This window comes from Cytobacillus sp. FSL K6-0129 (genome assembly GCF_038007625.1).
In the GTDB taxonomy this organism is placed as follows: Bacteria; Bacillota; Bacilli; order Bacillales; family Cytobacillaceae; genus Cytobacillus; species Cytobacillus kochii.
In genome coordinates, this window is sequence record NZ_JBBOXM010000002.1 from 1 (window position 1) to 57,671 (window position 57,671).

Sequence of the window (57,671 nt, forward strand, 5' to 3'; positions counted from 1 at the left end):
ATAATGGAATGAATAGAATATTAATTTAAAGGTTCTAATTTCATCATTGCACCAAAATATTGTGAAGCAGTTGTAAAAGAGATAAATGCACATAATTCACTTATTTCCTCTTCAGTGAAATATTCTTTTAAAATATCAAAAGATGAATCAGCTATGTCACCCTTTTGTTTTAAAAAGACTTCTGCAAATCCTACTGCAATAGAAGTTTTTTCATTAAACTTATCTGGATCAGGTTTTCCTTTCGCCTTACAATACTCACATCCGTTACTTTGGGCTAATGTTCTCCTTACTTGTTCCTTTAATTCAGATGTTAGTAGTCCATCTTTTTCTAACACATTTCCTAACTGATTCCATCCTTCCATTACTTCTTTATTATGCCCCAATAGTCTCTGAAAATGTGTTTCCCCGAAATTAGATCCAACAATCCTTGCCATATAGGTACCTCCCTGTTATATTTAATTACAAATTAATTATAAAAAATAAAATCACTAAAACAAATTAAATTTATAACGATTATCAAATTAATCTTTTATAAAATTAACGATTATTGGGGATAGACTTTAAAAATGAAAATAGATGATATTGATAAAAAAATTTTAGATGAACTACTTAATAACAGCCGTCTATCAATGAGCGAGCTTGGGAGAAGGGTGAATCTGTCCTCCCCATCAGTAACAGAACGGGTAAGGCAAATGGAATCATTTGGAGTTATAAAAAAATATACTTTAGAAGTGAATTATGAAAAATTAGGTTTACCAATCCAATGCATAATTGAAGCAACAGTTAAAAATGGTGACTATAAATCTTTTAAAAATTATATTGAGAAACTTCCAAACGTCGAATTCTGTTATCGAATAGCAGGAAGTGCGTGTTATATGCTTAAAATGCAATTTGAAACGTTCGATAAAACAGAAAAGTTTATTGATGAAGTAAATCCAATCGCACATACTGTAACACATTTTATTTTTTCACAAGTTTCAACATATTTAAAAATTAATATGGATTGATAAGTTTTCAGTCAAAAGCAATACTCTTTATTTACCAGACAGTTAATTGAAATAGCATGCTTAAATAATAATGGAAATTCTTGAACGAGTTCCTGCTTATTCCACAAAATGGCCCGATTCTGGTATAACCTTATTCAATAATTGCGCCCGATTCCAGAAGACTATAGATTTCTAACCTTCGGCATCTGCCTTTGTTCTATGAACAGTACCAAAAGGATGATTAGGTGGTGCATAAATTGAATAAAGCTTTAACGGTATATTACCTGTATTGGTTACATTATGCCAAGTATTGGCAGGTACTATAATGGCAAAATCATCACCCGCATTTCTTACAAAATTCAGGTTATCTTTACTCTTACCCATCTGAACAAGTCCTTGACCTTCCTCAATTCGTAGAAATTGATCAACCTTAGGGTGAATTTCCAACCCTATATCATCTCCAACGTCAATACTCATTAAGGTCACCTGCAAATGACTTCCGGTCCATATAGTATCTCGATAGGTATTATTTTGTTTAGCAGCCTGATTGATATTTATTACAAAAGGTTCTTTTCCATGGTCATTTAATATGGAACTAGTATATCCCTGAGTGTTTGGATATGACCAATATTGATTTGCATAGCGCCTAGCATATGACATATTTCCATAGCCAAGACCAAACATATTATCATGATTACACATTTGCCCATTACTATAATAAGTGTTCGAATAATAAGGATACATATAAAAAGGGTTATTCATTAAAACATACCTCCAAAGATATATGATTATAAACCCATCATATGTCCCGCGGATTTAGAAGTTCATTGCTAATTCTTATTCCGTTATCTGGCCCGATTGCGGAATGAAAAATTCCTGCATTGATACAGGAATTTTAATCAAACTTTATTATAAATTATCGAACTTTTTTACAAATTAGCAGACTTTATTTTAAATCAACATTAGTTGGATAGCCTCGATAATCGGCTGATGAACTTGATTATTTGAGCGAAAAGTAAGGTTGTTTAAAATTTTAGAAAGGGACTTTCGATAATGACCTTGGTAAGAAGCGTGCATTTTCGTATAGATTTTTTCTTTGTATTCCCGGTTATTTTTTGTCATGTCCTTAATAATATCCCGAATCATATCAGAGCTAACAATAGGGAATAGAGTATCTTGAATGACCCCTTCTGGGTTATCTACGGTCGCTTTTAATAAATTGACAATATGTTTATTTTTCCCTTGGACTCTTTCTAATTCTTCTACTGCTTCTTTTCGGGTTGTATTTTTGGCCTTATTTCCGAATTTTAGCGCAATTTCATCCAATAAATCAGCTAAATAATCAATGACTTCCTCATGACGATGCGAAAATAAAATGGCAAGAAGGGTATAGCGTATAGGTGCAGGGTGAGCACGCAATTCCGTTACGGTTTCGGTAGCTGCACGTAGTCGATATTTTTTTACTAGTTTAGGAGACATCTGTTTACATAAACCATCAGGGATTTGAAGATGTTGAATGGCTAATAGTTTTTTGATTTCCATTTCCATCGTACTTACACTTGGTTTGCCTGGAGAGGATAGCAACTGGCGAAAGGTTAAAATGTCGTTGTTTTCTTCATCAGGAATTTTAGCTTCGAAATAACCATCGGACCCTTCATCAGAGTGTGATTCAAGAAAGGCATCTAATCGTGAACAGGTCTTAGGAGAAAGTTGTTGATAGGTCATTTTATATAAATTCTTTTCAAAATGATCGATAGCAGATTCAATCATTCGCTTCAAACTTCCTAATGAAGGAGGTTCAACTTTCCACGTACGAAAGAAACTGTATGCTTGATTTTTCAAGTAGTCGGTATCATGTGTAAACTGAACCTGTTCTCCTAACCACTCTGCGAAGAGATGTTTGTCGTTTGCAGTAAGTTCTCGAAATCCAAAAAGGTTACGTATTGCCTTTCGATGTTCCGTATAACTTCTTTCTTTTCCACCCCAACCATAGTTGTCAAAAAAGTCCTCTACCGAAGCATCTACTTGATCAGCTACATGTTGGACAACTTCTTTGGGCACATCTTGCTTCTTGTTAGGAAACTGTGCTTCCTGTTGGAAATATTTAAGAAGGACAGCAAACCCTAAACGGTTTGCGCTTGTTTTCTTACTTAGCACTAAGTGATTTTCATTTGGCAATAAACTAAAATGTTCATCGAGTTCATTTTGATTCCAATTTCTCTTCAATGGTTTCCCTCTTCTCACTATGTCATTTTATAAACAGTATAAATTTCGACATAGTGAGCTATCAACAATACTTATCGAAATTATCAAAAAACAACTTTACTTTTATTGGAAATAATCTTGCGGACTAGAGCAGCTACCCTGTCACTAAGCCTATCGGAAGGAAACAAATAGTTTGTCCTGATTCTATCAAAAGGTTTATTTTTTGATACCAACATTTTTAGGCATGAAATGTCGGCAATTATTATCTATTTTGTTTTAAAGTAAATATTGAAAGGGAGTAAACTTATGGATTGGCTAGAAAGAATGAACAATGCGTTAAACTACATTGAAAATAGCTTGAATGAAGAAATAGACTACAAAGAGATTGCAAAAGCAGCTAATTGTTCTGAGTTTCATTTTTCAAGAATGTTCTCTTCAATCTCAGGTATATCGCTATCAGAATATATTAGACGTAGACGGTTAACACTCGCAGCATTTGAAATTCAAAAAAGTGATATTCGGATCATTGATGTGGCAATTAAATATGGTTATGTTTCTTCTGATACTTTCTCACGTGCTTTTCAAAAAATGCATGGAGTAACCCCTTCCAATGCTCGTAATAGAGGGGTACAGTTAAAAGCCTTTCCCAGAATTTCCTTTCAAATTTCTATTAAAGGAGATACCGAGATGGAGTACAGAATTGAAAACCTTGATTTTGAATTAAGAATTGTTGGAAAAAGTAAGCCAGTAAAAACAAGCAGAGCATTTAAAACAATCCCTACGCTTTGGAACACTGCGAAAAAAGATGGATTTATGCAAGAACTAGTAGATATGTCATGGGAAAATCCAAAATGCACGCTTGAAAGCCTTCTGGGGGTTTGCGGAAAAGAAGCTGCCATAACAGATGAACAATTTTCCTATTTCATGGGCGTAAGATACGATGGGGAATCCCCAGAAAATATGGAGACGCTTATTATTCCCGCAAGTACATGGGCAGTTTTTCCGAACATAGTGGATGCATGGAAACGTTTATATTCCGAGTGGGTCCCTACCTCCGAGTATGAACTTGCAAATTTACCGTGTATAGAATGTTATTACGGTCCGAAGCATAAACCAAGACACGAACTCTGGGTCCCTGTTATCCCGAAGTAAATTACATATTCAGTAATAGAATGCTGTTTATGGAGTAACGAAAAAAGAGCCTAATTTCTCAATTTAGGTGATGGGAAATCAGGCTTTTTATATTGGAAATTCCTTATCGTTGTAAATCCGCATTTTCCTGACGCTACCCCAGTTAGAAGAGATGGGGGTGCAATTCATTTCTTTAAAAGAAAATATGGATACAAGAACCTCTACAGGCAAAGCCATGTTCCAAATGATGTGTGTCATTGCAGAATTAGAAAGAAACCTTATTGCTGAGAAAGTAAAGGAAGGACTTGAAGCAAGTAAAAGGCGTGGGAAAACATTAGGTAGACCCAAGTTGGATAAAGAAAAGCTTGCTGTTGCGCTAAGGATGTATGATAGTGAGGAATATTCCATAAAGGAGATTGTCTCGGCAACTGGAATATCACAAGGTTCCTTATACAGAGCAGTCAATAGAAGAAAGCTTGAAGAACTAAAAAAATAGGATTTTATTACTTCTCCAAAGTTACTTTGCGGTCTACAGCAGGAACCCTGTCACTAGGCCTATAAGGAAAATACTCCTGGCTCAATATCCAACTGTTTTGCCAAATAGTCAAGCAAGAAGTCGGGGATCTCCTTTATATCAGTTAAGCTCCATCCTGGATAACGGAGTAGTGCTAATTGGACAGCAAAGCCTAACCGGTTGTAGTCTCGTCGGTGACGATTTATGATTTCCAAATCATGTTGCGAGAAGGTATAGTAAGTAGCAAGCTCCCATTCACCATTGGGAGGGGTCATCCATTCTTGTCGCTGGTCTGTTGTAAGAAGTTCTTTACCGCGCAAGGTATCTGCTCCTTTCTTTGATTTTCATACTCCTTTACACGTCGATAAAAAGTATTTGGCTTTAAATCAAGACGCTTCATTCCTTCCGTCGCAGTGATTGATCCAGATTTCCACTCATCATACACCCGAATAAAATCTGCATTAATCTCGTACTTACGTCGCCCAAATCTCACACCCTTCTTCTTTGCCACTTCAATTCCTTCGGCTTGCCGTTGCTTATTTTTTTTACGTTCTTGCTCGGCTACATAAGAAAGCAGGCTTAAAAATTGGTCCTCCATTAACTTTCCAAGATCGCCCATTCTTCGGAATTTTCGGCTATCAAAAAGCGTCTCATTTTCTAGTACCACGATATCTGCGTTTAGCTGCCGTGTAATATACTTCCACTCTCGAATAATACCATCATAGTCCCGACCTAATCGGTCCAGTGCATCAAGATATATCAAATCCCCTTCGCGAATGATTAAAAGCATCGCCTGATACTGCGGCCGATTAAAATCTTTTCCACTTTGCTTGTCAATAAAGATATAACGTTCTTCAATTCCAAGTTCACGGAATTTTTTAAGCTGCCGTTCTGGATTTTGATCCTTAGCAGAAACGCGAGCGTACCCTAGTTTCAAAAATATCAACTCCTAAACTATTAAACTATGTCAAAAAGTATATCAACAAAATGAAATGTTTCAAAATAAAAAAGCACACTTTTTGACACACAGAATATTATCTGTTTTCCAACGTGTCATAAAGTATACTTTTTGACAGTAACCATAATATGAAAAATACCTTACATTACTGTTGTTAAATGACAATAAAGATATTTAAACCAGTAAATAAATACATTATTAGCGTTGTTTAAAAACGTTATTAGGTTACCTTTGTAAGATTAATACAGGAAATAGAGGTTGCATAAAACCAATTTTTTATGTAGTAAGAGGATTCTGAAGAAGCTTGAAACGTTGATTTTATCAACGATGTATTTTTAAATAAGAACCTTGTATATCCGTTTAATGGATGTTACATAATAAAACCGATAAATCACATAATATTAAAAAAAGAGTATATATTTGAGGTTATAATAAATGATAGATCCTTGGAGATGTTAGTATCGAATGATTTATTAGTAGATATTTACCGTAACGCTGTTGAGCGAAAAGTTAATAATGGTCTCATTCAAACATCCTTTAATGAAATTTAAAAAAGAAATTTAAGAATTAATAGACCTAGTGAATTACAACAGCTACTCGGGGCTTACGGAATCTGTCAGAGCCGATGTAGGAATGATGTTTATAAGTAACTAATAACGAAAGTAACCTTTCCTTAACATTAGGAAATACTTGAGTAATAGGAAATTTCTGAATTTTATTATTGTGCTCTTTTTATTATAAGGAAACAAAAAAACTGAAATGGAACAACCGTTTGATACACTGTTCTATCGTTGTTGATTGTCATTTTCTTGTTTTTTTGAATTGTTAGCAGCTGAATGGGGATCAACTGGGTCAATAGTATGTTTATATTGGTATGCTTTCGATGTAGTGGTTAAACTTAATATTAAGATAATAAAGATAATGACTAAGCTTACAATCAAAAAATTCGCCATTTTTATAGTTCCTCCTCAAATATTTATATAACTAAATGATTTTATTTATAAATTTACATGACCTTACTATCTTCTATATAAAGTTTTCTGAATTTCTAAGATCAAAATCTAGGTTCAACTTTCTTTCTAACTTATCTATATTTCCTCCCTCTTTTACAAACAATTCTAACTTTTCAGCCATCAGTTTTCCTATTTTACTATCTAACTGTTCATGATTAAGTAATGATTTTATTTTTATTGTTTCTGGGGTGTTATCCCTACGGAACCATTGTCCAGGGACCTGTTCCCATAAGTTTTCCCACTCATCTAACAATTCAATTTCATTTAAAAAGAATTTTTGTAAACCACATAACCAAGCAGTACAACTAGTATTTCTTTTTTGGCACCCTAAACCGTCTTTTAAAAGCTCACACCCTTGACAACAAGAGTTCCCACTTTTTATACAAACCTCACAAATATAATGTGACCCAACTAATTGAAGTACCTTCAATCCATATTGGATAATGTCTTCTCTTTTTATTTCTATACTCAACTTATTCGCTCCATCCGCAATTAAATTTCTCCCTTAGATTAACCAATTTTTTACCCAATCCGACCATGGCAAACAGGTAACTATGTATCCATCCACGTACCTATGAACGTTATTCTGCCCACATTGTCCACCTCTTAGTTCTGCCCATTTAGTATAATTTTCTAGTATGCCTTGTACCCCGCATCCAAATATGTCCTTCCCCCTCTAAGTTTATCCAAACATAGTGACCTATTTTTTCTATAGCTACTACCTTACCTATTTTTTCGACATTAGGTTCATGATAAATGACCTCAACTAGATCACCTATAACAACCTTGTTCCCGTCTTTATCCTTGTAAGATTTTATGTCCATTTCCCCACCATCCTTACTAGTAATTCTATCTTTCTATAAAGGGGGATATTTCCTATTTCCATTAATTATGTTCTTAGGCTGGTGCTTGGACATAATGAGAGCACAGGTAAAAAGGAAGTCAATTAGTTCCAAAAAGTGCAATAGGTATTTAAAATATTCCTTAACTTAAGCAAAACACTCAGTAAGTACCTTCAAAAACTACTTTGTTTATTATATAGGCGTTCAGCAGTAGGAGCAGGTATTGTAGTCTCTTATCCAATGTTGAAAAGCAATAATTATATTACGAAAAGAGAAAAGACACATACTCTACCGTTGTTCTACTTTTTGTTCTTGTACTTTTTCGATTGTTCGTTTGAGATTAATTGGGTTAATAGTATGTTTAAAATATCCCGTTGGATAAAATATATAAAATTTTATATATTGTGTTATTAAACAAAACCCTTGCTCCTATTCTCATGTATTTCACCTCAAAAATTCCTTTTGACATAATTAAGGAAACAGTGTAAATTCATATCATAATATATTCAAATAATCAGATATAGAGATATGCAAATATTATAAACGAAGAAGGGTTGGTTATGCAACATAAATGGTTTTTTACTGGGAGATATAATGGGTATTCTTTACCGAATTTTCAAAAAGACCTATTGTCTGGTCTAGTCGTTGGTGTCATTGCTATACCTTTGGGTATGGCGTTTGCAATTGCTTCTGGTGTTAAACCCGAATATGGAATATATACTACAATTATTGCAGGTATTTTAATTTCACTATTTGGTGGGTCAAGGTATCAAATTGGTGGACCTACAGGAGCCTTTATTCCTATTTTATTTGGAATAGTCATGACTTATGGATATGAAAACTTATTAATTGCTGGATTTTTTGCAGGTATTATCCTATTTTTAATGGGGATTTTTAAACTTGGTTCATTAATTAAATTCATTCCAAGGCCAGTGACTATAGGCTTCACATCAGGAATAGCCGTCATTATTTTTGTGGGTCAGATTGCTAATTTTCTAGGCCTTACAGGGGTAGAAAAACATGAAACCTTTTTAAGTAATATCAGAGAAATTATCATTCACATTCATTCTATTAATTTTTATAGTGTATTAACTGCTGGAATATGCCTTATTGCGGTCTTGTTAACGCCAAAATTTTCCCCGAAGGTTCCAGGACCACTAATAGGATTATTATTTTCTACAGTGATAGCCAGCATATTTTATCCTAATCAAATAGCCACAATTGGCTCAACATTTGGTGAGATTCCAAGTGCCTTACCTCATTTTAAGGTACCTGAAATGACCTTTGAACGCGTGCAACAATTAATTGGGCCAGCTTTTGTAATTGCATTGCTTGGGGGTATCGAATCTTTATTATCTGCAGTGGTCGCTGATGGTATGACAAATAGTAAGCATAATAGTAATCGAGAATTAATTGGTCAAGGTATCGCTAATATGATTACTCCTTTATTTGGTGGAATTCCTGCAACAGGAGCCATAGCCAGAACAGCGACAAATATCAAAAATGGTGCGTTCTCGCCATTTTCCGGAATGATTCATGGAATTGTCGTTTTGTTAGTATTAGTACTTCTTGCTCCTTATGCTTCAAGTATCCCATTAGCCAGTATGGCCCCTATCTTAATGGTTGTAGCGTGGAACATGAGTGAGAGGCATGTATTTTATCACGTGTTAAAAACAAAAACGGAAGATTCACTTGTTCTAGTTGTTACTTTTTTATTAACGGTTTTTGTTAATCTTACAGTTGCTGTTGAAATAGGTCTTTTATTAGCAGTGGTTTTATTTACAAAAAGAATGAGCGATATTACGGTAACAGTCAAGGCACTACCTAACCCAAACAATAAACATGAAAAGATGGAATCTAAAATGGTGACAGATGCTCGTGACTGTCCTCAAATTAGTATTTATAATGTAGAAGGTCCTTTATTTTTTGGGACTGCTCAAGCGTTTGAGCACTCAATAATGAATACGATCAACTACAAACCGAGAGTTTTACTCTTAAGAATGGGAAAAGTCCCTTTTATGGATACAACGGGTGAATCTTATTTATCAAGTATCGTAAAGGATTTTTCCAAACACGGGGTTGTATTGATATCTGGTATTAAACCTCAACCTAAAAGCGTTCTAGTAAAAACAGGTTTATTTGAATATATAGGAGAAGGGCGTTTTTTTGATCGTACTGGAAATGCAATAGATTTTGCACTTGAACATCTAAATAAGGACAAATGTCTTGGATGCAAACATTTTGCTTTTAGGGAATGTACAGTCTTTTCGGGTGCACATGAGAACATTGAAAAAAAAGGAAAAGTAGTTACGACATCTTAATTGTATCTAGAAAGAGAGGGAAATAAATTGAACTTAGAAATGCAACGGTTTAAAGCTGAATTTTTTAAAGCTCTTGCTCATCCACTTAGAATAAGAATTCTTGAACTTTTAGCTGACGGAGACAAAAATGTAAATGAAATTCAAAATCTTGTAGGAAGTGAAGGTTCGGCAGTATCGCAGCAATTAACAGTCTTGAGAGCAAAAAATATAGTTACAGGTACCAAAGATGGTAATCGGGTCGTTTATTCCTTAAGAGATCCTATGATTATTGAGTTGCTCAGTGTTGCTCGTCAAATTTTTAATAATCACCTTGTTGATACGATAACAATGTTAGATAAATTCAATGATACAGATAATGAGGAATAGAAAAAAAGAAAAGGATAACCTTTTCTTCAAATTTGAAAAGAGTTTAAATGAATTTCATCTAATTCAAGAGATCATGACAGGATATAATCATATAAGGAACTCGCTTTCAAGTTCGTAATTGCTATTCTTACGAAGTTTTAAAAAAGGAAATTGAAATTAACTCTCATATAGAATTAACAATAATGAATGGAGGAAAGAAATTATGGTTAATGTGCCAAATTGCCCAAAATGTAGTTCAGAATACACTTACGAAGACGGAAGTCTTTTTGTTTGTCCAGAATGTGCTCATGAGTGGACTTTATTAGAAAAAGAAAATGATAATAGTGAAGATAAAAAGATTTTCAAAGATGCAAATGGAAATGTCTTAAATGATGGTGATTCTGTAACAGTTATCAAAGACCTTAAAGTAAAAGGAAGTTCATTAGTCGTAAAAATAGGTACAAAAGTTAAAAATATACGTTTAGTTGACGGAGATCATGATATTGATTGTAAAATTGATGGTATTGGAGCTATGCAATTAAAATCTGAATTTGTTAAAAAGATATAAATGTTTCTAAAGGGTATCATTTGAAAAAGGTGTGAAAAAATGGAGACACAAATTTCATCAACCTTCTACTATATAAAAACTAAAGACGAAATCGGGGATACTATAAGAACAGCTGTTTTTAAGCTTAAAAATGGATTATTTCACGCGTATTCTTCTTATGATCAAAAAGATGATAAAAAAATTATTGGTTTTGGTGAGAGTGAAAATGATAAAACAGCTATAAATTTATCAAAACAAGACCTAAGAAAAGAATGGGAAGCAAAAAAAGGCATAAATTTTTTGGATCATACCCTTTATTAAAATTTTTAATAAAGGGTATTTTAGTCAGTCTTCTATACTATTCCATAATCAGGCGCTTATCTACAGTATGTTTTTCTACCGTATCTAACGTATGTAATGATACAAAAACGACCAGATTTCTATCTATGTGGAAACATTATATACTGATATTTCTTATAGTATTCAACGTATCCAAAGGTATGGGGAAATAGACTTGGGTAACTGGAGAAAGAAACAACCTTGAAGTTTAGTGTGGAAGTGTACTTCTTCCAGATTAAACTTCAAGGACAGTAAGCGTTAGCGCGGTAGGTGTGATAGATAGGCTCGTTGCCTGATGGAAAACATACTAAGCCTAAAGTATCAATTGTACCCACTGGGGGCTCAAGTCACGTCCTTAATACGTGTATCTATGACTACATGTAATCAACGATAAAAGGTGCATTCTTTCAACTTTTATGAGCTGATACTGTAGATAACTACCCAATCGTTGAATAATTAAATCCCAATTTCTCATTTAAATCACTGAGAGATTGGGATTTTTAATACTGGAATATCCTTAACGTTGTAAATCCGCGTTTTGCTGGCGGTACCCCTATTAGCATTTTTTTCATTTCGACCATTCCTTTCTATTTTTTCAATTTTTTGTTCTTTAAGAATATATCACGATTTTATTTTTCCACAAATAGGGAATTATTCATATTTTTATAATTTTTAAAAAATTAAAGAACTATATAGGAGTACTGACAGCAAAACGCTTTTACAAAGAATAGTTCACTCTGCAGACAACCTTTCATTTACACAAAAAAAGAAATTAACAACGCTTCATTGGCTCTGTGGCGAAATTAATTTCTTTTAAACGGGATAATATCTTTTAAATGTAAATGACTTTTGATTTAAACATAGTAAAGCAGCCATTAAGGCTGCTCCGTAGTAGTTATTAATCAATCAATTTAATTACAGTGCCATATCCTGAAACCATAACATTTTTATCTTGATTAAAAAATTTAGTATCATAACGGATATGGATAACTCCATCCCCACCCATGCTTTCAGCGTATTCCATCACTTGCAAATTAATTTTATTAAATGCCTCCGAAATGAGGTCTTTTTCTTTTGTAAAACTAATTAATTTGTTCTCTTTTACAGGTGTTGTGATGTAATTATGGTAAACATCTAATACTTCATATTTTTCTTTAATATCCCCTGTCGACATAATCATTTGATTTTTCCTCCTTTAAAGTCGCTTCACTCTACCGTTAAATGTATCTTTCCAATACCCACTTGTCATATCTTCAATTGCCACACCTTTACTCGTTTGAGCACCTATGAATCTTCCATCTCCTATATAAATACCTACATGCCCATCGTCTTTATAGGTATTGAAGAAAACAAGGTCTCCTGGTTTCGCTTCTTTTAGTGATACGGTTTTACCAAGGTTCTTTAATGTATCAGTAGTAGTTGATGTTAACGGCCCGAGATTTACACCAACTTGATCAAAAGCCCAATGTACAAAGCTTGAACAATCAAAGCGCCCTGCTTCAATATCACTTTGGTTTCTTCCACCACCAAAGACGTATTCGGAATTACCAATCCATTGACGCCCAATGTCAGCTACTTCTACACCACTTAACCCCTCTGTGCCATCTACAGCAACATAGCCATCTACATATGAACCAGCAAAGCCTAAAACTTTCTCTACGTACCAATCAGCTCGGTTATAAGCGAATATGGCTTCTCTTAAATTACCATCAGCTGCTCCATTGGCAGCTAGATAGCTAGCTGCAGAGAAAATGGCATCCTCAATGTCGAATGGGTCAGCCTTTCCATCGTTATTCGCATCTACACCATACCCACCATACTTTTCTATCACTTTAGGATCTGATAAATCAGAATCTGATATATTCCCTGCGCCAAGCCCTGAACAAGTTGGATGCCCCCATCCAACCCATGTACAGGGCATAAATTGCATGTGACCAAGTGCGCCCACAGGCGAAATCATCGGTTCGATTGTTGAAAAATGCGTTTCTACTCGATGGTGCGCAGCCAACAAATTCCACGGTACGCCATAAGCTTCTTGTGCTGCTTGATAAACAGGTATAAATACGGAAGGAATTTCATTCTGACCTAACTCCGAAATATCACCGCCCCATAGCCCTCCTGTTTGCGTTTTTGTCTCTTGTTCTGCACTAGAAGCTAAAAGGAAAAAGACGGATACAGCTATACCAATAAACAATATAACAACAGCTGCAACCCCTAATATGATGGGCCAACCAATTTGTGATGCTGCGGCAGTTCCTGCTTTTTGTGCTGCCTTTTTAGCAACTTGTTGCCCTGCTTTCTTTGCGGCTGCTTTCCCAGCTGTGGCAGCTGCGCTTTTTAGCGCCGAGCTGCCATCTGATTCATAATTGTCGTTTGGGTCATTAGCTTGAGACATTTACATTCACATCCTCTACAAGCCATTCACCGTTATTTTCTCTCAAACCAACAAGATACCAATCTTCTATTTTTTGAGTAGAACCATCAACGGATTTAGCTTCCCCTTTTACCATCACACTCCAACGGACAACAATGCTGCTAGCGTTAGAAACTTGTGTAATATCTATTTCATCCACCGTTAAATAAGTTCGTTCTAATGGCTCTCTACGAGGGTTTTTTTCGAATTTCTTATACAAAGCATCCGTCATAAACGGTTGCGCATTTTCTAAATACTCCATCGGCTTTTCAGCATTATAAGTGTGATATGCTTTTACAAATTTTATAGCGACATCTTTGGACCTTTCCATTTGTTCTTCGGAGAATTGCTCTGTTTGGTTGTATGTCTTAGTTGCTGTTGTTGATTCTTCGTCATTTTCTGTATCTTGAACGGCTGATGAAGAGCCAGAATCAGTGTTTTCCACTGATTCGACTACCTCTTCTGATTGCGCTGAATCTACTGCCATTTTGTTGAGAAAAAAATATGTGGTAAAGCCCACGACAAGGAAAATGGAAAGGGTAAATATAAACAGTTTCACACGATCTCTTTTACTGTGTTCAAAATCCCATCCAAACATTAGTTACCTCCTTCATTCTCTTGATTACCTTGTTTCTTTCTCCATTCAGCTACTTGTTCGGCTTCCCATTTAGTTAATGGTTTATCGTCATTCTTTGCTCGATTAATGATTGTCTGAATTGCTTCAGCTGTCATTTTACTAACTCGTCTTGCTCCGTTTGATGTTGTTTGTTGAGTACTTGCATTGTTCTCATTGGTGATGTGATTTCGATTAAATGTCTCATTGATATTTCTTTGCGTACTTTCATTATTTGTGATGTTTCGATTAACTGTTTCATTGAAGTTTTGATTTATCTGTTCGTTATTAGTGATTTGTCGATTAACAGCCTCACTAATATTTCTTTGTGTATTTTCGTTATTCATTAAATTACGATTGACCGTTTCGTTAGAAACGTTGCTTTCTTGTGTGATACGGTCACGATTCACTGTGTTTTGAATGTTCTTAACATCATTGTCATGAGTAGATTGATTTCGATTAATCACTTCTTGAGCGGTCTGTTTATCTGTGTCATTTTGAAGTGTTCGACGTTCGGCAAGATTTGATTGCTGCTTCTCTTGAATTTTGTCTGTATGTTCGCGCATATTTTGATGATTGACATTACGCTCTGACTGTTGACGATCATTAATATCCATACCTTCGAGTGTAGACGCTGTTTCTTTATCCGCAGGCTTTTCAGGATATCTATTCACTAATGGGATTGTATTGCCTGAACCCATACGGCGACGTCGTAAATCATCTATATTCGTTACATTATCATTACTCTTATCTTGGCTATTAGAATCAATCTGACGGTCCATAAGCTCTTCTTGATTAGTTGGGGCATTTGCGATGTCTGGTCGATTATGGAGTTGGTTTTTATACGTTTCTTTTCCTTCTTGAAACTCTTGATCACTACGGTTAGCAAGAGTCATACTTCTTGCTGCAGCTGAAATACGGTCTTTTGTTTCAACTAATGCCTTTTTACGTTCAGCTAATTGTTGTTCGTCTAGCTTACCAATATGGGGCTGTGGTTTAAGTCCTGTTTTGCGGTTCGCTAAAGGTAAAGGACTCTTCTCGCCGTTCATTAACTCTTTACCTCTACGTAAATTATTCTTGGCTTGATTAAAGCGATTTCTGTAATTGTTTAATGTTTGACCGGTACTACTTTGAATATTACTTGTAGCTGTTGATACCATTCCAAACAAGTCTTTTCGTTTTGCCCAAACACCTACAAAACAAATAATTTGTAATAACATCATACCTAGATAACCTAAATCAGAGCTTTCTGTAGCTCGGTAAAGAATTGCGGAGACTCCAAACAAGATAGTTAATAATAAAGCTATAGCAATCTTCATAATCTGCGCATGAACGAGTTTCATAATCCAATTAAGAGCTGTTTGTTTCCAACTCGGTATTAAAGCCATCAATAATGGAACTGGTGCAAATAAAGCTAACACTAAAAAGATTAATTGATATAAAATGATTGTTCCTGAAATAAGAAGCAGAAAAACTCCGATGATGGTATTTGCGATGAAAAGTAACGGAACAAACGCAGCTCTTTGTTTGATACCTGAAGCTGACATCATTGTATTTTCATTTCTTTCTACTTCTGCTTTTACTAATTCTTCACGATCTTCAGGATTAAGAATAGGGTCAACCTCTAATATTTGATTTACTCGGTTACTATCAATTTGTGTAGTTCCATATTGCATAAGCAAATATGGCTTTTTCACCATTAAATCAAACATCTGATTTCTGATAGTAGCTAACCCCTCATCTTTGCTGTAACCCGATCCAGGATTAACAATACCTGCTGAAACCCCTAAAATGTTACTTTGTAATTCACTAGACCATTCATTAATACCACCTAAGAATTTCGCAGAATTAGCGAAGAACCCCATTGAAAAAACAAAGATAATTAAAGCTGAAATGATTCCACCCCATGCGCGACTACTTTCTCTTTTTACCATCCCTACATAAGCTGCCCACGCACCTACCATACATATAATAAAAGTGATTAATAGCGGCCAAAGACCATTGCCCATAAAACCATTTGAATTAAATCCTGCGATATTAGAAATCGCTGCACCAATCTGATCGATTACACTTGAAACAAAATCAAGTTCAAATGCATCTTGAACAATGACCATTGTGAAATTAGCTAATAAATTATTGAGCAACCATACCGCATTAACCATTTCCATTAGAGCTACATAAATTTGATTTCCTGCGCCATCTATCCAATTCCACGGCATCCAGTCACCAGATGTATCAACATACGTGTCAAGCTCATAATGATGTTGTGGATGCTCATTATACTCGAGCTCTACCTCTCCTACTCTTTGTGTATCTCTATCTTGTGGAACAAGATTATCTTGTAAGCTCTCTGCGGCTACAGGTACTTGCATTGTCACAAACATTAAACAGATGACAGCCAATAGCTTCAAGATTTTTTTCACTGATTATGCAGCTCCTTTAATATTTTCGGTTCTATATCTGCAATATGTGTATCGAAATTACGAAGATCACTGTAAGATGTACGCTTCCAGCCATCATCCGTTTTGATGATTTCCATTCTTTCTGTAACCATTTTTTTATCTTCTGGATTTTCATAAATCATTTCATAAAAATATCGATTATCTGAAGCTTTCCATTCGGTTAACTTATAGTTTTCAGCTTCACTTTCGTTATCTCCCTTAATTTCTTTATCTAAGGCAATTGATTTTTCATCTAATAATTCAAGCATTTTATGCTGATTATTTTGTATTTCTGCATTTACCCACTGAATCGCTACATCTGAAGGTCCTTGACCGTTTACTTCTTCGTTACCGCATGCTGCGGTAACGAAGATTGTTGTTGTCAATCCTGCTGCAACTAACCATTTCTTCATACATAAACCTCCGTTTCTTCTTTTTCTGGTTGATTATTCTTTTCTTGTATAACCTCATTTTCTTCTATTTCCTCCGAAACCCTTTCAGCAGGTGGTCTTGTATCGAATGCGTCGAATAAGTCATGGAATAAAGCATTAATGGAAACAACTCCTACACGACCAGAAATATCTTGAAATAGACATTGGCCATTCTGTAATTCACTCAATATAGATGCGTTATATTCAGTATTTTTTAAATTTAATAAGGAAAGCACATTTTCAATTTCTTTTGAGTCGGTACTTCTAAAAGCAAATTTCATACCGATGTTATTCTTCATTTTTTCATCTAACAAGTCATCCGCATTTTGTGTTACAAAGTAAATTCCAGCATTCATAGAACGCCCTGCACGCACAAGACGTGTAGCTAAGTGACTCCCTTGGCTTGTGTTTAAGATTGCCCAAGCTTCATCAAGTAACACCACTTTAAAGATACTACGATCAGAATGAATGAATTTTAATGCGAACGACGAAATTGGAAGCATCATTGCTATAGAAAGCATTTCAGATAAGTTGTATTTTTCTGGAGGTGTGTCAGGTGATGGCAACTCTAAATTTTGTATTTGTAGAACGTTTAATGCTGTTTCTAAGCTAATAGATGATTGACCCTCTCCATCACCGAATAATAGCTGTGCAAAGGATAATTCACTAAAGGACTGAATATGTCCACCAAGTTCTCTTGCCACTTCGTCATCATCATTTAGCAAGGTTTGCATTACTTTTTTCAAACAAGGCTTTTCTCCTTCGGCAACCACACGCACAGCATGTGTTAATTTAGGAAATCGTTTAGAATCATCTAAACGCACACCTGTGAGGAACGTTAGGATGTCTAGAGCAAGCGTTTCAGCTTCTTTGATATTATCGTGTATGGAAAACGGGTCGAGCCTTCCAGCATCCTCTGCTTTCGTAGAAAGCGAAATGATGTTGACATGGTCTCTTAAATCATAAAGCTTGTCGCCCCATTCATCTCTATCTCCCTTTGGGTCCACCACTAAAGCTTTTCCTCCTGATAATACCGATAAATACGTAATCAAGTTAGCACAAAAGGATTTTCCTCCACCTAGTGAGCCAAGAAATGCTGCTGATAAAGCATTTGTTTTCGTTCCTCTAATCCCTTGTGCAGCTCGGTTAGGCATAATATAAACAGGTTGGTCTAAGATACCTGTTGAACCGATAAAAAAGCCTTCTCCATCGCCTAATTGTTTAGTAGCTCCAAACATCCCTCCTGCTACTGTCGCAGGCTCCATGAAATGAACATAATCGGTAACATACCTTTTAGCTGCTGGTAGAAACTCATTAAATGCAAGCCACTGATCACCATAAGGTTGCTCGATTTGAAACATCATATCTTGGTAATGGTCCTTCAACGTATCACAACGTCTTTTTAATTCATCTTCATCTGATGCAGATACAGCGAAAACAATAGATGTTTTAATTAATGGCATTCGTGATTTTTGTAAATGAGCTTCTAGCTCATGCGCTTCTTGCCTTCCTTCCAATACGTTCAACCCTGTATCATTGCCTGTTTCTCTTGCGTGACGATCTTGGTCTTTTAATTCTTTCTGTTTGTTTCGTACAGCTGATAAAGCTTTACGATTATCCATCGTTTCTGTGCGAATACTGATTTCTACAGGGAAATCAAGGCTTTGAATGGCATATATCCATTCTTCATTCGGAAATTCTAATTCATAAGGTACACTTGAAACAGTTAGAAAAGCGACATGCCCTTCTCTTTCTTCACCTTCATGAATTTGCTTTAATAAAAGGCTCCGTTTAGGAGAATCATCGATCAACCCTTCGGTTAAACGTAAAATGTCATGATGCATCGGGCGGCGAACAGTTACATTCTCTTCCTCATATTCTTTATAATTCACTGTGTACGCTGGACTCCAATTTTGTATAAGAGGCGCTTTCCCAATCCCTCGATAAAAGTTTCTTCTAATCAACCATTGAACTGTTAATTCATCCACTGGTTCAGCTCTCATACGTGAATGAACTTTATTATGAATACGTCGTTCCGATTTACGATAACGCAAAATTTCATCTTCGATAATTTCAGGTGTATCTAGACCTGATGCTTCATTCACACCGCTAATAAATTCTTTCCACGCTTCTTTTAAGTCCTGAAGAAAGGATTTTTTATTTTTTACATTGTCGGGTTTCGGCAATTTTACGCCAATGAAAAACAAATACTCTGTTCCTTCTTTGCCTAACATACTTTCCAATTGGATGGCTGCGTCATCCGTATGTTTAGCAGCAGCTTCTTTTAATGGACCTGTTAATGTTTTTTTGAATTTATTATGTTTCTCTTCTATCGATTGAAAATTCGGAACAACAAGCAAATGAGTATCTAAGTTAATCTGCCAAAAAAATGCTTTAATTTTGGTAAAAATAATGTCCTTCTCGTCAGTTGCAAGAAAATCGTAATTAAACCCTTCTAATTTATAATAAGCCCAACAACTGCCATCTTGAGAAAACACCAAATTGCCTTCAAAATATTTAACGGGAAATTCGATGTTCATTTACTTCACCATCCTTTTTTTGATAACTAAGCTTTCGATAACTAATAGAACTTTTATATTTATAAGGAGCTTTCACTTCTGAAACTTCCTTATATCGGTTTATACGGCGAGGGCTAAGGTGGTGTTGTGCCGCCCGATAAAAGAATCGGTGCGGCGCTTTTCCATCTAACAGTTGTTTGGTAAAAAACCAGGCAAATAATCCCGGTAAAAAGATGTATTCAATCAAACCCAAATCAATTAAACTTAAAGGGGGGAATTTGTTTAGGAACCAAACCAAGGCAACTCCACCCGCAAAAAATCCTATCTGCCGATACGTCACAGGTATCGGCAGTGGGATGTCTTGCACCCCATAAAGTACCTTTTCCACTTTCCATACACTGTTATAGGTTCGTAGAATCTTTGGTCTCATATATTACCCTCCGAACACGGTTCTGAATAAGTTAGAACCAAGATTTGTAATAGTGTCTGGGTTGAATACAAATACGCCTACAACCATCGCGAATATAGCAAATCCAACGAACCTAGAAAACTCTCTTTTCACTAAGAAATAAATTGCTATAGCTCCGATAGCTACCAAAAACAAAGCACCAATTTGTGTTGAAAACCAACTTTGAATATTTTCTCCAAAATTCATAATCTATGAACCTCCTAATTATTGATTCTTTAATTTATTTACAAACCATCGATTATCTTTGACAATTTCCATTTCATACGGGTAAACAAGTTCTGCTTTAGAATGTTGATCGCTAAAAGCAACCGTGGCATGAACGATATATTCTCCTTCTTTTTCCCCTTCCTTCACGACAAGGTTTTTCACTTCTTTGAAAGTCATGATACCAGTCATAGATAAAACTGAATCATCATTATCTTTCAAATAATAAGTTAATTCTTCTTGTGTGCCTGTCGTATATACCTTGAAGAAGGTATATAAGAAGGTTTTTACTTCTTCCTGCAATTCAGAACTTAACACTTTATCTTCTTCGCTTATTTTAGTGTCTGCTGCAATGTCTGGCTTTTGAGGGGCAGCCACGAAATAAGGTATTTGATGCACTACATAAGATTGGCCATCTGTTTTCACTGGAACAACAAAGTATTTTTCGTGTGGTCCTGATGTTTCTTCTTTAGGTTGAGGTGGTTTCTTTTTATCCTTCTTAGCTTTTTCTACTGCCTTTTTGTCAGGTGGAATCACCTTTTTCAAGTTCTGATTGATTCGTAGTGTAATCAAAGCTTCATCTTTTTTCGTTTCTTCTACCTTCCATACTTGTGAAGAAGATAACGTGCTGCTCCATTCCATCCCTTCATAAGATAATCCTGCTTGCTGATCTAATCCTTCAGCTAAATATTTAGATAAGCGTTCCCCTCTTTTTTCTTTTGCTTCATCGGTGTTTTCCCAAATGAAATATTGAGACGCAAAGGTTTGCGCAAAGGTTTGACCGCCCTCTTTAGCTGCTAGATTTATCACTTCCTCTTGTGCTTCTATCGGAATCTCTTCTTTTGTTTCATTGGCTCCTGCATTTCCCACTCTGACAATAGCGATAATTGATAAGAACAACACAAGCCCAAACCCAGTCCAAAACACACCTTTAAGCATTTTTTTTCTGAATACCGTTTTCGGATATTCTCGCTTTTTCATAATGCCCTCCTTTTTATTTCATCATTTCTTCCATGGCTTTCTTTCTACTATCTTTTTTCTTGGCTTCTTCTCCTAAAGCCCAAACAGCTATACAAAGGAAAAGAATTAATCCTAGAGTTGCCCAAATACCATATTCAGTATAAAAGCTTTTCAGCCAACCTAAGACATCATCTGCTGCTTCTGCGAAAGGTGGATATTGATCATAAGCAAATTGAAATAGAAAGTATCCAGCAATAATCATAAGTGCAAGAATGATGACTAATCCGACTAATCGCTTTAAAAAGCCCAATAGCATATCTTTAATGGTACTATCACCACTCGATGAAGAACCTCGCTTCACCTTGTACCCCAATCGAATCACCTCCTTTCAAGTGCAGCTCCAATTTTTGAATATTAATATTCAACTTTTTATTCTATACGTTTATATAGGCTATATAGTTTCTCTTGGTCAGTAGAATGCGCAGCCTTCCATATGTCACCGTAAGGGTTTTCTAAAACCTCATCATAAGTAGCAAACATCAAAGCACCGCCAATTTTTTCGATTTCTCTTGATTCTGCTTTTTTAGCATTTCTCATCAATTGATCTCTTTCGTTTTGGTTACTCGATACAAATAAAACACGAACAAGTTGTATATTATCACCAAAAACCACATCATCTTTATAAGCGCCTTTTCTCACATATTCGTTATAGCGTCGTAACTTATTTATGGTGACATCAATCCTTTGACGACTTCTTTCTAATTCCACTAAGTATAAAATTTGAATAGATTGCTCATTTAGCGTGCGTTCTAAAACAAATGCACCATCGGGCCGAATAACAGTAGTTGCTGATTGCTTCACTTTACCTTCTTTGTCTTTTGAGGATTCCCCATAATTCCTGAAAGCTCGCCTTTCAGAGAAAAATTCTTTAAAAGCAAATACTTTATCTTTTTGTGAAGCATAAGCACCTTGAATATGAGACATCTGCAATGAATGATAAATATATGTTGGTGTACGATCAGTCCATCGTTTATCCCAATCAGATTCCCCTAAAATCTCTTTTACTTCTTGCACACCCTTATTATCTAAGGTGTAAACTAAACGGTCATTTCCACGTGTTGACGCTTTAGCAACTGGAAAAGATTTAATATAACCCTCTCTTTGCAATGCGTTCATTTGCCGTGATATCCACGGTCTAGAATAAGCTGTCCCGTCAGGGTGAACATAGATGTATTTTTCTAAATACGGTACATCCACAAAAACCAAGTCATGCAATGATACAAATAATTGTTCTTCTATATCTCCGATTCTTTTTACCATTCCTCATTAACCCCCTAAACCAATAAATCCTCGATATTAACCGCTTTTTTATCATTTGACTCCCTCTTCTCCTGATTATCTTCTAGATTTGGTGTGTCCTCTTGATTTGTGTCATCAGCAATTAAACCATCATTTTCAGATTCATCTTTCTGCTCATCTTGTTCCATTAATTCTTCTGTTAAAGCATGTAATTCACCACTTATCTCATGAAATGCTTCATTTTCTTGGTCAGGAATTTCACCATCGCCAACCAACACATCTAATTCCATATATTCATCAACTGGTTCTACTTCCGATTCTTTCGTAACCACTGGAACAGCTAATTTTTCATACTCTAATGCCTCTTCAATCGTTCTTTGTTTAATACCAGGAATCGAAGATTGATAAAATGCTTCTTGTGGTGCTTTCATCCGAATCAGAAAAGGTCTTGTTCGTTCATTTCCAACCTGCATACGCATATATGCATGATAAGGCTCAACTTGAAGGTAATCCGATTCTTTTAATGTTTCCGATGTCATCGATCTATTCACATATGCTGCGTCATCTGGCTCTCCTAAACGGAAAGAAACAAGAGTTCCAAAGTTTCTGAAAATCGCTGACGCAACTTCTCGTGGCAGCTGATCTTTAATCCCCTGCATCCCTAAAATAATAGATGTTTTATACTTCCGAAGTTCCGAAGCAAAAGATTCGATAGCGTCAGTACTATGCTCCATAAGCGTTGGCGCCTCATCTACCATCACAAAATGATAAGGTAAACGGCTTCTTTCAGATGCTGGTGTATCTGCACGACTTTTCCCTGCCAATTCAGCAAACGTTAAACACATTGAGCCAATCAATTTCTTTTCATCACTGGTTAACTCTGATAAATCCAATAAATTGATTCGCCCTTCATCCATACTTTCTCGAAAGCGTAAACCATTTGTTTTTGCTCTCAACATTTTTCCTAATACACCTGATAAAGTAATTTTACGAAGCTTATTAAGAGTAGAATTTGTTTTTGCTTGAAGTTCCCTATCTTGCAACTGTTGTAAATTCGCAAAATAAAGGAACAAGTCATTTTCTATAGGGTCTGCTCGATCCAAACGTTCTAAAACAGAATCACGATAATCAGGGTCACTTAAAAGCCTCTGTAAATTCGGCAAGCTTGCTTCCCCTACTCGTTGTAAGGTGATTCCTCCATTTAAGAAATTGTCATCAATATTAGGACCCCAAAAATCCTTCCAAGTTCGTTTTAATACATCTGCTACCGTTTGTGCAATTTTATCCTCACTTGTAGCAAAATCAACATCATAAACATTAAAAGGAAATTCCCCTTCTGAAAATTTGATGTATCTCACAAGATGCTGCTTTTCAGGCGGAATACGTGCTGCAATGTCCTGACATAAATCACCATGGGGATCAATAACCGTTCCACCTATAGATGTACCAACTCCATCCAATTTGATTAAATCTTCCACGAGATTATACATCGCTGTTGATTTACCCATACCAGACATTCCAAGAAATGCTGCATGATATCTAAGTGTAGCTAAATCAAACAATACACTAGTTTCATGCCCATGATATTGATGATCTCCTAGGGATATCGTCAAATTCGGGTCAAATGAAGGTTTCTTTAATTCCTTTGGCAATGGGGTAGCCCTCATTTTCAAACGATTCAACTTATTATTTTGCACTCGTTCGCTTGGCAATCTCATAATTGCGGCCATTTCTTCAGTGCCTAAAATAACTCGCTTTTTTTTAGTTTCAATGGAAAATAATCGATTTTGAAACTCCCATCGAAATAAAGGGCGAATCGTTCGAAACCACCACCATTCACGACCTTTTAACTGATTAAGCCTTCCGCTAGAGAAAGTACCTATAGAACCTTTAGCGCTTTTAATTAAAGATTTAACATCTTTTTGATCTCGACCAAACGCAACAACCTTTATGCCAATCCTAGATAAAACACGAGTTGATTTCCCCTCAATAGCTGACAAATATAACTCATTATCTTTTTCTAATGTTTCATCCGCTGCGCCTTGTTTATGAAATTGTTTAGTAATTCCTCTAAAACTTCTCTCAGTGCCATAAGCCGGCTGAACTAAAAATTGCATATGAATTTCTTGCTCATCTTCTAATCCATCTAAAAACTCAATTATTTCTGCTTGGGTATCTACAACTTCATTGTGGTATGTCTTGATGGGAACTGTCCAATGACTCTCGGTGAATAGCTTCGTTGCTGCATGAGGGCGTTTAAAATCTAATGGAGTTGGGTTAACTTCTGTAATTTCTACTTCTGGATGTTCTGCATAATATTTACTTTTAAATGCTCTTCCTACATGATCATCAGGAACCCAAACAAAAAATCTTATATCATCTTTTGTGGCAATAATTTCCCAACTAATCCATTCTTGCTTAATCAATCTTCTATACCATGGTCTATTTAGAAAACTCAACATTGTCGACCATGCTGTTTCATCTTTAAAATACAAAATCTTTGCATCCATCGTTGTCTTTAATTCATAAATTTTTCCACTTTTCGGAATCAAAAATGGCAATAAATGATACCTCAAATACTCCACCTCCCTAAAAACTCATTATCAACTAATATATTTTTTTCTCAATTACATTTCTTTACCAATCACAAAATTCTAACTTCCAATTACCTCTTTATCCTAACCGATCTATCCACCACACTCTCATAAAATATCCTCTTTTCCCCTCTCTCTTGAACTCCTTTACTTGAACTTACTCTCTTGAACTTAACTCTCTACCCACTTACCTCCCCCCACACTCACTCTCTCTTACTTACTTAACTTACTTACTCTCTCTCACTTACTTACTATTCACCACTCCCCCCTACCACTACATAACATTTGAAATCAGGTAAGTGGGTTAAATATCTAAGGTCCTGCCAAATGATCACGGGTAAACGATTCACCTAGCCGTGATCATTTGGCAGGACCGGACACCGCTCAACCACCCAAACCAATTAATTAATAACTTAAAGTGGTGATTAGTATTATTTAATATTTGATTATATGATTAATTGCCTTAATCATAACACACTGGAAATTATATACAAGGGGCCTTATTCCCAATATACACCAGTATTTTTCCTGTTTTTAGGTGGTCCATTTCTCCCAGAAGGCAATAGTAAAGAAGCTGGTTCCTCAAGAAATTTTGAAGAGCCAGATAAAGAATTATTAGAAAGCAAAAACAAACCAGTTGACCCACCCACCACCTGATCTATAAATGTATTTGAATTGGACCCATTTCTTTTTTGTTCCCTTTTGCGTTGGAAAGGGATGACTTTTGTTTTCTTAATAAGGGTTAAAGTGGTTTCCGCAGCACGTCCTTTTCCTTTTATCTTCTTTGTAATTATTCCAATTTGAACAAGGTGTTCTATAATCTTTTTAAAAGTTGTATACGGGATGTTTTTTTTCTCATTTGATGACGACCTAACCTCTTCAGCAATCTTTCTTTGTGCAGCAGATACACTTCCTCCTTTGGCTTTTAAATAGTTAATAATATCTTCTTTCCATTCATCAAAATGGCTATATGTACGTTCTTCTCTTGGTTTTGCTTCCTCCCATGTTTGATAAGTAAATGGCATACCTGAAAGCAAGCGAATCCAATAAGATGACGGGCCATGCGGAGCATCTTTTTTAAATGCGCTTTTTACTTTTCTTTTAACATCTAATTGACGCATGGGTGGCTCATTTAAAGCATTCCATTCTTGCAAAAAACCTTCTGTTTCATTTTCACTGTATCCATTCGCTTTGTATGCCAAAGCAAGCGTATAGCAAGTGTTATCTCTTTGACCTTCTGATACGCCTTCTAAAAGCTTTTTGATTGCTGGATGTTGTAGTAATCCATCTACACCTACACAAGTTACTTTCCTTTCTTCTGCTTTTTCTTCTTGATAAATAGATAACCAGTCACATAGATTATCAAAACTAATACGACTATCAGTCTGATAAACAATGTTTGATTCGGTAGGCATACGAAACCATCGCTCTGCTCCCACAGCCTGTAAATCGCCATTTAAAGCTTCAGCAATACTCATTTGAATTCGTTTATAATGAGCTGTCACTTTTGGAAAAGCTCTTTTAGGGCTATTCAAATACCAATAAAGGTGAAAACCACCTGAAGGTGTTGAAACAACTAAAGAAGGCATGGGGAGTCCTGCATCATTTACAGAATCCAATACATCAGGAAGAAAAAGCCCGCCCTGGTTGTATCCATTTTTTGCATCTATATCAACAACCATAGCATTTAGCCAACGTAAAGCACCCTCATGACGTTGATCATTGCGGTAAAACGTATTAGGTGTGTAATATGTATAAGCTTCTGTCGCACCAAATAAGGAGCGATATGTACGCACAGCTTTAGGCTTTTCGTAAAACGTATTACAAACATAAACCCAACCCAAATGACTGTTATAACCGCTTTGCTGCTTATCTATTTGTTTTTTTGGTAAATCTGTTAGTTGATCTCTATAAATCTCTCTTAATGCGTTCATTTCTTCTCCTTCTCCACACAAAAAGACCGCCACAAGCTGCCCTGTAGCGGTCCTAAACCTTTAACTTTGATAGAGAAAGATGCAGAATTTTGTTAGGTTTTACCGAACAAAAAACATTGCAATTATCCAAAATTTCATATATGATAAGTACATATATGAATAAGAACAATCATGATGTTGACAGCATCATGATTTACCTATCAAAGCTAGATCGAGGTTGGTTGCCGTGGAGCTAGCTTATTTCTAAAAGAGCGGTGTTGACAGCACGGCTCTTTTTACTTGTTTTTTTATGTATTTGTTTTTGTATTTTTATTATAAAAAATCTCTTAGACTAGTAAATTTTAGAATTATCTATAACTATACATAAAACTTTTTTGTTTGTCTACTATTCTTCCGATCGGCGAAAAGAAGCCAATCGGTTTTTTTATGCGCTATTTGTGCGCATAATATAATATATTATATGTATAAAGAATATAAAAAAACACTATTTTTTACGCATTTTGTGCGCATAAAATACATAAAATGTGTTGCCAGAGTATTAAAATAAATGTATACTATACTTAAGATAGCAAAATAAACCAATTAAGGAGTGTTTTTCTGATGACGATTTTAAAAGCTGGTGCAGACGCTGGGAACAACGGATTAAAACTTTGGGTAAAGGATACAGACCCTATAACAATTCCTACTGTTTTTTCTTATTACATGGGCGAAACAACTGAATTAATGGACATGGATGATATTGCAGCTAATGACTTATTAGAAAATATTGATGTAACTATCAACTCTAAAGCTCTAACAAGGAATGGAGAAAGATATATAATAGGAGAAAAAGTTTTAAAAGATAACCTTACACCAAATGAATTAGAAAAAAAGTCCGATAAATCTAAAGATGAAATTCCTGTTATTGTGACACTTTCTGGGCTCGCCATCGACGCAATCAAAAAGAATTACGGGCAAGATAATATTGAAGTTTCTTATGATCTATCTGTTGCCTTACCAGTAAATACAATCACACAAGAAAGTGCCAAAAATAACGCTACTCGTTTTATGGGTACACACGAAATTATCTTCCATCATCCATCAGGAAGGAATGTTTATGTCACTTTAAAAATCGAATACTGCAAATGCTTACCTGAAGGCGCAGCCGCAGCTTGGGGTGTAGTCTTTGATGAAAACGGAAAAGTTACAGAAAGAAAAATAGAAATTGGCGATAAAATTATGAAAGTAGATTTCACCAATAAAACCCTCTTGCATTTTGATATTGGTGCTGGCACAACTGAAATCGTTGTGACAGAAGGCGTTAAATATAACCCTAAACTTTCAGAAGGGTTGAATTTCGGGGTTAAATCTACTATTAATGAAATTATCAAGCGTTGGAATCGTAATAATCCTAGAAAATCCATTGATAGCATGGCAGAATTTAACGAAATCTACTTTGACCCTGAACATCCTCGTCATAATGATCTAGTTGCAGAATCCAAAACAGGGTTGTTACAACTATCAACACAAATTAGCAGCTCGATTATAAATAAGATTGACGATTTAAAGGATGACCCTTTTGTGTTTATCTATGGCGGTGGAGCAGCAATACTTAAACCTTACTTGCAGCCAATTCTAAAATCCAAGGATCGTATGACTAACGTTACATTCTTAAAAGACCCTATGTTTGTAAATGCGCGCGGCTTACTCGTATATACATGCTCACCAAGGTACGAACAACAGAAAGAAAGAGAATTAGGTGTAACTGCAAGTGGCACGCACTCGAAATAAGGTATATAAGCAAGGAGATAGGATAAACATTTATTTAAGCCGCGATATTACACCTGAATTTGTAGAATGGATTAACAAACAATCCGACCTATCTAACTTCTTCTTATATGCAGCTCAACAACTTTACAACCAAACAGGCTTTGTAGATGTTGCAGAAGTAATGCCAAGAAAGATTAATTTTGATCTTTCATCAACTAATGGAAAGCAACCTATATATCAACCAGAAATACAAAAAGAGGAACAACCAGAAAAAGAAGTAATTACAAAAGAGACAACAAAAACAATAGAACCAAGAGAAAAAGAAGAGAGCTCTAACTCTGCATGGTCGAGTCTCGATGATTTCGACGACCCTTTTGCTTAATTTTACAGTTGGATAATAACCTAAAATAAAGGAGATAAAAATGGGGACTTTAGAAATCTATAAAAATGACGAAGGTATTGTTATAGAGCAAATTAACGAACCAAACAATAATATCAAAAGAGTTTTTGAAACGAAGCAAGAAATGCTTAAAAACCTAGATTCGCTCAAACAAACAAAAGAACTGGATGCCTTTGAATTAAAAGTATCGGAAGAATTTTGGGCTGATGTAATTAATCGATTAAATAAATAAGCGTCATATTTTAGAAACTAAAGCACAAGACCACCTTAAGGTGGTTTTTTGTTTTAACACGTGCTGCCATTGACCAGAAAAAGGAGCTTTCTTTCCAGCTCCTTTTTTATTCCTCGTAATTTTATTTTCTGCTACGATCACCCTCATTGTGCTACTCCTTTAATTCTCATTTTTCTTATAGCTGATATAATTCCTGTTATCGCTTCAAATAATAAATAAGGGGCAATTAACCAGCCAATTATAAGAGCAAGAAAAAACTTAAATCCCTTTCGTATTGCTAAAAAAAATAAATCGAAGAATATATCAGAACGCACTCGATATATTTCGCGAATTATAAGCTGCGTATCTGTCGGATTATTTTTATAACGGTTAATCATTGACCAACCAGCTGGAACAGCACAAATGAAATAAACAGATAGTAGATCGAATGATTGGAAGAAAGGATTAAAAACAAGATATAAAAATAACCCTATCAACAATGGAAAAAGACTATTCATCGGATGCATACAGTTCCCTCCCTTCTAATGCTATACTCAAGCATTTTCTTGTACCGATGATTCTTTAATTTTCATCTTCTTTTCGTTAGATTGATTTATACGGCCCAGATAAATATGAATGAATTTTTCAGTCACCTTACTAGGGAAGTAACCTATACGCTCCTTAATAATATTTTCAATCACCCATACTTTTCTGGTAGCTTCCTCATAATCGTTATAAGAGGAAGTATCATACTCTTGCATGTCATTCCCTTGATTGGTTGCCCTATGAACGTTTATACGCAAATTATATACATCAGAACGGTGTTTTCTGGCATAACGCAATAAGAATAACAATTCAATGGTTTCTTTCTCCATAAGGGTTTTAGTATCCTTGAAAATTTCTACTTCTGCAGGAATTGAATCTATGGTGTTTGACATGCGATTGCCATTCTTTGATATTTGATATTCCTTTAATTCCATTTCGCAAAAAGGGCAGTATTTTGAACTTAATTCAGTAGCACAGTACACACAAGTTATCATTTTTCAACCTCCATACAGGGGAGAGAAAACCTCTCCCTTAGTCTCTTTCTTCCAACTCTTCATTGCATTCTAAGCATTTTAAAGATACATCAAGCTTCGTAGAGCGAACAATTAGGTCGCAACCAGGGCAAACCCATTTATAAGATTTTTTCCTTTCTTCCTTTTGTTCTTCTGCTTTATTACCTTCTTCCTCATTACGATGTAATTCCATTCCCCTTCGAGCGATTAAAAAAGCACTTTTATTAATATCAAGAGTGGATATTAACTGCTTTGTTTCCTCTGTTAATCTTGGGTTATACCATCCGTATTTTTTATCTGGCTTATCTGATTCAAAGTAAAAACCTCGTCTTTCTGCTTCGGCTTTAAACTTTTTATTATGGTACGTTCCACCACGACTACAATCTCGGACAGTATGAATGATGTTGTATAGGTGCACCATTTCGTGCATTAATGTATCCATAGTTTCATAAAAGTCTAAATCCAAAAATTCCGCAGCTATATTTATTTCATATAGTTTGATTCTCCCGTCACGATCTCCCCAAACTTCTTTTGTTGTACACCATCCCATTGAATTGCGTTTTCCACTTGATTGAATCGTAATAGCGAGGTTAGGTAATCCATTATCAAAGAATGTCTTATTTAATAACTCAAACGCATTGTGCAATTCATCAGTAGCTATTTTAATATTGGACATTTCAAACGCTCCTTTTTGAATATTAATATTCAATCGCTATAACTATATTATAACACAAAATTCTGACAAATAGTATTGTTTTGATGCTTTTTATGTGCTAAAATGATACTAAAGAAACATTAAAAAGGAAGGTGGTTTATAGTATGCTTTTCGGTAAAAAGGAAAAAATTATTGAGTTAGAAAAACAGAATGAATATTTACTAGGTAAAATTAAAGATTTCGAGGAAAATGAAGTTGCATTAAAAAAATCCATTGACCAATTAAAAGAAAAAGTAAACGACCTTTTATGGGAACAGGCACATCAAAAGGGGTTATTTGACGAACCAGAAGAGCCTGATTATAGTGAAGCTTGCAGTTGTGGAGGGATATTTACGCCCATGTACGATGAGCACCCTAATTGGATAAAAATCTGTTCAACCTGTGATAGCAGATTCGAGAATTATGATTCTTCCCCAATCAAAGAACCTATTTAAAACAGACACTAAAAGGAGTTTTAACTATGAAGAGATTACCCATCAACATGCCAGAAACACTTAAAAAGGAATTAGAAAAGATGTCGGAGGAGGTAGGGCTGTCGCAAAACCAATTAGCTGTAATGGCGTTGCATAGCCTTGTAGCAAACTACGAATCAAAAGGGTCCTTTATCTTCGCAGATTTATTAAATCCTGAACACAGATCGAATCAAAAATAAAACGGAGTTGATTAAATGAGACATTCTAAAGACTTTATGTCTGAACGAGTGAAGGAATTGGAAAATGAAAGGGATACGGCTTTAGCAGAGAAAGAAATTGTAAATAGGTTTATAGAAGAATCAAAGGACATTCCATCCATTGTTTTAGTGACGTTAAAACAAAAGATTAGAAAATTAGATATTACTGTAGAGGATTGTAACCTAAGGTTAAAGAATTACGATTGATTTGTTTTTTGAAACTAATAATTTATCTCATAAAGGAACAGAAGCTAATATACGGCGTCTGTCAACGGTAAGCGGACCGCAGCGCAGGGAGCATTAAGGAGTTGATAGACTCACTACACCCAAACCCTCTTGCTGTGTCAAAAGGCAACACCTTTTGACCTGCCTACCGGCGAGGGAGCCCCTCAAGGATTGAGGGGTTGGGGAGTCCGATTTAACGGGGTCTGGGGAAGGATTTCCCCGGTGGGTTTGGGCAAAGCCCAAGGTTTAATCATTATTGTACGTTGTTAAAGGTTTTCGGCTCATGGGGTACGGCCTGAAAGGCAAAGGAGACAGGAACTTACGGAATGTAGGCGCTAGCCGTACATGCCGTTGTTATCGGATCATTTAGTGCCACAGTGACACGTACAGAATGTTGATTTATGGCTATCTACACGCTTTTTAGTAGATGGCCGTAAATTTACTTTCTGTAGTGCTGCCGCCCATCATCTTGCTTTTAAATTCGACTCTTAGAACTTTCCTTAAAACGAAGCAACCTATCAATATAACTTGTTTCCCTTTAGAAACTTCTCTGCAGTCTCAATAGACCAATACTTCACACCAGCAATAACCAAATCGGGTTCAGCCATTTTCCCTCTTTTATAAGCCATATTTATTCTTTGCTTACTATAATTCAATCCATTTTCAGTCAAGTAATTTGCCAATTGACTCATACCCAAATATGCATCATCTTCTTTGACAATAGAAAAAGTAGGCTTTGTATGAATTAAATAAGTTTCTTCACGAAAATAGTCGGTTATTAATTCTAATGCTAATTCAAGCCATTCATCAGTAAGATGCAAATAGAGATTTCTTATATCAAAAGATTGAGATTCAGGCTCTTCAAAGAACCAGATTAATTTTAAAAAAGTCTTTTCGATCTCGTTTAATCCATTCATAGCTTCTTCGGTTAAAAGTACATTTTCATATGCTGTAATTTTACTTTCTAACATAGGAAAACTTTCAATGACTTTTTCAGTTGCTTTTTTCATTAAAAAAACTCCCTTTGTTTACTTAGTAAACAAAGTATATCATTTATTGTTTACTAAGTAAACAATAACATGCATTGTTTTTGTTTTATGAGAAAATGACCATAAAAAGGGAGATTGCTCTCCCTCCTGCTTAGATGTATCCTTTTTCTTTCATACTGTAGAAGTCTGCGTTTTCATTGACTATGACATGATCTAGCACCTCAATGCCTAAAATCTTACCGCATTCAACTAACCTTTTTGTTACATCGATGTCCTCTCTCGATGCAGTCGTGTCTTGGCTCGGATGCTGGTGCGAGACAATGATTGATGCGCTATTATTCAGGATAGCACTCTTAAACACCTCACGTGGCATGACGATAGATGCGTTCAACCCTCCTACGTGGCAGCGATGCACAGCCACTACACGATTCTTGGTGTTTAAGCACATGACAAAGAACACCTCTCTGTCTTCATCACCAATAAACGCTGCGGCTATTCTTGCTGCATCTTCTGGAGAACGAACTGTCATTGATTCCAGCACTTCCACCTCTGTGATTACCTGTTTAATGCTTACGATTTCTAGAATTTTTTCCATTTTCATTTTCCTCTCTCCTTTCTTTGTTCGGAAAGGACTGAACAATTCGCGCAAACAGATGGAAGGGTCGGCTTACGAAGAAGCCGACTTGCCAGAGAAGGGTAGCTTCCTCCCATGCTTGACGGGAGGGAGCGTTAGAAAAGGAGTGAAGCCCAATGACTTAGGAGCAGTTAGAAAGCGTATTTTGCTTTCTTATTGCTCCTTAGCCTACTTGGCTTTGCCCTTTTCTTTCCCTGATTGCCCGCCCTTCTATCTGTCATAAGCGAAGTTGTTATAATGAGGAGAACGAAGGAAGGAGAAGGCACTACACCCAGCGGTCTATGCGTACTTGATAGACCGCAAACGACAAGGGCTCGATGCCCGCAGGCGTTTCTCATAAGCAAAAGGCTCCCTATAAGGGAGCCTGAAGCGTACGATAAGTAATTTTAAGCTGGCTTACCAGCGAGAAAAATTGCGCTCCGTCTTTTCTGAAGAAAAGACGTCGATTGGTTAGGCTCGATGCCGTCACCAATCGACCTATTACATCTTTCAAGAACGGATACAAATATACAAACGAAAACTCTCATACGGGGGTAGCGTCAGGAAAATGCGGATTTACAACGTTAAGGAAATTTCAATATCAAAAAGCCTAATTTCTCAATTAACTGTGAAGAAATTAGGCTTTTTTCATTTCTCAATTAAAGCGCCTGTTTGCGGAAGATTAAATTAATGATTTTCCTTTTGCTTTTAGTTGATTCACTGGCGCACCAATTACTTAATCTTGTCATTCAAAATCCTTTACGGGCTAATTCATCGTTATCTATTCCTCTTACAATAATTTCGTATGTTTCATCTTCTTGAAGCAAGTTGGGTAATTTACTTGATTCTATAATTGCATTAGCATCTTTAATCAATTCACCTAAATGTTGATCATTATCTAAATCTGAATCTTGTATAGAAGTTTTTAAAATATATTTTATAGGTTTAGGATTGAAATCTATTGCTATACCCGTATATTGAGCATAATTCACTTTTAATTTTTCATCCATTTTTGAAACAACTTCTATCCATTTATTCTCAGGGTGCCCAACTTCAACAGCAGATGAATTAAAATTAAAGACGTTGGCATTTTCTCCATTCAGAAAAGAAAGAAAAACGATTAAAAAAATAGCTATTAACACTTCAATAGTGTGTTTTCTTTCTTGTTTTTTAAGCTCAATTATTTCTTTATATTTTTGTTGTACTCTTCTCTTTTTTGAATCTATTCTCATAAGGAGACTCCTTAAAAGTTAGAATTTAGAACCTAATTAATTATTGTGACCATTACAATCATGCATATAATATCATTAATATCCAGCCTCAAGGAAAGCTCCTTCCCTTAATGGCCCTTACACGAGAAAGAGACGTACCTAAATAAACGTAGCCGATTGCTTAATAACAATTATTTCAAAATTCACAAATATAACTCAATCCTTTTATTCATTAAATAAGGCGTATTCCTTGCTCAAGAAACGCGCCCTATTGAGGAAGATATATTTATTCAATTTTTAGGGCAGGCTTAAAATATTTTTCTACATCTTTAATATTATTAGTACGTAATATCTTTCATACGAGGACGGTTTTCTATACTTTGTATACTACTTTTCTAGCTAATTAAGTTTTCTTTAAAAAGTTAGATCATCAATTTCATTATTACGGTTTTCCCAGTCGCGAGTTATTTTCATCTCGTTGTTAGTTGTGACTGTTATTTCTCCTTTTCTATCTATAGATTCTTCAGAACCATTATCAGAAAAAATCAAATGTAATGTATATTTATATTTTTCTGACTCTTCTTCCGATTCGACTTTTTCAAGAGTAACATCATCTAAAGCGATGCTGTTATTTGTTTTAGATGCAACTTCAGCAGGTATATCGAAAGCTCTATTGGCAAATTGTTTCTCATATTCTTCATCAGATAAGAAAGGTTTCACTTTTCCCCCTATTTCATCAGCAGTAGGGGGGTTTTTAGGATCTTCGATTGTATACTGGTAGGATTTATATTGACTTAAAAATTCTTTAACTTCTTTTTCATCTGCGTTACTGCTGCTATTACTATCTTCTGAACATGCTGAGATAAAAAACAAACACATAAATGTAACTGTAAATAAGATGATTCGTTTCATATTGATCATTCCCTCCTTTTACACTAATTATATACTAAATTAGGAATAAAAGGATTATTATATCGAGTAGTACCAGCGAAGCTGACATCACCCGCAATAAGGGAATGTAAGGTTATATTACCTTGTTTAAGTTAAATGCTTGAAATACACATCCCCCCTCCTGTAGGATGGGGTAACATAAAGTTGCTAAATGAAGATTCTTTATAAATTTAAATCTAATTCATTTATAGTTTTAATAACTTCGCCGTTTTTCCCCATATGATGTATGGTCCACCCGTTATAATCAAGAAAAAAGTAAGAAAGCATGATACCGATTATTAATTCGCCTAATACAGAAATCAAAACTTCCGTAAAAATCAGCTCCTTTCACAAAAGAACACAATTCTTACTTCAGAAAAGCGCATGTTTGAAAAGCTTTTATTTTTTTAAACTATCAAATAAAACATAACCAGAAACAATCCCAGCTGTTGTTGTCAATGTAGTATCACCTAAAAAGATCAACTCTTTTGCAAATAACAAATTCTCAAAAGAAGTAGATAATGACAAAATTGGTATCATTGCTATATATAGTGATGGTATTCCAATTGCGGCAACCTTAATCCAATCAAACGACCATTGCTTTTTTTCTTTAATCTCTATAATCAATTTAGGCAATCGTAATAACAATCCGATAGCAATAGGAAATATAGTAGCAAATATTAAAAAAGGCAACAGATTAAACGAATTTCTAAGTTCTTCATGTAACCTCACTTGATACTTCACTCCTAAGTAAAAAATAAATCCCATAACAACTGTGGAAACGAAATAAAATAAAAATCTTTTAATCTAAACCCCTCCTTTAACCTTGCTTTACTTATATATACGAATAGCTATCCGATTTTATTAAGCTTAACTGCACCCCTTTGTTTAATAAGCCTTATTCAATTAAATGGCCCGATTGTTGAATATCGTCATGTTATTTTTTACCATAAAATCCCTCTTCGGACAATGCATATTCAAAGGGGTAAATCTTCGCATCTTTTTTATAAATATCGCAACTTTGTTTTAAACATCGCATCTTTTTTACAAACGTCGCGATTTTATTTTAAATCCACACCTAGTCCTCCTTATTATTCTTGATTTTGTTCGTCAACGCTCGGATAGGGTCCCTCATATTGTCCGAAATTATATATTTTTTTATAAATGCCTTCTTTGTTTGAGAAGTCCATTTCTAGCAAAGATGATGCTTTAACCATCCAATAAATAGACGGCTGACTATAATTTTCACCTGGTAATCGTTCGTTGAATAATCGAATTTGATAAGTAAATTGTCTTTCAAGTCCTTTATCTCTCAATTGTTCTTCCGTTAAAATCAAATTACTTTCTTTCAGATAATGAATAAAGTCTATCATTTCCATTCTCATATCTACATTATTATCAATGACTAAATCAAAGTTAAATTGATTGTTGAAAAAAACCACTTCTTCTTTTCCATCTATTTCATAATTAAACCCACGCTTTTCATTATCTGGTTCAAAAATATGCTTCATTAAATCTATTTTTGTTTTCGTATCCTCATAATAATAACGGTCTTTTCCGTATATCGTTTCTACCGCTTCCAGTATCGTTTCCGCTTTCGGCATCGCTTCGATATCATGCCAGTGATACGCTGTTATCACTCTACCGTCTTCGGTTTCCCCTTCAATTGATTTTGTATCAGGTTTGATTTCTTTACTTTCGGTATTTTCAGGTTGGGACACTTCGGTGACGACTTCTTCACCCGCTTCTACTTTCTTTTTTTTTCCTTCCTCATCTCCGCACCCCGTTAACAAAAATAAAGCAACTGTAATAAATATAGCTTTTTTCACTTTTCTAATCCCCTTATCCTTTTAATCTACCTATCTGTTTTTAATTTCATTATAGCTTAAAGGTCTAATTAAAAAGGATAATTTCTTGACAAATAAATATACAGCACCCATACATTTTAGTAGACATAACTGCTTATTATCGGCAATTGCAAAAAGCCAGAATCCTTGTGGGAACTGGCTTTTCGTTTGCGCTTTTGTTGGCCATGAAATATACATTCAAAAATTCATTGATAAAGCACGATTTGTTCTTTTTAAAGAATGAATGGAAACATGCATAATTCCTCGCCAACTTCCCTTATTGCCGACCTTTTTCTTAAGAAAAAAACCACCTTAAGGTGGCGGTCATTAACGAAAGGATTGCTGTTTATTTTGCTTTTTTTGTTTTCTTCGGTTTCAATGGAATACCATGTTTTTTACTATTCTCACGTATTTTTTTCGCTAACTCTTCTGCTTCTTTTTTGGTCAATTCCATTCGGCTTTTCCTCCCTAAATCTCTTTTACTAAAAGTTTGGTCAACAATGAATCTTTTTAAACATACCTCCTCTCTATCTCTCATATACATGAAATAAATCTAGAACACTATGACACTGTTCTAAAGCAAACCAAGCGAAAAGAGGGGATTGTTTTGTTGAAAGAAGGGGAGAAAAAGAAAAGACAAACACGTTCAGATAAAAAAAGAGATATCAAACCGACGATTTCCATTGACTTAAAAAATTGTATTTATCAATTGTCTTATATCACCAATCAACCAGTAAAAGATATTGTAGAAATACTTTGTGAGAAAGGTTTGCAGTCGAGAAAAGTCATGGAATACTTGTCTCAATATTTCAGAAGAGATTACCAGTTTTTCAAAACTAGGTTCTTTGGACAACTCGAAAGGGAGTCGCTACAAAGAAAGTATCAATCGCCTAAAAATGAACGGGTCTCGGTTCGATTCACGCAATTGACGTATGAGGACATTCGCAAGCTGTCTGACGCCTTAGACGTCACACCATCCAAAGCAACCGCTTTATTACTAGATGCCAGCGTACGGAATGCGAACTTATTGAATGCCATGGTGAAATTATTCTTGCATGAGCAACTCGATCCCTCACGTATGGATGAATTAAAACGTGTTATGAAGTATGTAAATAAGAATAATCCTTACAACGAAGAAATATCGTGGTTCAATCTATTGTCCTTTATTTTTGACGAGGTAAAAGATACAACCACGAATGTAAAAGTAGCCATTAATAATTGGTTGAACAAAAAAGAGTAAATTACACTACAATTTTTAGTTATTTAACCTACCTTCTTACTATTAACAAAGCAATAATTAATGAAGTATGAATTAATAAGACACTTAAAAGAGCTATTGCATACATAATATCAGTTGATACATTCAAAAAAAACGATATTAAAAAAAATAGGACAGCCGACATGATTAAGACTAAAGAAAAATTCACAAAAACTAACTTCATAAATTCACCACCAATTCAGATTTATGACAATATTATAACCCTTTCAAAACAAATCAAAAATAGGTCTGAGAACCGTATTCTCAGACCTATTTTCTTAATACTTAACAGTTAGAGCATATGAAACTGTATCTACTGTAGAACCAGGGGTAATACCCAAACCTGGAGGATATACTCCCACAGTTGGTGTGCCTGATACACGCTTATGCCCATACTCTACTTTAATATTCATAGTACCATTTTTAGATTTAGGTACATAAACATACTGGCTCATAAAGCCTTTATGTTTTGTATTACTAGTAGAAGCTCTTAAATCAAATGAACCCGCTACTCCTGAACTCGCTGCCCAATCACTAGGTGCTGTTTTTAATGCATAATCAATCCATCTTCCATTACCTTGTTGATCTTGAGAATATCTATGTTGATGCTGTGTCACCTTTCCACTACTAGTTGGTAAATAAAACCCTGCGCTTGAAGGAAAGCCAAAAGTCATTTTGTCTACAAGATTATTCGATGGAGTTTTAAGCCATTTAAAATTACCATAAATAAAAAATTTATCATCATTTGTTCGGTCACTAGTTACCTTGTAAGCAGTTGCATATAAGGTCATTGTTTTAGATGGGATAGTACCCGCAACATCAAAGTCTGCGTCCACTGCTCCTTTATCTTCAATAGTAGCCTCATCCTGAACAAGTTGTTTAGCTACCTCAATCGGCAATTCATTTATTTCTTCTGATGTATGTCCAATTTGTAATAAGTAATTAAATTCTTCTGTAGTTAGTATCTCAGGTTCAACATCTGGAATAACCTCTGGTTCTTCAGCAAGAACAGCATTGCCGATAAATAGGATAGAAAAAAACATGAAAACACTAAACAACTTTTTCAAATAGTACCACTCTCCCTTAAAATAATTAACCACAAAATTACTTTAATGGAATTGGTTTTATTTATCAAAACATTTTTTGTATTTTGAATATAAAAAATAAAAAGAAATTAACTACGCTTCAGATTGGCTCTGAGACGAAATTAATTTCTTTCAAACGGGATAATATCTTTAAATTTAAATGATTTTTGATTTAAAAATAATAAAGCAGCCATTAAGGCTGCTTCGTGGTTATTGATCAATCAATTTAATTACAGTTCCATATCCTGTAACCATAACATTTTTATCTTGATTAAAAAATTTAGTATCATAACGAAGATGGATAATCCCATTTCCTCCTATGTTTTCAGCGTATTCTATCAAATTTAAATTAACTTTATCCAAAGCTTTTATAATCATGTCGTCTTTTTCCTTTGTAAACCTGATGAATCTTTTATCTTCTATAGGAGATGTAGCATAAGTATAGTAAACATTTAATATCTCATATTTTTCTTTAATATCTCCTGTTGGGGTAGCGTCAGAAAAATGCGGTTATCTTAACTTAGATGTGAGAACTATTAGAATATCAATGGTTCTCACATCATTTACATATATTCGATGTAAAGGTTTAAATAAGTTTGATTATTTATGATGTCTTATAAAAATAAATTAACGCCACCGGTAGCTTGAAAAACTACTTTTTCTATTTATTTGTATTTAATTTTTCCCACTCACTTAAATACATCCGTTTTGTTATTTTATTAGGATTTTCGAGTTTACAAATCAATTCCAAACTATTACCATCAGGGTCATTAAAATGAATTTTAGCGTGAGCATAGTTATCATGTGCCATTACAAAAGGTTCTACTGGCTCAAAGCCAAAAGCCTCCCTTGGTTCACATCCTTTACTTTTGAGCCAACTAACCGAATTTTTTAATCCTTCTAACGATACTTGAAATGCTATGTGTCTTATTGAAGGATGATATTCAAGTTCTACCTTATCGGTTTCCCATAAGCCCAACCAGCTTTTATTTTTTTCAATCCATAAAAATGCCAAACTATCCTCTACGCTGTGGTCAAACTCTAAACCAAGTTCTTTATAAAATTCGATAGACCTTTTCAAATTACTTACTGGTAAATGTGCTTCGTATAATCCTTTAATCATTAATAAAACCCCCTTGTATTAATAATACAACCATATAAATTTATTACTTCAGAGAATAGTTATAAATTCTCTACAACTTTATATGTAGAATAAAGAATGATTATATTTTACTCTACAAACATCCATTAGCACACTAAGGAAAACCGATACAATAGTAAAGTTCTTATTCTTAAAATTTGTCATAGACCATACCACGTAATTTCAATAATTCATCCTTCAGACGTTTGTTTTCTTCTTCAAGTTTTTTTATTCGATTATTTTTAGCTACGATAAGCGAATCTTTATTGGCATCCGTCATATTACGTTTTATGGTTTGCGGTGTATTTAACCCTTCTTGCTGCTTTCGTAATCTTTCTATTCGGTTCCGTATTTCTTGATTGTTATAGAGAAAAGCCTTAGATACACCTGATTCCATGGCAACTTGATTAAAGTTAATTTTAGCCTTCGTTTTGATAAGACTTTGAATAGCCTTGTCTACCTTTTGAGCCGCCTCTTGGCTTTTCATCTGGGCATGTTTTTTTACACCTTCGGTATTTCTAATATGCTTACTTCTCATGAGTGCGTTCCTCTCCAATATATTCGCGACCTTTTTTCCCGGCAAAATGATGAGTTGTACCATTTTTCAAAGTTTCTAGAATAGGCTCTAGTTGATCTAGAGTGGTTTGATTCTTATCTATCCATACTTGTCGCCCTAAAGCCCTGCCTCGCTCAATTACATTTTTAACTTCCGTAATTTCCATTTCAAATTGGGGAATGAATTCGGGTGTAGTACAGAAATTACGACAAGACAGACATGGGTTCGCTTGAGTGGGACATGGCTGCTTAATAGGTTTCATACAATAGCCAAGCTCCATCTTCACAGCGTCTAAATTATGGCGTATATATTCCCATTCAATGATATCTTCATTCTCAATATCCGAAAGTTCAATTTTAACTGGACGTTTACTTTCAATGTCAACCCGAAAAATACCTTGTTTTGTAGCTTCTTCCCAAGAATTACGCATGGTAGTATCGAGAATTTTTGCATAATGCAAGGTCATTTCTGGGGAAGCGTGTGCCATCCATTTTTGAACATGCAATATGTTCATTCCGTTATTAAGAAGCTCTACACCCTTGGTATGCCGAAAGGCATGATTTTTGATAAAAAAGGGCTTTCCTGAATCGTCAACTATTTTTTGTTCTCCAGTAAAGCGCTTCAAACTTCTGCGAATGTCATAATAATTATAGGGTCGTCCTCTTCGGATACCTTCTAGCTGCACAAATCGCCTATCTAAGGCAGGAAAAATGCTTTATAAATACAGAAAAGAAAAAGTGGAGCGAAGCTTTGCAGATTCAAAAGAACTGCATGGGCTTCGCTACTGCCGGTTGAGGGGTAAGGCTAATGTGAGCGAACAAGTGTTACTCACAGCAGCCTGCCAGAACATGAAGAAGATTGCCACACACCTAGCCCGGCTGGGCTAGGTGTGTGAGAACCTTTTTCTCTATGGTTAACGGTAGATTTATATCAAAAGTTTGACCCAAGAAAAAAAGCTTGTAGAGAAAAACATAGGGTTTCTCTACAAGCTGGAGCCGATTAATCGGCTCTTTTTTGTGTTATGACCGTCTAGGAGTCTTTTTGGAATTGAAAATAAATATCTATCGTGCTGCTCTAAAGAAGCTATTATTTACTTTATCTAAAGGTTGACTAACTTTAATAGAACGCAAATCTGTTCTTCCTGCATTTCTATATATGTTAGTTACCTGCTTATAAATTGTTCTTTTGTAATACGCACTATAGCTAGCAAGATAATAAGTACTTGTATAATCTGGTCCCGCAGTATCAACGACAGCAGCAGCAACCACACCGGAGAAAGCCCCAGTAATAGCAGCCGTTGTTGTGTCTTGAGATAAAACCAATCCTCCCAATGCTACGAGCGAGCCGACAGCAGCAGCAATAGAATATTTTACAGAATTATAGACATTGTGTGCAAAGTAATTATTATAAGTCCCACCCCAACGCCCGCCAGAGCCTTGATCGGGGATAACAAAAGGTGTAAACACATTCTCGTTCTTACTAGATTCCACTAAACTATCTGCCTGTTTAACAGCTTCTTCTAAATAACCAGGATCAGCGTTATACTGTTCTGCGCCACCTACAAATTCAACTTCAACACCATCAATTTCCAAGAAAACACTATTATCATCAATAACAACAGTTTTCTCTTGGGTGTCTACTTCAATTGGCTGATCATTCGATACAACATTTTCACTCGCATTAGCCGGAATTGCTAGACTTAAAACCATAACAGTTGAAAGCCCTAAACTTAAAAGTTTCTTCATAATTCCCCTACTATTTTTTATATTCTATATTTTCTGAATATAATTAACATTTTACTAGTAAAATAGGAAAAAAACTACATTTTTATAAATATTTTTTTATTTTGGAAAAATCTCAAAACCAAAATCTAAAATTAAGTATGTAACGAATACTATTCCTAAAAGTGCTAATGACGCTTTATTCTTTTTGAAATAACTATTTAAACCAACGAAAATTAGAGATAATATTAAAAACAATCTGAAGTAATTAAAAGATAAATTTTCACTAAGATCAAATTGATAAATAAGCCCAACCACTACAAAAGCAATAGTGAAAATACCCCCTAGCACTTTTACTATTTTCAAAAAGTGGTTAGAAGTAGGTAATTCGCTTTTTTGTTGCATAATATCTCCTCCTTTATAAATACACGTTTTTAATTATAGCACAAAATATCGATTTCCCAGTTTTTTTACTTTTCATCACTATAGCTTTAATTATCCCCCTCGAAGTCCACAAAGGTACACGTTTTCAGACAGGGGTAGCGTCAGGAAAATGCGGATTTACAACGCTAAGCACATTTCCAAGACGATTCCCCCATTTTTAACAACGTTAAGACAGTTTTAGTGGTCTTAGAGAATCTAACGCAACCATTTTTTCAGAATTAAAACGGTACTCTCCTAGTAAATTGATATGCTCCCAGCCTAAAGGAGACATATGATGTAACAAGTCTTCATTAAAATTACCTAACCCCTTTTGGTATTCAACTGCTTTTGTCAGATGTAGAGTATTCCAGACACTAATGGCGTTGATAATTATGTTTAAAGCACTGGCTCTTTGCAATTGATGCTGTATGGTTCGTTCCCTAAGCTCTCCTTGTTTTCCGAAGAAAATAGCTCTTGCCAGTCCATTCATGGCTTCTCCTTTATTCAATCCTTTTTGTATTTTTCTTCTTAATGATTCATCCGAAATATAATTCAAAATGAAGATTGTTTTTTCTATTCGGCCCATCTCACGTAAAGCTCTAACTGTTATATGGTAAATATCTAAATTCATAATTAGGTGATTTTAACTCTATATTGACCAACGAAACATTTGGCGAATCACTTTGGTGTTGACAGGAATAAGAAATATGTGTGAAAATAAAATTGATTGAACGACCAATTTTAAAAACGAACAATCAATATAATTTTAGGTGGAGATTCTATTGGGAGACAAACAATCTTTTATTGCTGAAGCACGAAAAGAACAGATTATTCAAGCTTGCATTGACACACTTGAGGAACTCGGTTATACAAATGTCAGTTTAACTAAAATAGCTAAAAAAGCAAAAGTGAGTACAGGATTAATTTCATATCATTTTTCTGACAAAATGGATTTGATCAGTCAAACTTTACTGTACTTGCTTAACAAAAAATTGGATTTTATTAGCAGAAAGGTGGTTCAAGAAGAAACACCTATTTCGCAATTAGAAGCATATATTGAAGCTAGTTTGGCTTATCAAGTAGCTAACTATAAAAATAATATCGCATTAATTGAAATTGTCTTTAATGCTCAAAATGAAGAAGGGATTCCTTACTATAGGGTAGATAATGAGGAAGAAGAGGATCCATTAAATACATTTATCAAAGAGATTTTAATTGAGGGACAACAGAAACAAGAATTTTCTAATGAATTCGATGCTGAAATGATCTGTGTCCTAATTCAAGGAGCAATTGAAGAAAGTATGCTTAAACATAAGAATTCCTTTAATTTTGAGAAGTATAAGGATGAGTTGATTAAAATAGTAACAAAAATAGTCATGATACATAAATAGAGCCAAGTCTGCAAATTAAAGGCTATACATTTTAAAGTTTAATTGGCTATTAGAACAATTTATTACTTTATCTAAACTTGATTCTATGTCATGAATAATTTCTTGTTGCAAATGTCAAAATACCGTACAAATCTTAGGTTAAATATTAAAATGTTGGAGGTAACAACCTTAATGAAAAATACAACAACAATTGGTATGGGTTTCTTGGAAAAATTGATTACCGTATTATTTCCTATTGTGTTAGGAATGATAGGGTGGTTCCTTCCAAAGTTGCTGGAATTCATAAAAAGAATACCTATCTTTTCCGATCAAAAAGTCATTGAGCTTTTACTTTCATTCAACCTTTTCTGGGTATCTATTATCTTGATGTCCGTAGGTGGAATTATAGGTGTTCTATTATCACTAACGGTCTATAGTGAAGCGTTGAAAATGATCGTAGGAGATCAAGAAATACTGATCAATAAAGATGATAAAGAAAAGAAAATTAGAAAATCTGAGATAAAAAATATCTTTATGGAGGCTAATACAGTCGTCATTACGGGTAATAAAGGCCAAGAACTTTTGAGTGAAAAGACAGACGTTAAGAAGGAAAAAATACGAGATATTTTCCTGAACCATCACTACCCTTGGAGTGAACAGGACCCATATGTAGATCAATTCAATCTTTGGACTCTAGAAGATCATACATTTGGAAAAAACGCCTATGATATCTTATATGATCGTAGAAATGCAATTAGAGAAGGAGATAAGAAAAAGGCAAAAAATTTAAAAATGGACTTAAATGAGTTAGGAATAATTGTGAAAGATCAGGGTGAGGATCAATATGTACGAAAGATTCAAGGCTAAACAAGTATTTATAAAAGACAAAAGAAGATTTAGTGTAAATGTAGGTGGATTATATGGATAAAAATCGTTACTTAGCACCGGACATTGGCCGTGGCTTTATGCTGTTGCTAATCGCTGTAGCTCATGCCCCTCTTTTTCACAAATTGAAAGAGGGAGCTAATGAACCTTCAATCTTAGATCAATTCTTTAAGGCGTTTGTAGTGACCTTTGTCGATGGTAGAGCGTTTGTTATGTTTTCTTTACTATTTGGGTTTGGAATAGCACTAATGGTTAAACGTCAACTAGATAAAGGGTTGTCTGTAAATGAGTCAAAGCGTTTATTGCGTAGACGCTCTCTCTTCATGATCCTATTTGGCTTCATACATCTAGTATTTATCGGTGGAGCAGATATTATTGCTTTTTATGGACTAGCTGGACTATTAATAGAAGGGTTGATTTTTAAATCGGAAAGATTTAAGAAAAAAGCTCTTTTTGTTATTGGTGTACTGTCGTTTCTAACCATTTCAGTTGGATGGTGGTTTCTCTCTTTGTCTCAGGAGTTATCACTTGAAGAAGCAAATGTTAATTACTTAGAGATGGTGATAGAAAATGCTATTGCATTTCCAATTACTGTTCTCGTTCAACTATTATTTTTTCCCTTCCTTTTTGTTATCCTTTTAGGCGTGCTAGTAGAGAGAAAGACATGGATTTCTCACCCAGAACAACATAAATTGAAATTGAGAAGGATCGCTTTAACCGGTATTCTCATTTCAGTAATTGGGGCCAGTCCTTTAGCTGCTACTACTGTTGGTTTATTGAATATGTCTGATGAATTACTTGCAGCATTGCATATTTTGCAAATAGTAACAGGTATAGCTGGTGGCATTGGATATGCCTCCTTAATTGCACTATTTGGCATAGCCGCACCAAAATTAATACCTAAAATAACTAACTGGCTTACTACTGTTGGAAGAAGGTCACTAACCTTTTATTTGTATCAAGAAGCCTTGTTAGTACTTCTATTATCTCCAGTAGCATTTGGATTAGGTAGTAAGCTAGGATATACTGAAATCATCATTACTGCGATAGTAATTTGGATAACTGGTGTGATTATTGCCTCATTCTTAGAAAATAAAAGAGTACCGGGTCCAGCAGATGCGTTATTAAGAAGGTTGGTAAATCGTTTTTAAAGGAAGATTGTTTGTTTATTAATGAATAAAGTAAAATATTGAATTGGAGGAATTGGAACATTATTTGTTACCTCTAGATTAAATTCTTGCCCCATCTTAAAAAAGCGATCAGTAATTATGGCCCTTAAACAACAAATACGAGGGCTATAAGATGCTATGAAAAATGTGGATTTCAAAGAGTGAAAATATTCCATCTCGTGAGCTTCACGAAAGGTGAGTATTAAGACTAATGGTTGATGTATATCGAAATAAAGTTTCTCCTTGAAACGAACAGCTTTTTAATTCCATTAATATAGATCTTCCACAAAAGGGCGCTTTAATGGAGCAATGAAAGCCTAATTTCTTCACTTTAAATTGAGAAATTAGGCTTTTAATATTGAAAATTTCCTTAACGTTGTAAATCCGCATTTTCCCCAATAGGAGCAGTCAACTTAGGAGTGGAAGCTCTGCCTTTTTCATATACTTTGATTTTTGTTAAACACTTTATAAGCGAGTGATGCCCAACCACCCTGCTGAGGCAAAATTCCTGTAATGTCTACACCATAATTATTCTTTTAAGACACTTCCAACCTGATCCATCCTGCCCTCCAACAAAATACGATTTTAAGAAGTATAACACAATTCCGAAATCTTTTTTCATTTGTTCATCTTTACACCAAAAAACGCCCCAACTTTTTAAGTAGAGACGTTAATTTAGAAGTATTCATTTGAACTAAGGTAGGTCACCTTACAATGTCAGCTAGAATTTATTGATTTTGATTGGTAAAACAAATTGAATTGTAGCTTTGAAATAAAGTTTGAGCAAAAATATCTCGTAAATCCTTATTTTACGATAAATAAGAAGAATCCATTTTAAAAAAAGATTGATCAAAAAGGATTCTTCTTTAGCAGATTTAAGTTTGGTTTTTATAAAAAAGTTTGATCATTTTCTACCTGTGTTGCTCAACAATCGCGCCCGTTTGTTGAGCAAAGTTTAATACTATTTAATCTTTTTTATCTTGATTAAGTGTTTTAATTACTTCAGTAAGTTTCTCGTTTCTTTCACGGTCTAATTTGGTCTTTTCATTCATGAACTTAATTACTTTAATTACAAAATAAATGGCAAAAACAATAGCAATTAGATAAAAAACAATAGGTAAAAAAGTTAAAAGAGCAAACATACTATCTGATGCAAACAATGTATGACCCACATCCATATTAATCCCTCCTAAACAGTTAGCTAGATATTAAATATCATACAGTATCTTCTTCACAAAATGGCCCTAAAATGAAAAATGAGCGCTTATCCTTGTGCTAGAATAGCGCCCGTTTGCTTAAATGTCCCAAGAGTCATTTTACAGTTTATTCTTTTGTCTTTCCTTTCCAAATAAGTGAAAAAAACTGATTTCAAATATAATAAACGCTACAACAAGACCACCAAGGTATGGGTACGGAGAATCGATTGTTAAGAATAAGACCAAAGCCAAAACAAAAGCTATGATACCAATAACTACTGAGTATTTGACATATTTACTCAAGTCATAGACCTCCTTTCGTATCAGAACATCTGACTAAAAAGTATTCATGTTATACAGGTTATTCCAAACTGCACCCTTTTCAGGAAGACAGTTATTACGAATGACTCTCTTCTTTTTTGCTATAAATTTCATACGCAAAATAACCAAATAAAAAACCTATTCCAGGTCCCCAAGTCATTGCAGATAGTAAGGAAATTGGTGAAAATATACTTAAAAATATAGCAATAGCAAAACCAATCATCATTCCGAATGGTATTAAGCTATCCAATAAATTTTGAGGGTCTTTCGTTTTTTTCTTACCCAGGGTGCCTTTCTCATATTTATGCTTCATTCTCAGAATTACAAATACTGCAATCCCACCCACTATTACAAGAGGCAATATGGCACGCGCAATATCCAATGCTAAACCCATATTATAATCCCCCTTTCTTATGCTTTTAAATTGATTCAATTTTAACCTAGTTCATTCAATTAAATGGCCCGATTGCGGAATGAAAAATTCCTGCATTGATACAGGAATTTTAATCAAACTTTATTATAAATTATCGAAATTTTTCACAAATTACCAGACTTTATTTTAAATCAACATGAATCCATTCATACGCTTTAATTCCTATATACCAATCAGGATTTTTCTTAAATTCATAGTCGCTAATGAGAAAGCTACCTCGTCTCAAGCCCATACTTCCTTCGGTATTTAACTTTGTCATTATCACTACTTTCATTTGAGTTCTCCTTCCTTGTGTAACTTTATGTAAAAAAAGGAATAATTAACTTATCAAATACCAACATTTTTATGATAACTACCTATTTATCTATAAATAATATAAGAGGTGATTCCATTTTGAAAAGTACAGGAATTGTAAGAAAAGTAGACGAGCTAGGAAGAGTTGTAATCCCAATTGAATTAAGAAGAGTAATGGATATTAACATTAAAGACCCACTAGAAATTTTCGTAGATGAAGATCAGATTATTCTTCGTAAATATTCACATGCACGTGCATGTATGATTACAGGGGAAATAAGCGATAGCAACGTTGAACTTGCTGGCGGAAAAATCGTATTAAGTACCGCTGCAATTCATCTACTTCAAGAAGAATTAAAGGATTACATAACTGTAAATGCTTAATCGTACATACTAAAAGGAGGACCTAGTCCTCCTTACAGACCGTAGACAAACCCCACCTTTGCATTAAAGTGAAGGTGGGGTTTTCTGTTATTTTAAAAGATCTGTCTTCTTTTTCAGCTTGGACATGGTCCTCGCCATGTCCAGTTTGCCAATTTTTTTAGATTCATGGCAGCGAACGTAAGCATCGCCTGCATTGAAACTTTTTTAAGACCTCTTAAGGTCGTCCAACGCATGCCATGCTTTTCTTTTGCGTCCGCAAAAACTCGTTCGATTGTTTCTTTGCGTTTCGCATATAGAGTTTTATTAAGTTCGGTATGTCTCAAATGATCTACTTCATCTATGTAATCCTGCCATACATGTCTATGAATCATTTTGGTGTGATTCTTACTTTGCGTACAACGGTCTAACAGAGGACAGTCTTTACATTCCAAAGGATTTGAAGCGTATTGCTTGTACCCGTCTCTTGTTGTCGTACGGTAAGGTAGAATTTGTCCTTCGGGACATAGATAGGCGTCAAAATATTCATCGTAAACGTATTCGTATTTTCTAAGATATCCGTCTTTCGTTCTCGGACGTGTATAAGGCATAACAGGTCTGATGTCTTGGTCCATTAAGAATTTAGCGATGTGTGGTGTTTTATATCCTGCATCAACAGCGATTGAATGGGGTTTACCGACTTTATCTGTGACTTGAGTGACGAGCTTGTCCAACATCCGACTATCGTGAACATTCCCTCCGGTGACCAGTGAACCTGAGATAAACCCACGGGAATCGCTTGCCGTATGAAACGAATACGCAAATAGTTTTTCGCGTTCATCTTTTACGTAATAACCACTTTCAGGATCTGTCGTGCTAACTTTTATTTCTTTTGACTCTTCTTTATTCTGCGGGGGGAAGGGCTTTTTTCCGTGTTTCTCACGGTCGATATTGATCTCTTCATCTAACTGAGCCTGATACGTTCTGGTTTCCACTCGGGCTATTTTTTTTCAAATTTCTTCTTATTAGCGTTCGCTTTTACATGAGTAGAATCAATAAACGCAACGGATGGATCGACTAAGCCCTTGGTCATCGCTTCTTTTAGAATGCGATAGAAAATTGATTCAAATAGATCTGTATCGTGAAAGCGTCGTGCGTAGTTCTTACCGAAAGTTGAAAAATGAGGAATCTTCTCGGTGAACCCATAGCCAATAAACCATCGATAAGCCACGTTGGTTTCGATTTCCTTTATGGTTTGACGCATGGAGCGTATGCCGAAAAGGTATTGTATGAAGACCATTTTAATAAGAACAACGGGATCAACACTCGGTCGACCATTGTCTAAACAATACTTATCTTTTACCAGGTCATAAATGAATTCAAAGTCAATCGATTGTTCAACCTTCCTGACCAGATGATCATCTGGAACAAGTTGATCCAACGCAACCATTTCAATTTGATTTCTTCCATCTTCAACGTGTTTTGATAACATTTTATATCCCCCACAAAAAATCGATTCCATACTATTATACAAAAAAAGCTTGTAGGCTTAGTGACAGGGTTCCTGCTGTAGACCGCAAAGTAAATTTGAAGAAATAATAAAACGCACCCCTATTTTTTTATTTCTTCAAGTTTTCTTCTGTTAACTTCCCTATATAAGGAACCTTGAGATATTCCTGTTGCCGAGACGATCTCCTTGATAGAATATTCTTTACTATCATACATCCTAAGCGCAACAGTAAGCTTTTCTTTATCCAACTTAGGTCTACCTAATGTTTTCCCACGCCTTTTACTTGCTTCTAGTCCTTCCTTTACTCGCTCTGCAATAAGGTTTCTTTCTAGTTCAGCAATGACACACATCATTTGGAACATGGCCTTACCCGTAGAGGTTCTTGTATCCATATTTTCTTTTAAAGAAATGAATTGCACCCCCATCTCTTCTAACTGTTGAATAATGTTGAGGATATCCAATGTTTTACGTCCTAAACGGGATATGCTCTCTACTACAACTGTATCGCCTTTTCGGATGACATCAAAAAGTTGATGAAGTCCTTTTCGATCTTTAACCGTACCAGTAAATTTCTCCTTAACTATTTTTTCACAACCATGTTCATTAAGCATACCAATTTGCCGATCCAAGTTTTGGTCAATAGTAGACACCCGAGCATAACCTATTATCATTTGTAACCTCCAATAAATTTGTATATTTTTATTTTACTAGAGAGGAACTTATTGTAAAGGTATTTGGTAATACTTTTGGTAATTATTTTTGGTAACTGCTAATCTTAATAAAATCAAAGGACTGCAGGGCAATGGGGGGACATTACAAAAACACTGGTTTTTGGTAATCTAGTTGAGTAAAAAGTTTATTAATTTAGTGTTTAAAATTTATGTGTGCTTGAGTGTGATTAAATTTACCTCTCAAACACGTTAATTATTCAAGAAAAGGGCTATTTTCTTGAATAAGAGAAGGAATTATTAGAAAGTGAATTCGAAGCTTAAGATTTCCCTATGTATAATAGGATTTGAAAAGCATTGATCTTAATTATTAATATATTGCTCTTTATGTCTAGCTCTTGGTTTTGTGCCAAGGACATTTTTAATAATGTCTTCACTCATATGTATACCATGCTTATATAACCTATTTTGTTCTTGTTATTTGTTCGTCTTCATTGAAAAAATGTAATAAGACATATTTTAGCCCAAGCCTGGAAAAGAGAATCTTCCCCTGCATACGGAAAAAAAATAATATTTAAACCGGCCAATATACCCAATAACCATGAAAAATTCATATTAAGAGCTATCATCATTTTATTAACTTTGTTTGATCCACCTTACTCCCCACCTTTCTATATTAATAAATTCCCAGTAAATTAATGTAATTCGCGCAAAAATCATTAACATATCATTTCCAAAAACGGCACATATTATTAGTTATAAAAGCCATAATAACAGTATAAAAAACAAACTTTTCTAGGATGGGTTAAACTATGCGTTATTTAAAAATTAAATCCATTATGCAAAAAATGAAGCAAAATACTAAATGGACACAGGAAGAACAATTTAATAATTCAATTTTGTTCTCATCGGATGTTCATAAAAATGAAGAAAAACTAAAACAACTGTTAGATTCAAGTGATGATATCATTTTTCATGATTTCATCATTCCATTACATGACGGTCGCACATTGAAAGCACTACTAGTTATAGTAGACGGGTTAATTGATGAAGATGCCATTCGCAATAATGTATTAGAGCCACTGACTAAGGAATCTCTAGATAGCTCTATGGGAGAAGAATTAAAACAAGTAAAAGAAAGAATTTCTATTTTTAACACAAAGAAGGAAAATAATTTAGAAAAATCTGTATACCAAATACTGAAGGGAAATACGTTACTATTACTGGATGGGTATAGTGAAGGATTACTGCTAAATGCACCAGGGTACGAGGTTCGAGCAATCTCCGAACCTCAATCTGATCGAGCTGTGAGAGGAGCACATGACGGATTTATTGAATCATCACCTACTAATATTGCATTGTTACGGCGAAGAATCTCACATCCTTCTTTACAGTTTGAAACAATTAAAATTGGTGAATATAGTCAAACGGATATTACAATCGGATATGTAAAGGACATTGCGGATCCAAAATTGATTGAACGGATCAAACAAAGATTAGAACAAATTAAAGTGGATGAGATAAATAATTCAGGGGAAATCGAACAATTCATCGAAGACCATCCCTTTTCAATCTTCCCTACGATTGGAAATACAGAACGTCCTGACAAAGCTTCAGCCTTATTAATGGAAGGAAGAATTGTGATCATTGTAAATGGGGATTCGGTCAGTTTGTTTGTTCCATCCCTATTTCTTGAAAATATAAAAAGTATAGAAGATTACAGTTCTCGACCCTATTATAGTTCCTTCATTCGAATGCTGCGTTTCGTGTCATTTGTAATCAGTATTTCTTTACCAGGCATTTATATTGCAGCTATTAATTTTCATAAGGTGATGATTCCATCTGATATGATTGTCCCTATTATTCAAGCGCGAGAGACGGTCCCATTCCCTCTAGCAATGGAAATTGCCATGATGATTTTAATGTTTGAAGGTGTCCGTGAGGCTGGTGTCAGACTTCCTCAACAAATTGGCTCAGCGTTAAGTATTGTTGGTGCTTTGATTCTGGGACAAGTCTCAGTCTCAGCCGGACTTGTTGGTGCACCGACCATTATTGTTGTATCCATATCGTACATTGCTGCCTTTGTTATCACCCCAATTGCAGACGTCACCGCACTTCTTAGGATAGGATTATTTATTGCTAGTAGCTTATTCGGGGGATATGGACTAATTGTCGCCATGCTCGGTTTATTAACACATATGATCTCTTTAACATCGTTTGGGATTCCATTTATGGCGCCATTTGCACCTTTTTATTTTCAGGATTGGAAAGATTCACTGATTCGTTTACCGTTGAGGTGGAAAAAACAGCGACCAAAAAGTATACCGAATCAGCGTAAGACTAGAATTAGATCATTACCTAAAACAGGTGATAAATGATGGTAAGGATGCTAACTATCATCCCATTATTATTTTTATTAACCGGCTGTTGGAGTAGTCAAGAACTTGATAAATCAGCACTTGTACATGGGATAGGGTTGGATAAATCTGACGGACAATTACGAATTAGCGTCGAAATCATAAAACCAACTGGACCAAGTGAACAAGGTGGAGGAGAGGGGGGCGGAGGAAATGGCCAAAATATTCTATTAGAAAGAGACGCGGACTCATTGATACAAGGCGCAAGAGAATTCATAAAAGATGCGAAACGTCGGCTTTATTTTGAGCATACTCGTTTATGGGTGATTGGTGAGGAATTAGCAAAAGATAATTTTATTGACTACCTTGATGAAAGCAGACGCGATCAAATGTTTCGTTTGAATAGTTATCTTTTCATTACAGAAGAAAAGCCAATTGATATTTTGGGTACTTCTACACTTTATGAAGATCTTTCTTCGGCAGAAATAGTTTCTGCTTTAGAACAAACACAATATATTGCTGAATTTACACCCGTAAAAATATATGAATTTTATAAGTTAATTGAGGGCCCTATTCCTAATGCCTATTTGCCGATAATTCGAACAAGAAAAGAAAAGGGTAAAGCAATTACTTCAATGGACGGCACTGCTGTTATTAACACTTATAAAATGGTCGGTAAACTGAATACAGATGAAACTGTTGGGCTGAATGTCCTTTTAAACAAGGTAAAAGGCGGAAGTGAAACTGTATCTCTGAATGACAAGGAGAAGATCTCTGTAGAGATAAAGAAATTAGAAACGGAAATAAATCCAACATTAGATGGTAATCAGCTTGAAGCATATCTGAAAATCGAGATAGAGGGAACTTTAGCTGATAATACTACGAATAGGAATATAAATGATCAATGGATAAGTAAAGTTGAAGAAGAAGTATCAAATCAGACTGAAAAATACGTACGTTTAACTTTGAATAAGCTTCAAAAGGTAATAAAGACTGATATATCAGGAATTGGACTGGAAACCTACAGAAAATATCCTAAACAATGGAAAAATGTCCAATCTGAATGGAATGAGATTTTTTCTAATGCAGATATAATGATTGATGTTCATACAAATATTACTCATCAAGGTCTTATTAATAAAAGTGTAGAAAAAAATCACAAAAAGCCTTATAACAACCCTTATAAACGATAGATTCTATGGACAATGAAGAAGGAGATTACTGATATGTTAACGAAATGGGAGACACTTTTTTTATTAATAATGACGCTTCCAATCATGGGACATGTCGTGATTCTTCCGTTAATGCTCGATGTTGCTGGGAGAGATGCTTGGATTTCCATAATTATATCACTTCCGGCAGCATTTACGTTGGCAATCTCCATTTATCGTTTGAGACTTAAATACCCAAAACAAAATATTTCTGATATGCTTCACAATTTATTAGGAAAACCTTTTGGAGTGATGATAAAGATAATTTTCATTATCTACTTTTTATTTTTAACAATTTTCTCGTTTGCTTTGTTAGTTGATTTTATCTACATTGCCTTTTTTCCTGAGACACCACGATTGGCTATACTGGTCTGGTTTTTGTTATTCTTTGTTTATGCAGCTTCAAAAGGTATTAAAAGAATTGCATTAACGGCAGGAATACTAGCAATAATTGCTATGGCGACTGGACATACAGTCACGATTTTGGACAGACCAATGAAAGATTGGAGTGAGCTCCAACCTATATTTGAGTTTGGTTGGAATCCAATATTATGGGGATCTTTGATAATTTTAAGTATATGGGTAGAATTATTACTACTTTTATTTCTACCCATTCAAAACATTCGTGAAAAACGAATGTTTTTACTATGGAGTATTGGAATTTTGTTAAATGCACTTATGATGTTTTCAACAACTATAGGTAGTATTACGATTTTCGGATTAGGTCAGGCTGATAATTCTGTATATCCCGCATTAGAGTCAGTACGAATTATTAGTTTAGGATTCATTGATCGTTTTGATATTTATGGATTACTATTAATGGCTGTAGGGACATACATACGCTGCAGTCTATACTTCCGAATCGCTTATGATATAACTGTATCAAAGGTTTCCTCAAAGTGGATAAGACGATTTGGGTTTACGGGGTTTGTTTTACTCGTATTCCTTGGTACGTACTATTTATCAAAAGAACATCTTCGGCTAGATAAAACATTAGATATTTACGCATATATGATTGTCCTGTTTCCTATTCCATTTTTGTTACTAGGTATCTCTTATTTAAAAGGAAAAACAAAGCAGAGTTAGCTCCCAAAAAGGGAAAAGTGATGCTTACCTTATGTCTTAAGTTTTGCAAAAATCATTGCTAGATAAGGGGGTATTTTCAGAGTTATGATTTTAAAAGTATAACTATCAGTTGATAAAAAAGTAAGCAAGGCAAGCACCCTATCATTGTGCAGATACATCAATACTACGGGGACTACATACCGTTTTAATTTCAGCTAGATTGGACAATTCACCTCGATCACGTATATGAATTTTTCTCGCATCAACCTCAAAGTCCTCAAGCTAATATCTTGATGGGATATTAGCTGGCTTTTGTCACCGATCAAAATGATAAAAAACTACGACACCTTCAACTTAATAGGTATTCGCTGATTCATATTGAGTTCAAAAGTTCCGTATGGATTGACATGATGATAAAATAAAGGTGTTAATCCCCTAAAATCTTCTGGAGTCATTTTCTTCAACCAATATTGGTTGTTGTCATAAAGAACCTCTTGTACCATTAAGGTATTCATATAGACTAAGCAATTTTGCAGCAATTGAAGTGATAAGACAGAAACCTCTTGATCTTCTATCGAATTGGAACGAATTTCACTGTTTTTTCCATAGAAAATATAGGTATTCACCGAGTTCCATTGTTCCACTGTATTTAATCCTTCATGGATCTCTCTGCGAATCTCTTCATAGTGTAAATAATCACATAAAAAGATTGTTTTAATCGCTTTTCCTAATTCACATAAAGCCTGATAAGTTGGATGTTTCGTATCCCGTGTAAATCGCTTTAATATAGATTCGGCAGAAGCAGTACCCAACCGTAGAGCAGTTGCAAACTTAATGATTTGTTCATACTGTTGCCGAATAAGATCCCAGTTAATCGGTCTACTTAAAGTCGGTTGCAGGTGAGGATATTCCTCATTCATGCCGGCTTCTGGACGATATAGCTTTTGAGACC

60 protein-coding genes and 8 pseudogenes (1 of these 68 running past the window's edge) are annotated in these 57,671 nt (G+C 35.0%); 22 read left to right on the plus strand and 46 right to left on the minus strand.

The genetic code is table 11. The annotated features are described in order from the left end of the window. Positions 1–20 precede the first annotated feature (20 nt). On the minus strand, positions 21–434 hold the full coding sequence (locus tag MHI57_RS24155; protein ID WP_116354206.1) for a carboxymuconolactone decarboxylase family protein: 414 nt from the start codon (positions 432–434) through the stop codon (positions 21–23). Between the two features lie 132 nt (positions 435–566). Here MHI57_RS24155 and MHI57_RS24160 point away from each other — a divergent pair, with 132 nt between their 5' ends. Next, positions 567–1,007: an Lrp/AsnC family transcriptional regulator gene (locus MHI57_RS24160; RefSeq protein WP_116354207.1), complete on the plus strand. Its 441-nt coding sequence runs from the start codon at positions 567–569 to the stop codon at positions 1,005–1,007. A 171-nt stretch (positions 1,008–1,178) separates the two neighbouring features. On the opposite strand, the gene MHI57_RS24165 is transcribed toward MHI57_RS24160, so the two are convergent. Beyond that, positions 1,179–1,748, minus strand: a complete 570-nt coding sequence (locus tag MHI57_RS24165; RefSeq protein WP_223254522.1) for a cupin domain-containing protein — start codon at positions 1,746–1,748, stop codon at positions 1,179–1,181. A gap of 198 nt (positions 1,749–1,946) precedes the next feature. After that, positions 1,947–3,212, minus strand: a pseudogene (locus tag MHI57_RS24170) (DUF4158 domain-containing protein); the annotation flags it as partial. Between the two features lie 285 nt (positions 3,213–3,497). On the opposite strand from MHI57_RS24170, the gene MHI57_RS24175 reads away from it, so the two are divergent. Further along, on the plus strand, positions 3,498–4,343 hold the full coding sequence (locus MHI57_RS24175; RefSeq protein WP_010731423.1) for an AraC family transcriptional regulator: 846 nt from the start codon (positions 3,498–3,500) through the stop codon (positions 4,341–4,343). 139 nt (positions 4,344–4,482) lie between these two features. Continuing rightward, a pseudogene (locus tag MHI57_RS24180) lies at positions 4,483–4,818 on the plus strand (recombinase family protein); the annotation flags it as partial. 62 nt (positions 4,819–4,880) lie between these two features. On the opposite strand, the pseudogene MHI57_RS24185 reads toward MHI57_RS24180, so the two are convergent. The 5 genes and pseudogenes from MHI57_RS24185 to MHI57_RS24205 all read right to left on the minus strand — a co-directional run. Next, positions 4,881–5,111, minus strand: a pseudogene (locus MHI57_RS24185) (DUF4158 domain-containing protein); the annotation flags it as partial. Further along, entirely contained in the window at positions 5,108–5,773 is a 666-nt protein-coding gene (locus MHI57_RS24190) for a recombinase family protein (protein WP_251162682.1), read from the minus strand. The gene MHI57_RS24190 and the pseudogene MHI57_RS24185, both read right to left, overlap by 4 nt. An 806-nt stretch (positions 5,774–6,579) precedes the next feature. Beyond that, the gene (gene ytzI / locus MHI57_RS24195) at positions 6,580–6,747 is read right to left on the minus strand and encodes a YtzI protein (RefSeq protein WP_251162683.1); all 168 of its coding nucleotides are present in this window, start codon (positions 6,745–6,747) and stop codon (positions 6,580–6,582) included. Positions 6,748–6,820: 73 nt separating this feature from the next. Beyond that, positions 6,821–7,279, minus strand: coding sequence for a DNA mismatch repair protein (locus MHI57_RS24200; protein ID WP_251162684.1), 459 nt, complete (start codon positions 7,277–7,279; stop codon positions 6,821–6,823). 148 nt (positions 7,280–7,427) lie between these two features. Then, on the minus strand, positions 7,428–7,631 hold the full coding sequence (locus MHI57_RS24205; RefSeq protein ID WP_251162685.1) for a hypothetical protein: 204 nt from the start codon (positions 7,629–7,631) through the stop codon (positions 7,428–7,430). Positions 7,632–8,209: 578 nt separating this feature from the next. Between MHI57_RS24205 and MHI57_RS24210 the strand changes: the two genes are divergently transcribed. The 4 genes from MHI57_RS24210 to MHI57_RS24225 all read left to right on the plus strand — a co-directional run bounded on the left by MHI57_RS24210 (position 8,210) and on the right by MHI57_RS24225 (position 11,183). Beyond that, positions 8,210–9,970 carry a SulP family inorganic anion transporter gene (locus tag MHI57_RS24210; RefSeq protein WP_251162686.1) on the plus strand — a complete coding sequence of 587 codons (1,761 nt, stop codon included), beginning with the start codon at positions 8,210–8,212 and terminating at the stop codon, positions 9,968–9,970. Between the two features lie 27 nt (positions 9,971–9,997). Beyond that, a complete protein-coding gene (locus MHI57_RS24215; protein WP_251162687.1) occupies positions 9,998–10,336 on the plus strand; it encodes an ArsR/SmtB family transcription factor in 339 nt (112 codons plus the stop codon). A 202-nt stretch (positions 10,337–10,538) separates the two neighbouring features. Then, a complete protein-coding gene (locus MHI57_RS24220) occupies positions 10,539–10,883 on the plus strand; it encodes a zinc ribbon domain-containing protein YjdM (protein WP_251162688.1) in 345 nt (114 codons plus the stop codon). Positions 10,884–10,922: 39 nt separating this feature from the next. After that, positions 10,923–11,183: a hypothetical protein gene (locus MHI57_RS24225; RefSeq protein WP_251162689.1), complete on the plus strand. Its 261-nt coding sequence runs from the start codon at positions 10,923–10,925 to the stop codon at positions 11,181–11,183. A 916-nt stretch (positions 11,184–12,099) separates the two neighbouring features. Here MHI57_RS24225 and MHI57_RS24230 read toward each other — a convergent pair. The 13 genes from MHI57_RS24230 to MHI57_RS24290 all read right to left on the minus strand — a co-directional run bounded on the left by MHI57_RS24230 (position 12,100) and on the right by MHI57_RS24290 (position 27,078). Then, the gene (locus MHI57_RS24230; protein ID WP_251162690.1) at positions 12,100–12,381 is read right to left on the minus strand and encodes a heavy metal-binding domain-containing protein; all 282 of its coding nucleotides are present in this window, start codon (positions 12,379–12,381) and stop codon (positions 12,100–12,102) included. Between the two features lie 15 nt (positions 12,382–12,396). Then, a complete protein-coding gene (locus MHI57_RS24235; protein WP_340978748.1) occupies positions 12,397–13,596 on the minus strand; it encodes a C40 family peptidase in 1,200 nt (399 codons plus the stop codon). Further along, positions 13,583–14,212, minus strand: coding sequence for a hypothetical protein (locus tag MHI57_RS24240; RefSeq protein WP_340978750.1), 630 nt, complete (start codon positions 14,210–14,212; stop codon positions 13,583–13,585). The genes MHI57_RS24235 and MHI57_RS24240 overlap by 14 nt, the downstream gene beginning before the upstream one ends. Next, a complete protein-coding gene (locus tag MHI57_RS24245; RefSeq protein WP_340978752.1) occupies positions 14,212–16,650 on the minus strand; it encodes a CD3337/EF1877 family mobilome membrane protein in 2,439 nt (812 codons plus the stop codon). The genes MHI57_RS24240 and MHI57_RS24245 overlap by 1 nt, the downstream gene beginning before the upstream one ends. After that, positions 16,647–17,081 (minus strand): hypothetical protein, encoded by a 435-nt coding sequence (locus MHI57_RS24250; RefSeq protein WP_340978753.1) that lies wholly within the window; start codon positions 17,079–17,081, stop codon positions 16,647–16,649. The genes MHI57_RS24245 and MHI57_RS24250 overlap by 4 nt, the downstream gene beginning before the upstream one ends. Further along, positions 17,078–19,639 (minus strand): ATP-binding protein, encoded by a 2,562-nt coding sequence (locus MHI57_RS24255; RefSeq protein ID WP_289432523.1) that lies wholly within the window; start codon positions 19,637–19,639, stop codon positions 17,078–17,080. The genes MHI57_RS24250 and MHI57_RS24255 overlap by 4 nt, the downstream gene beginning before the upstream one ends. Continuing rightward, the gene (locus MHI57_RS24260; RefSeq protein WP_340978757.1) at positions 19,617–20,048 is read right to left on the minus strand and encodes a TcpE family conjugal transfer membrane protein; all 432 of its coding nucleotides are present in this window, start codon (positions 20,046–20,048) and stop codon (positions 19,617–19,619) included. The genes MHI57_RS24255 and MHI57_RS24260 overlap by 23 nt, the downstream gene beginning before the upstream one ends. 3 nt (positions 20,049–20,051) lie before the next feature. Beyond that, positions 20,052–20,273 (minus strand): hypothetical protein, encoded by a 222-nt coding sequence (locus MHI57_RS24265; RefSeq protein WP_289432525.1) that lies wholly within the window; start codon positions 20,271–20,273, stop codon positions 20,052–20,054. 18 nt (positions 20,274–20,291) lie between these two features. Continuing rightward, positions 20,292–21,272, minus strand: coding sequence for a conjugal transfer protein (locus MHI57_RS24270; RefSeq protein WP_340978761.1), 981 nt, complete (start codon positions 21,270–21,272; stop codon positions 20,292–20,294). A 13-nt stretch (positions 21,273–21,285) separates the two neighbouring features. Beyond that, on the minus strand, positions 21,286–21,624 hold the full coding sequence (locus tag MHI57_RS24275) for a hypothetical protein (RefSeq protein WP_289432527.1): 339 nt from the start codon (positions 21,622–21,624) through the stop codon (positions 21,286–21,288). 56 nt (positions 21,625–21,680) lie between these two features. Continuing rightward, a complete protein-coding gene (locus tag MHI57_RS24280; protein WP_289432528.1) occupies positions 21,681–22,571 on the minus strand; it encodes a replication-relaxation family protein in 891 nt (296 codons plus the stop codon). A gap of 14 nt (positions 22,572–22,585) precedes the next feature. After that, on the minus strand, positions 22,586–25,126 hold the full coding sequence (locus MHI57_RS24285) for an ATP-binding protein (protein ID WP_340978765.1): 2,541 nt from the start codon (positions 25,124–25,126) through the stop codon (positions 22,586–22,588). A gap of 518 nt (positions 25,127–25,644) precedes the next feature. After that, positions 25,645–27,078, minus strand: a complete 1,434-nt coding sequence (locus tag MHI57_RS24290) for a primase C-terminal domain-containing protein (RefSeq protein WP_340978767.1) — start codon at positions 27,076–27,078, stop codon at positions 25,645–25,647. 597 nt (positions 27,079–27,675) lie between these two features. Between MHI57_RS24290 and MHI57_RS24295 the strand changes: the two genes are divergently transcribed. The 3 genes from MHI57_RS24295 to MHI57_RS24305 are packed head-to-tail and all read left to right on the plus strand — an operon-like array spanning position 27,676 to position 29,459. Beyond that, positions 27,676–28,848 carry a ParM/StbA family protein gene (locus MHI57_RS24295; RefSeq protein WP_340978822.1) on the plus strand — a complete coding sequence of 391 codons (1,173 nt, stop codon included), beginning with the start codon at positions 27,676–27,678 and terminating at the stop codon, positions 28,846–28,848. After that, positions 28,829–29,209 carry a hypothetical protein gene (locus MHI57_RS24300; protein ID WP_340978769.1) on the plus strand — a complete coding sequence of 127 codons (381 nt, stop codon included), beginning with the start codon at positions 28,829–28,831 and terminating at the stop codon, positions 29,207–29,209. The genes MHI57_RS24295 and MHI57_RS24300 overlap by 20 nt, the downstream gene beginning before the upstream one ends. A gap of 40 nt (positions 29,210–29,249) precedes the next feature. Next, a complete protein-coding gene (locus MHI57_RS24305; RefSeq protein ID WP_340978771.1) occupies positions 29,250–29,459 on the plus strand; it encodes a hypothetical protein in 210 nt (69 codons plus the stop codon). Positions 29,460–29,602: 143 nt separating this feature from the next. Here MHI57_RS24305 and MHI57_RS24310 read toward each other — a convergent pair whose 3' ends face one another. Genes MHI57_RS24310 through MHI57_RS24320 form a run of 3 tightly spaced genes read right to left on the minus strand, consistent with a single transcriptional unit; the run spans position 29,603 to position 31,172 of the window. Then, positions 29,603–29,965 (minus strand): hypothetical protein, encoded by a 363-nt coding sequence (locus tag MHI57_RS24310; RefSeq protein ID WP_340978773.1) that lies wholly within the window; start codon positions 29,963–29,965, stop codon positions 29,603–29,605. Positions 29,966–29,992: 27 nt separating this feature from the next. Continuing rightward, a complete protein-coding gene (locus tag MHI57_RS24315) occupies positions 29,993–30,478 on the minus strand; it encodes a hypothetical protein (protein WP_340978774.1) in 486 nt (161 codons plus the stop codon). A gap of 37 nt (positions 30,479–30,515) precedes the next feature. Then, complete coding sequence (locus MHI57_RS24320) at positions 30,516–31,172, minus strand: SprT-like domain-containing protein (RefSeq protein ID WP_340978776.1); 657 nt, start codon at positions 31,170–31,172, stop codon at positions 30,516–30,518. A 143-nt stretch (positions 31,173–31,315) separates the two neighbouring features. Between MHI57_RS24320 and MHI57_RS24325 the strand changes: the two genes are divergently transcribed. Genes MHI57_RS24325 through MHI57_RS24335 form a run of 3 tightly spaced genes read left to right on the plus strand, consistent with a single transcriptional unit; the run spans position 31,316 to position 32,088 of the window. Next, positions 31,316–31,645, plus strand: coding sequence for a hypothetical protein (locus tag MHI57_RS24325; protein WP_340978777.1), 330 nt, complete (start codon positions 31,316–31,318; stop codon positions 31,643–31,645). 26 nt (positions 31,646–31,671) lie between these two features. After that, positions 31,672–31,863: a hypothetical protein gene (locus MHI57_RS24330; protein WP_340978779.1), complete on the plus strand. Its 192-nt coding sequence runs from the start codon at positions 31,672–31,674 to the stop codon at positions 31,861–31,863. Positions 31,864–31,878: 15 nt separating this feature from the next. Further along, positions 31,879–32,088: a hypothetical protein gene (locus MHI57_RS24335; protein ID WP_340978782.1), complete on the plus strand. Its 210-nt coding sequence runs from the start codon at positions 31,879–31,881 to the stop codon at positions 32,086–32,088. 536 nt (positions 32,089–32,624) lie between these two features. Here MHI57_RS24335 and MHI57_RS24340 read toward each other — a convergent pair. The 6 genes from MHI57_RS24340 to MHI57_RS24365 all read right to left on the minus strand — a co-directional run bounded on the left by MHI57_RS24340 (position 32,625) and on the right by MHI57_RS24365 (position 37,678). Then, entirely contained in the window at positions 32,625–33,116 is a 492-nt protein-coding gene (locus MHI57_RS24340; RefSeq protein ID WP_340978783.1) for a hypothetical protein, read from the minus strand. A gap of 130 nt (positions 33,117–33,246) precedes the next feature. Further along, positions 33,247–33,690, minus strand: coding sequence for a JAB domain-containing protein (locus MHI57_RS24345; protein ID WP_340978824.1), 444 nt, complete (start codon positions 33,688–33,690; stop codon positions 33,247–33,249). A gap of 767 nt (positions 33,691–34,457) precedes the next feature. Continuing rightward, positions 34,458–34,940, minus strand: coding sequence for a hypothetical protein (locus tag MHI57_RS24350; RefSeq protein ID WP_251162848.1), 483 nt, complete (start codon positions 34,938–34,940; stop codon positions 34,458–34,460). 393 nt (positions 34,941–35,333) lie between these two features. Further along, positions 35,334–35,831, minus strand: coding sequence for a hypothetical protein (locus MHI57_RS24355; protein WP_251162847.1), 498 nt, complete (start codon positions 35,829–35,831; stop codon positions 35,334–35,336). A gap of 417 nt (positions 35,832–36,248) precedes the next feature. Then, positions 36,249–36,581: a hypothetical protein gene (locus tag MHI57_RS24360; protein ID WP_224936468.1), complete on the minus strand. Its 333-nt coding sequence runs from the start codon at positions 36,579–36,581 to the stop codon at positions 36,249–36,251. 359 nt (positions 36,582–36,940) lie between these two features. Continuing rightward, complete coding sequence (locus MHI57_RS24365) at positions 36,941–37,678, minus strand: membrane lipoprotein lipid attachment site-containing protein (protein WP_224938899.1); 738 nt, start codon at positions 37,676–37,678, stop codon at positions 36,941–36,943. A gap of 625 nt (positions 37,679–38,303) precedes the next feature. On the opposite strand from MHI57_RS24365, the gene MHI57_RS24370 reads away from it, so the two are divergent. Beyond that, on the plus strand, positions 38,304–38,936 hold the full coding sequence (locus tag MHI57_RS24370) for a hypothetical protein (protein WP_340978787.1): 633 nt from the start codon (positions 38,304–38,306) through the stop codon (positions 38,934–38,936). A 296-nt stretch (positions 38,937–39,232) separates the two neighbouring features. Here MHI57_RS24370 and MHI57_RS24375 read toward each other — a convergent pair whose 3' ends face one another. The 5 genes from MHI57_RS24375 to MHI57_RS24395 form a co-directional block, all read right to left on the minus strand. Next, on the minus strand, positions 39,233–40,021 hold the full coding sequence (locus MHI57_RS24375; RefSeq protein ID WP_340978788.1) for a hypothetical protein: 789 nt from the start codon (positions 40,019–40,021) through the stop codon (positions 39,233–39,235). A 228-nt stretch (positions 40,022–40,249) separates the two neighbouring features. After that, complete coding sequence (locus MHI57_RS24380) at positions 40,250–40,417, minus strand: heavy metal-binding domain-containing protein (protein ID WP_340978790.1); 168 nt, start codon at positions 40,415–40,417, stop codon at positions 40,250–40,252. 283 nt (positions 40,418–40,700) lie between these two features. Next, a complete protein-coding gene (locus MHI57_RS24385; protein ID WP_061792571.1) occupies positions 40,701–41,162 on the minus strand; it encodes a VOC family protein in 462 nt (153 codons plus the stop codon). A gap of 169 nt (positions 41,163–41,331) precedes the next feature. Next, a complete protein-coding gene (locus tag MHI57_RS24390) occupies positions 41,332–41,718 on the minus strand; it encodes a DUF6262 family protein (protein ID WP_136381325.1) in 387 nt (128 codons plus the stop codon). After that, the gene (locus tag MHI57_RS24395; protein ID WP_340978798.1) at positions 41,708–42,421 is read right to left on the minus strand and encodes a tyrosine-type recombinase/integrase; all 714 of its coding nucleotides are present in this window, start codon (positions 42,419–42,421) and stop codon (positions 41,708–41,710) included. Before MHI57_RS24395 ends, MHI57_RS24390 begins: the two co-directional genes overlap by 11 nt. A 4-nt stretch (positions 42,422–42,425) precedes the next feature. Here MHI57_RS24395 and MHI57_RS24400 point away from each other — a divergent pair. Then, a pseudogene (locus MHI57_RS24400) lies at positions 42,426–42,623 on the plus strand (transposase); the annotation flags it as partial. 174 nt (positions 42,624–42,797) lie between these two features. Here MHI57_RS24400 and MHI57_RS24405 read toward each other — a convergent pair. From MHI57_RS24405 to MHI57_RS24415, 3 genes and pseudogenes are all read right to left on the minus strand, one after another. After that, on the minus strand, positions 42,798–43,481 hold the full coding sequence (locus MHI57_RS24405) for a hypothetical protein (protein WP_340978799.1): 684 nt from the start codon (positions 43,479–43,481) through the stop codon (positions 42,798–42,800). 96 nt (positions 43,482–43,577) lie between these two features. Then, on the minus strand, positions 43,578–43,862 hold the full coding sequence (locus MHI57_RS24410; RefSeq protein WP_340978801.1) for a hypothetical protein: 285 nt from the start codon (positions 43,860–43,862) through the stop codon (positions 43,578–43,580). A 205-nt stretch (positions 43,863–44,067) separates the two neighbouring features. Continuing rightward, positions 44,068–44,478, minus strand: a pseudogene (locus MHI57_RS24415) (Tn3 family transposase); the annotation flags it as partial. 184 nt (positions 44,479–44,662) lie between these two features. Here MHI57_RS24415 and MHI57_RS24420 point away from each other — a divergent pair. From MHI57_RS24420 to MHI57_RS24430, 3 genes are all read left to right on the plus strand, one after another. Then, a complete protein-coding gene (locus MHI57_RS24420) occupies positions 44,663–45,271 on the plus strand; it encodes a TetR/AcrR family transcriptional regulator (RefSeq protein WP_340978803.1) in 609 nt (202 codons plus the stop codon). 171 nt (positions 45,272–45,442) lie between these two features. Continuing rightward, entirely contained in the window at positions 45,443–46,117 is a 675-nt protein-coding gene (locus MHI57_RS24425; RefSeq protein WP_340978805.1) for a YqeB family protein, read from the plus strand. A 53-nt stretch (positions 46,118–46,170) separates the two neighbouring features. Then, on the plus strand, positions 46,171–47,286 hold the full coding sequence (locus tag MHI57_RS24430) for a DUF418 domain-containing protein (RefSeq protein WP_340978807.1): 1,116 nt from the start codon (positions 46,171–46,173) through the stop codon (positions 47,284–47,286). Positions 47,287–48,269: 983 nt separating this feature from the next. Here the strand turns inward: MHI57_RS24430 and MHI57_RS24435 are convergent. The 4 genes from MHI57_RS24435 to MHI57_RS24450 form a co-directional block, all read right to left on the minus strand. After that, positions 48,270–48,482 carry a hypothetical protein gene (locus MHI57_RS24435; RefSeq protein WP_095371110.1) on the minus strand — a complete coding sequence of 71 codons (213 nt, stop codon included), beginning with the start codon at positions 48,480–48,482 and terminating at the stop codon, positions 48,270–48,272. A gap of 138 nt (positions 48,483–48,620) precedes the next feature. Beyond that, positions 48,621–48,803: a hypothetical protein gene (locus MHI57_RS24440; RefSeq protein ID WP_066194368.1), complete on the minus strand. Its 183-nt coding sequence runs from the start codon at positions 48,801–48,803 to the stop codon at positions 48,621–48,623. Positions 48,804–48,897: 94 nt separating this feature from the next. Next, positions 48,898–49,215, minus strand: a complete 318-nt coding sequence (locus MHI57_RS24445) for a hypothetical protein (protein ID WP_340978811.1) — start codon at positions 49,213–49,215, stop codon at positions 48,898–48,900. A 160-nt stretch (positions 49,216–49,375) separates the two neighbouring features. Continuing rightward, positions 49,376–49,528, minus strand: a complete 153-nt coding sequence (locus tag MHI57_RS24450; protein ID WP_340978813.1) for a hypothetical protein — start codon at positions 49,526–49,528, stop codon at positions 49,376–49,378. Positions 49,529–49,647: 119 nt separating this feature from the next. On the opposite strand from MHI57_RS24450, the gene MHI57_RS24455 reads away from it, so the two are divergent. Continuing rightward, entirely contained in the window at positions 49,648–49,932 is a 285-nt protein-coding gene (locus tag MHI57_RS24455; RefSeq protein WP_326134924.1) for an AbrB/MazE/SpoVT family DNA-binding domain-containing protein, read from the plus strand. Between the two features lie 113 nt (positions 49,933–50,045). Here the strand turns inward: MHI57_RS24455 and MHI57_RS24460 are convergent. Both MHI57_RS24460 and MHI57_RS24465 read right to left on the minus strand, forming a co-directional pair. Then, positions 50,046–51,400 (minus strand): annotated as a pseudogene (locus tag MHI57_RS24460) (IS1182 family transposase). A gap of 119 nt (positions 51,401–51,519) precedes the next feature. Continuing rightward, complete coding sequence (locus MHI57_RS24465) at positions 51,520–52,089, minus strand: recombinase family protein (protein WP_340978816.1); 570 nt, start codon at positions 52,087–52,089, stop codon at positions 51,520–51,522. An 809-nt stretch (positions 52,090–52,898) separates the two neighbouring features. Here MHI57_RS24465 and MHI57_RS24470 point away from each other — a divergent pair. The 3 genes from MHI57_RS24470 to MHI57_RS24480 are packed head-to-tail and all read left to right on the plus strand — an operon-like array spanning position 52,899 to position 56,740. Further along, a complete protein-coding gene (locus tag MHI57_RS24470) occupies positions 52,899–54,464 on the plus strand; it encodes a spore germination protein (RefSeq protein ID WP_340978818.1) in 1,566 nt (521 codons plus the stop codon). After that, positions 54,464–55,636: a Ger(x)C family spore germination protein gene (locus MHI57_RS24475; protein WP_340978819.1), complete on the plus strand. Its 1,173-nt coding sequence runs from the start codon at positions 54,464–54,466 to the stop codon at positions 55,634–55,636. The genes MHI57_RS24470 and MHI57_RS24475 overlap by 1 nt, the downstream gene beginning before the upstream one ends. Positions 55,637–55,669: 33 nt before the next feature. Beyond that, positions 55,670–56,740 carry a GerAB/ArcD/ProY family transporter gene (locus MHI57_RS24480; RefSeq protein WP_281203336.1) on the plus strand — a complete coding sequence of 357 codons (1,071 nt, stop codon included), beginning with the start codon at positions 55,670–55,672 and terminating at the stop codon, positions 56,738–56,740. 144 nt (positions 56,741–56,884) lie between these two features. Here the strand turns inward: MHI57_RS24480 and MHI57_RS25120 are convergent. Both MHI57_RS25120 and MHI57_RS24485 read right to left on the minus strand, forming a co-directional pair. Beyond that, positions 56,885–57,001 (minus strand): annotated as a pseudogene (locus MHI57_RS25120) (tyrosine-type recombinase/integrase); the annotation flags it as partial. Between the two features lie 56 nt (positions 57,002–57,057). Next, positions 57,058–57,671 (minus strand): annotated as a pseudogene (locus MHI57_RS24485) (Tn3 family transposase) (its annotated part continues 1,144 nt past the right edge of the window); the annotation flags it as partial.

Bases quoted from the DNA above. Each gene is read 5' to 3' on its own strand.
- MHI57_RS24155 (WP_116354206.1), bottom strand. From the start codon at position 434: ATGGCAAGGATTGTTGGATCTAATTTCGGGGAAACACATTTTCAGAGA.
- MHI57_RS24160 (WP_116354207.1), top strand. From the start codon at position 567: ATGAAAATAGATGATATTGATAAAAAAATTTTAGATGAACTACTTAAT.
- MHI57_RS24165 (WP_223254522.1), bottom strand. From the start codon at position 1,748: ATGAATAACCCTTTTTATATGTATCCTTATTATTCGAACACTTATTAT.
- MHI57_RS24175 (WP_010731423.1), top strand. From the start codon at position 3,498: ATGGATTGGCTAGAAAGAATGAACAATGCGTTAAACTACATTGAAAAT.
- ytzI (WP_251162683.1), bottom strand. From the start codon at position 6,747: ATGGCGAATTTTTTGATTGTAAGCTTAGTCATTATCTTTATTATCTTA.
- MHI57_RS24205 (WP_251162685.1), bottom strand. From the start codon at position 7,631: ATGGACATAAAATCTTACAAGGATAAAGACGGGAACAAGGTTGTTATA.
- MHI57_RS24210 (WP_251162686.1), top strand. From the start codon at position 8,210: ATGCAACATAAATGGTTTTTTACTGGGAGATATAATGGGTATTCTTTA.
- MHI57_RS24220 (WP_251162688.1), top strand. From the start codon at position 10,539: ATGGTTAATGTGCCAAATTGCCCAAAATGTAGTTCAGAATACACTTAC.
- MHI57_RS24225 (WP_251162689.1), top strand. From the start codon at position 10,923: ATGGAGACACAAATTTCATCAACCTTCTACTATATAAAAACTAAAGAC.
- MHI57_RS24230 (WP_251162690.1), bottom strand. From the start codon at position 12,381: ATGATTATGTCGACAGGGGATATTAAAGAAAAATATGAAGTATTAGAT.
- MHI57_RS24235 (WP_340978748.1), bottom strand. From the start codon at position 13,596: ATGTCTCAAGCTAATGACCCAAACGACAATTATGAATCAGATGGCAGC.
- MHI57_RS24240 (WP_340978750.1), bottom strand. From the start codon at position 14,212: ATGTTTGGATGGGATTTTGAACACAGTAAAAGAGATCGTGTGAAACTG.
- MHI57_RS24250 (WP_340978753.1), bottom strand. From the start codon at position 17,081: ATGAAGAAATGGTTAGTTGCAGCAGGATTGACAACAACAATCTTCGTT.
- MHI57_RS24255 (WP_289432523.1), bottom strand. From the start codon at position 19,639: ATGAACATCGAATTTCCCGTTAAATATTTTGAAGGCAATTTGGTGTTT.
- MHI57_RS24260 (WP_340978757.1), bottom strand. From the start codon at position 20,048: ATGAGACCAAAGATTCTACGAACCTATAACAGTGTATGGAAAGTGGAA.
- MHI57_RS24265 (WP_289432525.1), bottom strand. From the start codon at position 20,273: ATGAATTTTGGAGAAAATATTCAAAGTTGGTTTTCAACACAAATTGGT.
- MHI57_RS24270 (WP_340978761.1), bottom strand. From the start codon at position 21,272: ATGAAAAAGCGAGAATATCCGAAAACGGTATTCAGAAAAAAAATGCTT.
- MHI57_RS24280 (WP_289432528.1), bottom strand. From the start codon at position 22,571: ATGGTAAAAAGAATCGGAGATATAGAAGAACAATTATTTGTATCATTG.
- MHI57_RS24290 (WP_340978767.1), bottom strand. From the start codon at position 27,078: ATGAACGCATTAAGAGAGATTTATAGAGATCAACTAACAGATTTACCA.
- MHI57_RS24305 (WP_340978771.1), top strand. From the start codon at position 29,250: ATGGGGACTTTAGAAATCTATAAAAATGACGAAGGTATTGTTATAGAG.
- MHI57_RS24310 (WP_340978773.1), bottom strand. From the start codon at position 29,965: ATGCATCCGATGAATAGTCTTTTTCCATTGTTGATAGGGTTATTTTTA.
- MHI57_RS24315 (WP_340978774.1), bottom strand. From the start codon at position 30,478: ATGATAACTTGTGTGTACTGTGCTACTGAATTAAGTTCAAAATACTGC.
- MHI57_RS24320 (WP_340978776.1), bottom strand. From the start codon at position 31,172: ATGTCCAATATTAAAATAGCTACTGATGAATTGCACAATGCGTTTGAG.
- MHI57_RS24325 (WP_340978777.1), top strand. From the start codon at position 31,316: ATGCTTTTCGGTAAAAAGGAAAAAATTATTGAGTTAGAAAAACAGAAT.
- MHI57_RS24330 (WP_340978779.1), top strand. From the start codon at position 31,672: ATGAAGAGATTACCCATCAACATGCCAGAAACACTTAAAAAGGAATTA.
- MHI57_RS24335 (WP_340978782.1), top strand. From the start codon at position 31,879: ATGAGACATTCTAAAGACTTTATGTCTGAACGAGTGAAGGAATTGGAA.
- MHI57_RS24340 (WP_340978783.1), bottom strand. From the start codon at position 33,116: ATGAAAAAAGCAACTGAAAAAGTCATTGAAAGTTTTCCTATGTTAGAA.
- MHI57_RS24345 (WP_340978824.1), bottom strand. From the start codon at position 33,690: ATGGAAAAAATTCTAGAAATCGTAAGCATTAAACAGGTAATCACAGAG.
- MHI57_RS24350 (WP_251162848.1), bottom strand. From the start codon at position 34,940: ATGAGAATAGATTCAAAAAAGAGAAGAGTACAACAAAAATATAAAGAA.
- MHI57_RS24355 (WP_251162847.1), bottom strand. From the start codon at position 35,831: ATGAAACGAATCATCTTATTTACAGTTACATTTATGTGTTTGTTTTTT.
- MHI57_RS24380 (WP_340978790.1), bottom strand. From the start codon at position 40,417: ATGATTATAAAAGCTTTGGATAAAGTTAATTTAAATTTGATAGAATAC.
- MHI57_RS24385 (WP_061792571.1), bottom strand. From the start codon at position 41,162: ATGATTAAAGGATTATACGAAGCACATTTACCAGTAAGTAATTTGAAA.
- MHI57_RS24390 (WP_136381325.1), bottom strand. From the start codon at position 41,718: ATGAGAAGTAAGCATATTAGAAATACCGAAGGTGTAAAAAAACATGCC.
- MHI57_RS24405 (WP_340978799.1), bottom strand. From the start codon at position 43,481: ATGAAGAAACTTTTAAGTTTAGGGCTTTCAACTGTTATGGTTTTAAGT.
- MHI57_RS24410 (WP_340978801.1), bottom strand. From the start codon at position 43,862: ATGCAACAAAAAAGCGAATTACCTACTTCTAACCACTTTTTGAAAATA.
- MHI57_RS24425 (WP_340978805.1), top strand. From the start codon at position 45,443: ATGAAAAATACAACAACAATTGGTATGGGTTTCTTGGAAAAATTGATT.
- MHI57_RS24430 (WP_340978807.1), top strand. From the start codon at position 46,171: ATGGATAAAAATCGTTACTTAGCACCGGACATTGGCCGTGGCTTTATG.
- MHI57_RS24435 (WP_095371110.1), bottom strand. From the start codon at position 48,482: ATGGATGTGGGTCATACATTGTTTGCATCAGATAGTATGTTTGCTCTT.
- MHI57_RS24445 (WP_340978811.1), bottom strand. From the start codon at position 49,215: ATGGGTTTAGCATTGGATATTGCGCGTGCCATATTGCCTCTTGTAATA.
- MHI57_RS24450 (WP_340978813.1), bottom strand. From the start codon at position 49,528: ATGAAAGTAGTGATAATGACAAAGTTAAATACCGAAGGAAGTATGGGC.
- MHI57_RS24465 (WP_340978816.1), bottom strand. From the start codon at position 52,089: ATGATAATAGGTTATGCTCGGGTGTCTACTATTGACCAAAACTTGGAT.
- MHI57_RS24470 (WP_340978818.1), top strand. From the start codon at position 52,899: ATGCGTTATTTAAAAATTAAATCCATTATGCAAAAAATGAAGCAAAAT.
- MHI57_RS24475 (WP_340978819.1), top strand. From the start codon at position 54,464: ATGGTAAGGATGCTAACTATCATCCCATTATTATTTTTATTAACCGGC.
- MHI57_RS24480 (WP_281203336.1), top strand. From the start codon at position 55,670: ATGTTAACGAAATGGGAGACACTTTTTTTATTAATAATGACGCTTCCA.